We start from the raw sequence: 54,839 nt of genomic DNA, 5'->3' as shown, positions 1-54,839 counted from the left end.
CGGGCCAATCGCTGCTTTATGCTCGGCGAATTGATCGACGCCCGTGAGGCGTATCTGCAAGCCCTGGCCTTGGCGCAAGTGTTGTTCGAGCGCTGGGCGGACGCCGACGAAGCGGTGGCGGCCTGCGTCATCTCTCACCACAACCTCGCGGATCTGCACCTGCGCCTGAATCAGCCCGAGGAGAGCGCCGAATACCTGTGCGCCATTCATCAGCGACTGCTGCAGACCATGCAGGACGAACGGCTGCGCCCGGCCCTGCGGGAAGCAGCATTGCGTCAGAGCAGCAAGACCTACGTCGAGCTGCTGAATTTCATCAGCGAACACGGCGAATACCCGCGCACCCAACGCCTGCTGCACCCGCATACCAGCAATGCACGCCGGGCGCCTGCTTCACACCACTATGGAGTCCATTGAAATGGCTTTTACCTTGCCTGCCTTGCCTTACGCCTACGATGCCCTGGAACCGCACATCGATGCGCAAACCATGGAAATCCACTACACCAAACATCACCAGACCTACATCAATAATCTCAACGCCGCGGTAGAAGGCACCGAATATGCCGAGTGGCCGGTGGAGAAACTGGTCGCCAGCGTCGGGCAACTCCCGGAAAAACTGCGGGCGGCGGTGATCAACCAGGGCGGAGGCCATGCTAACCACTCCCTGTTCTGGGAAATCATGTTGCCAGGCGGTAGCGGCAAACCGGATGGCGCGCTTGCCAAGGCTATCGATGAGCAACTGGGTGGCCTCGACAGTTTCAAGGAGGCATTCACCAAGGCTGCGCTGACTCGTTTCGGCAGTGGCTGGGCCTGGCTCAGCGTCACCCCGGAGAAAAAACTGCTCGTCGAGAGCAGCGGCAATCAGGACAGCCCGCTGATGAGCGGCAACACGCCGATCCTCGGTCTCGATGTCTGGGAGCACGCCTACTACCTGCGCTACCAAAACCGCCGTCCGGAATACATCAATGCGTTCTACAACGTGATCAATTGGCCTGAAGTCGCGGCGCGCTATCAGGCCGCACTGGTTTAAGCCTTCTATAAAAACCATCCAGGGCAGATTATGGGCACGGAAACACTGGCGATCGGTAGTGGACGGCTGTTTCGTTACGCAGTGGGATCGCTGTTGCTATTGGCGGGCGCGACCTTACTCGTAGCTCACGGGCTGCAGTGGCTGAATCTGGAACCGCGTTTGCTGCGTGCACTTCAGGGCGGTGCTCTGTGCGCCCTCGGCACGGCGCTTGGCGCGGTGCCGGTGCTGGTCATCCGGCGGATGCCGCAGGCGCTCAGCGATACCTTGCTGGGTTTTGGTGCCGGGGTAATGCTGGCGGCGACCGCGTTTTCGCTGATCGTGCCGGGCATTGCCGCGGCCGAAAGCCTCGGTCTGACACCTTGGGGCGCCAGTGGCCTGATCTGCTTCGGCATCCTGCTCGGCGCGTTTGGCCTGTATCTGGTCGACCGCAAGGTCTCCGGTGCTTCCCCGCAAATGCTTGTCGGCACCCTCGAGCGTCCGGCGATCCCGCCGCGGATCTGGCTTTTCGTATTCGCCATCATTGCCCACAACATTCCGGAAGGCATGGCCGTCGGCGTTTCTGCCGCCGGCGGCATGCCGGACGCCGACAGCCTGGCCATGGGCATCGCTTTACAGGATGTGCCGGAAGGTCTGGTGATCGCACTGGTATTGGTCGGGGCGGGGATGTCACGGGTGAGGGCGTTTCTGATCGGCGCGGCGTCAGGTCTGGTCGAGCCGGTGTTTGCGCTGCTTTGCGCGTGGCTGGTCAGCCTGGCGCAGGTGTTGCTGCCATTGGGGCTGGCGCTGGCGGCGGGGGCGATGTTGCTGGTGGTGACTCACGAAGTGATCCCGGAATCGCGGCGCCATGGTCATGACAAGCTCGCGAGCCTTGGTTTGCTGACCGGGTTCTGTCTGATGATGGTGATGGATACGGCGTTGGGTTGAGTTGTCGCGACGAAGAATGCTCCGTCGCAACAGACTTATTCACCTTCATCGAAGTAGTTGTTGATCAGCGCCACCAAGGCGTCCATGGCTTCCTCGGCTTGTTCGCCTTCGGTGCTCAAATGGATCTTGGTGCCCTTGCCTGCCGCGAGCATCATCATCGCCATGATGCTTTTGCCATCCACCGTGGTCTCGGGTGTACGGCCTACTCTGATCGTAGTCTCCGGAAACTTGCCCGCCACGCCGACAAACTTGGCGGACGCTCGGGCATGCAAACCGAGTTTGTTGATGATTTCGATTTCACGAGCAGGCATCGCGGTGTGGATCCTTTAGGTGAGGTCGCGGTGGCGGACCTGGACGTTTTTCAAGGTTTTCTGCAGGGCCTGACCCAGACGTTCGGTCAGGTAGACAGAGCGGTGGTGCCCGCCGGTACAGCCAATGGCAACGGTCACATAGGCGCGATTACTCGCAGCAAAGCGCGGCAGCCACTTGTGCAGATAGGTGTAGATGTCCTGGTACATTTCCTCGACATCCGGCTGTTGCGCCAGATACTCGGCAACCGGTGCATCGAGACCGGACTGCTCGCGCAACTCCGGCTTCCAGTACGGATTGGGCAGGCAGCGGACATCGAAGACCAGATCCGCATCCACCGGCATGCCGCGCTTGAAACCGAATGATTCGACCAGAAACGCCGTACCCGGCTCAGGCTGATTCAACAGGCGCAACTTCAACGTGTCGCGCAGCTGGTACAGGTTCAGGTGGGTGGTGTTGATTTTCAGGTCAGCCAGGTCGGCGATCGGGCCGAGCAGGGCGGTTTCATCGTGAATCGCCTCGGCCAGTGAACGATTGGCGTTGCTCAACGGATGGCGACGGCGCGTCTCGGAAAAACGCTTGAGCAGGGTCTCTTCGTCGGCGTCCAGGTACAGCACATCGCACTGGATATGCTTGGCACGCACCACTTCGAGCAATTCGGGGAAACGCGACAGATGACTCGGCAGATTGCGTGCATCGATCGACACCGCGACGAGCGGCTGCGCCAGTTCGGTGTGGATCAGCGCACGTTCGGCCAGTTCCGGCAGCAAACCGGCCGGGAGGTTGTCGATGCAGTAGTAGCCGTTATCCTCAAGGACATTCAGCGCAGTACTCTTGCCCGAGCCCGAGCGGCCACTGACGATGATCAAGCGCATGATTAATGCCCGTTCTGCTCGTCCAGTACAACCTGGTACAAGGCTTCGTTGCTTGGCGCGCTGCGCAGTCTTTCACGCACTTCCTTGCGATCGAGCATGCTGGCGATCTGGCGCAGCAGTTCCAGGTGCGCATCGGTGGCGGCTTCCGGGACCAGCAACACGAACAGCAGGTCTACCGGGGCGCCGTCGATGGCGTCGAAATCAATCGGGGCTTCGAGGTGCATCAGCGCACTGATCGGCGCGTCGCAACCCTTGAGGCGGCAGTGGGGGATGGCGATGCCGTTGCCAAAACCGGTGGAACCGAGTTTTTCACGGGCGACCAACGCCTCGAAGACATCCTGCATCGCCAGATCCGGCACTTCGCGGTGGATCAGGTTGGCAATCTGTTCGAGGGCTTTTTTCTTGCTGCCGCCCGGCGCGTTCACTTGGGAACGGCCGGGGGTCAGGATGGTTTCAAGTCGGATCATGGATGAGGGTGTTAACGACCGGTCGCGCCCTGGAGGAGGCTCTGGGTCTTTTCCTTATGCTTTTTGAGTTGGCGATCCAGCTTGTCGGTCAGCAGGTCAATGGCAGCATACATGTCGTCGTGCTCGGCATTGGCGACTACTTCTCCGCCGGGAATATGCAGCGTGGCTTCGATTTTCTGCTTGAGCTTCTCGACATTCAATATGACTTGCACGTTGGTGATCTTGTCGAAATGCCGCTCCAGCCGGTCGAGTTTCTCGCCGATGTAGGTGCGCAGAGGTTCGGTCACTTCCAGTTGGTGTCCACTGATGTTGACTTGCATACAGCTTCTCCTTCGTTGCCAGTGCATAAAGCGGCAGGCCGAAAAGCCTGCCACTGGAACGCTGTAACGTGGCTTACATCAACCGCTTGCGTTCGCTCGAAGGCGCGATTCCGAGGGATTCGCGGTACTTGGCGACGGTGCGGCGAGCCACCTGAATGCCTTGTGCCTCCAGTAAACCAGCGATCTTGCTGTCACTCAACGGCTTTTTCTGATTTTCCGCGGCAACCAGTTTCTTGATGATCGCGCGGATCGCCGTGGACGAGCATTCGCCGCCCTCGGAGGTACTGACGTGGCTGGAGAAAAAGTATTTCAGCTCATAAATACCGCGCGGGGTATGCATGAATTTTTGTGTGGTCACCCGGGAAATCGTCGATTCGTGCATGCCCACCGCCTCGGCGATGTCATGCAGGACCAGCGGTTTCATGGCTTCGTCGCCATACTCGAGAAAACCGCGCTGATGCTCGACGATCTGCGTGGCGACTTTCATCAGGGTTTCGTTGCGGCTCTGCAGGCTCTTGATGAACCAGCGAGCTTCCTGGAGCTGATTGCGCATGAAGGTGTTGTCGGCGCTGGTGTCGGCACGTTTTACGAAACCGGCGTACTGAGCGTTGACGCGCAGACGCGGTACCGATTCCTGGTTCAGCTCGACCAGCCAGCGCTCGTTGTCCTTGCGCACGATAACGTCAGGTACGACGTATTCGGCTTCCGTGGACTCGATCTGTGAGCCCGGGCGTGGATTGAGGCTCTGCACCAGCTCGATGACCTGGCGCAGCTCGTCTTCCTTGAGCTTCATGCGCCGCATCAACTGGCTGTAATCGCGGCCGCCAAGCAGGTCGATATAGTCGCTGACCAAGCGTTTGGCCTCTGCCAGCCATGGCGTTTTTGCCGACAACTGGCGCAGTTGCAGCAGCAGGCATTCGCTAAGGTTGCGAGCGCCGATGCCCGCGGGCTCGAACTGCTGGATGCGGTGCAGGACGGCTTCGATTTCGTCCAGTTCAATGTCCAGTTCCGGATCGAAAGCGTCGAGGATTTCTTCGAGAGTTTCGTCCAGATAGCCCTGATTGTTGATGCAATCGATCAGGGTCACCGCGATCAGGCGATCGGTGTCGGACATCGGTGCCAGGTTCAATTGCCACAGCAGGTGGCTTTGCAGGCTTTCGCCAACGGAAGTGCGGGTGGTGAAATCCCACTCGTCATCGTCGCTGCTCGGCAGGCTGCTGGCGCTGGTCTGGTAAACGTCCTCCCAGGCCGTGTCGACCGGCAGCTCGTTGGGGATGCGCTCGCTCCATTCGCCATCGTCGAGGTTGTCTACCGTCGGCGCGGCTTCCTGGTAAGAGGGTTCCTGAATGTCGGTGTTGGGCTTTTGCTCGACGTTGTCGGCCAGCGGATCGGAATTGTCGAAGTCGTCGCCTTCTTCCTGGCGTTCGAGCATCGGGTTGGATTCCAGAGCCTCCTGGATTTCCTGTTGCAGATCCAGGGTCGACAATTGGAGCAGGCGGATGGCCTGTTGCAGCTGCGGTGTCATCGTCAGCTGCTGGCCCATTCTCAAGACTAGCGATGGTTTCATGGCAGGGGCTTAACACCTTATTCGCCGGCGCTATGCGCCATCCACTACAGGGCGCCGAAGCGCCAAACTTAAGCAAATTATATGCCTGAAACTGAAGTGTTTGCCTAGAGCGCTGTAACAATTAAGCGCTATAAAAAAACGGCTTGATCGATACAGCCCCCGCGCAGCTTGTCGAACAGCTCGCGCTTACAGGCGGAACTCGTGACCCAGATACACTTCCTTCACCAGATCGTTGGCCAGGATAGTCTCGGCGTCACCTTCGGCGATCAATTGACCGTCGTTGACAATGTAAGCGGTTTCGCAGATATCCAGCGTCTCGCGTACGTTGTGGTCGGTGATCAGCACCCCGATGCCCTTGGCCTTGAGATGGTGAATGATCTGCTTGATGTCGCCAACCGAGATCGGGTCGACACCGGCGAACGGCTCGTCAAGCAGGATGAATTTCGGTGCGGTGGCCAGGGCGCGGGCAATTTCCACCCGGCGCCGCTCACCACCCGACAGGCTCATGCCGAGGTTGTCGCGAATGTGGCTGATGTGGAATTCCTGCAGCAGGCTCTCCAACTCTTTGCGGCGACCGGCCTTGTCGAGTTCCTGACGGGTCTCGAGGATGGCCATGATGTTGTCGGCCACCGACAGTTTGCGGAAGATCGACGCTTCTTGCGGCAGATAGCCGATGCCGGCTTTCGCGCGGCCGTGCATTGGCTGGTGGCTGACGTCCAGATCGTCGATCAGCACCCGACCCTGATCGGCCTGAACCAGACCGACGATCATGTAGAAGCAGGTCGTCTTGCCGGCGCCGTTCGGGCCAAGCAGCCCGACGATCTGGCCGCTGTCGATCGACAGGCTGACGTCCCGCACGACCTGGCGGCTTTTATAGGCCTTGGCCAGGTGCTGAGCTTTCAGAGTTGCCATTACTGGGTTTTCTCGTCGGTTTTCTTCTTCGGCTGGATCACCATGTCGATGCGCGGACGCGCCTCGGTGACCTTGCTGCCGGTAGCGCGACCGGCGCTGGCGAGTTTCTTCACGGTGTCATAGACGATTTTCTCGCCTTGCGTCGTGTTGTTGTCCTTGTCGACAACTTTGGCCTTGTCGATCAGGACGACGCGATTCTGCGCGGCGTGGTACTGGATCGTCACGCCCCAGCCTTGTACAGGCTTGGTGTCGCCGGCGGTCTGCAGCTGTTCGAAGTAGGCCAGGTTGCCGACCGAAGTCACCACGTCAATGTCACCGGCCTGAGTGCGGGTGATGGTCACCGTGTTGCCTTTGACGATCATCGAACCCTGAGTGATGATCACATCACCCTTGTAGGTAGCGATGCCGTTCTTGTCGTCCAGTTGGGCGTCGTCGGCCTGAATGCGGATAGGTTGCTGCTGATCGTTCGGCAGAGCCCAGGCGCTCACGCTTCCCAGTGCTGCGCCCAGACTGAGCAAAATAGGGAGGGTTTTAACGAGCCTCATACTGTCCTCTTACGTTCGATTGCAGGTGTATCCTGCTGTCCTTCAGGTACGCTTTCATTCCGACGCCAGTCGACACACCGCCAGCGCCCTCGATTCTAACGGGTTGCGCGGTCTGCGCATATTCCTGCTGCGGGAACACGGTCATGCGGGTGCTGGTGATCAGGGTGTCGCGTTTCTTTTCGTCGGTGCGCTTCACGCGCACCGAGTCGATCAGTTCCACTTCCGTGCCGCCGGAATTCACTTCACCGCGCTCACTGGTCACGTGCCACGGAAAGTCCGTGCCGCGATACATGTTCAGATCCGGTTTGGTCACCAGCGTGATGTCGGTCGCCTTGACGTGTTCGGCCTTGTCCGAGGTCATCTCGTATTGCACCTTGCCGTCGGGCAGGTACTGAATGGTATGCGTATTGGTCGCGTACCAGTCGATCGGATTCTCGGCGGTCGAGACCGGCGGCTTGTCGAGAAAGCGTTCCGGGCTGATGTTCCAGTAGCCGACCGCGGCGAAAATCGCCGCGATGCAGCCGAACAGCAGGAAGGTGCGAAATTTTTTACTGAACATGGCTTGGCTCACAGGTACGCGGCATTGGCCGCATCGAGGCGGCCCTGGGCGCGCAGGATCAATTCGCAGAATTCGCGGGCGGCACCTTCGCCGCCACGGGCGCGGGTCACGCCGTGGGCGTGTTCGCGGACGAAGTCGGCGGCGTTGGCCACGGCCATGCCCAGACCGACGCGGCGGATCACCGGCAGGTCAGGCAGGTCGTCACCGAGGTAGGCAACCTGTTCATAGCTTAGGCCCAGTTGCTCGAGCAGGCCGTCGAGCACCACCAGTTTGTCTTCGCGGCCCTGAAACAGGTGCGCGATGCCGAGGTTTTTCGCTCGACGCTCAACCACCGGCGTCTTGCGACCGCTGATGATGGCAGTTTCCACGCCGGCGTTCATCAGCATCTTGATGCCCTGGCCGTCGAGGGTGTTGAAAGTCTTGAATTCGCTGCCGTCTTCCAGGAAGTACAGGCGCCCGTCGGTGAGGACGCCGTCGACATCGAAAACCGCCAGTTTGATTGCTTTGCCGCGTTGCAGCAGTTCGTTGCTCATTACATGACTCCTGCGCGCAGCAGATCGGAGAGGTTGAAGGCGCCGACCGGGCGGTCCTCCTCATCGACGACCACCAGCGCGTTGATTCGATGATCTTCCATGATTTTCAGGGCTTCGGCCGCCAGCATTTCCGGGCGCGCGGTTTTGCCGTGCGCGGTCATGACCTGGTCGATGGTGGCGCTGCGAATGTCGATGGCGCGATCGAGGGTGCGGCGCAAATCGCCGTCAGTAAAGATCCCGGCGAGTTTGCCGTCGGCTTCCAGAATGACGGTCATGCCCAGACCCTTGCGGGTCATTTCCATCAGTGCGTCCTTGAGCAAGGTGCCGCGTTGCACCTGAGGCAGCTCCTGGCCGGCGTGCATGACGTTTTCGACTTTCAGCAGCAAGCGGCGACCGAGGGCGCCGCCCGGGTGGGAAAAGGCGAAATCTTCGGCGGTGAAGCCGCGCGCTTCCAGCAAGGCCACGGCGAGGGCATCGCCCATGACCAGTGCAGCGGTGGTCGAAGAGGTCGGTGCCAGGTTCAGCGGGCAGGCTTCATGCTCGACGTGTACGTTGAGATTGACCTCGGCCGCTTTGGCCAGTGGCGATTGCGGGTTGCCGGTGACGCTGATCAGCTGGATGCCCAGGCGTTTGATCAGCGGCAGCAGGGTGACGATTTCGTTGGTCGAGCCAGAGTTCGACAGGGCCAGAATCACGTCGTCACGGGTGATCATGCCCATGTCGCCGTGACTGGCTTCAGCCGGGTGCACAAAAAAAGCCGGGGTACCGGTGCTGGCCAGGGTCGCGGCGATCTTGTTGCCAACGTGCCCGGACTTGCCCATGCCGACCACGACTACACGGCCTTTACTGGCCAGAATCATCTCGCAAGCGCGTACGAAATCGGCGTCGATATGGGGCAGCAAGCCTTGTACGGCTTCCATTTCGAGGCGGATGGTGCGTTGTGCCGATTGAATCAGGTCGCTGGATTGGCTCATGTCAGAAATCGTATAGCCCGATGAAAAGGCGGCGATTATAGCGGTTATGTTGCAAAGCCTCACGCAAGTTCGTCGTGCTTTGTCATTCCTCGTTACCAAAAGCCGGAAAAAGCCGCTGCAGACCTGTCACATCGCTGAATACGGGCTGGCACAAGCCTTGGGCGCGCGGCTGTTGCAGTGATATAGTTCGCCGCCAGTTCGGCCTGCCCGGGATGTATGTACTTTTTAACCAAAGACAGGCGTCCGAGTGAGAGGCTGCATCGCAAGGAGTTTAGATGAGTGCCGATAACGCCTACGCGGTCGAGCTGAAGGGAGTCTCCTTCAAGCGCGGTGCGCGCAGCATTTTCAATAACGTCGATATCCGCATCCCGCGCGGCAAGGTCACCGGCATCATGGGGCCTTCCGGGTGTGGCAAGACCACGCTGCTGCGGTTGATGGGCGCCCAGTTGCGCCCCGCCAGCGGCGAAGTCTGGGTCAACGGCCAGAATCTGCCGACCCTGTCGCGCAGTGATCTGTTCGATGCGCGAAAGCACATGGGCGTGCTGTTTCAGAGCGGCGCGCTGTTCACCGATCTCGATGTGTTCGAGAACGTGGCTTTCCCCCTGCGCGTGCATACCGAGTTGCCGGAAGAAATGATCCGCGACATCGTCCTGCTGAAATTGCAGGCGGTCGGTTTGCGCGGAGCCATCGAGCTGATGCCGGACGAGCTGTCGGGCGGCATGAAGCGCCGCGTCGCGCTGGCCCGGGCGATTGCGCTCGATCCGCAGATTCTCATGTACGACGAACCGTTCGTCGGCCAGGACCCGATCGCCATGGGCGTGCTGGTCCGCCTGATCCGTCTGCTCAACGATGCGCTGGGCATCACCAGTATCGTGGTGTCCCACGATCTGGCCGAGACCGCGAGCATTGCCGACTACCTTTATATAGTCGGTGACGGCCAGGTACTGGGGCAGGGGACTCCGGACGAATTGATGAATTCGGACGAGCCACGCATCCGCCAGTTCATGACCGGCGATCCCGATGGCCCGGTGCCGTACCATTTTCCAGCGACGGATTACCGCGCAGATCTTCTGGGGAAGCGTTGATGCGCAGAATTTCATTGATAGAGCGCGTGCGCCGATTCGGCGAAACGGCGATCGACGCCGTTGCGGTGTTCGGGCGCGCCACGCTGTTCCTGTTTCATGCCCTGCTGGGACGCGGCGGCATCAGCGGCGGTTTCAGCCTGCTGGTCAAACAACTGCATTCAGTCGGCGTCATGTCGCTGGTGATCATCGTCGTTTCGGGGATTTTCATCGGCATGGTCCTGGCGTTGCAGGGCTTCAGCATCCTGTCGAGCTACGGTTCGGAGCAGGCGGTCGGGCAAATGGTTGCCTTGACCCTGTTGCGTGAACTGGGGCCGGTGGTGACCGCATTGTTGTTCGCCGGGCGTGCCGGTTCGGCATTGACCGCCGAGATCGGCAACATGAAGTCGACCGAGCAGCTGTCGAGCCTGGAAATGATCGGCGTCGACCCGCTCAAGTACATCATCGCCCCGCGTCTGTGGGCCGGTTTCATTTCCCTGCCGGTGCTGGCGATGATTTTCAGCGTGGTGGGCATCTGGGGCGGTTCGTGGGTGGCGGTCGACTGGTTGGGTGTGTATGAAGGCTCGTATTGGGCGAACATGCAGAACAGCGTGACCTTCACCAGTGATGTGCTCAACGGCATCATCAAAAGCATCGTTTTTGCCTTCGTCGTCACCTGGATCGCCGTATTCCAAGGCTATGACTGTGAGCCCACTTCCGAGGGGATCAGTCGTGCCACCACCAAGACCGTAGTGTTTGCCTCGCTGGCAGTGCTCGGCCTGGACTTTATTCTGACCGCTTTGATGTTTGGAGATTTCTGATGCAAAACCGCACCCTGGAAATCGGTGTCGGCCTGTTCCTGCTGGCAGGGATTCTGGCTTTGCTGCTGCTCGCCTTGCGGGTCAGTGGCCTGTCTCCGACTTCGTCCACCGACACTTATAAACTTTATGCGTATTTCGACAATATCGCCGGTTTGACGGTCAGAGCCAAAGTGACCATGGCCGGCGTAACTATCGGCAAGGTCACGGCAATCGATCTGGATCGCGACAGCTTCACCGGTCGGGTCACGCTGCAAGTGGACAAAAAGGTCGACAACCTGCCTGTCGATTCCACAGCGTCTATCCTTACCGCGGGTCTGCTGGGCGAGAAATACATCGGTATCAGCGTCGGCGGCGAAGACACCCAGTTGAAGGATGGCGGAACCATCCACGACACGCAGTCGTCTCTGGTACTGGAAGACCTGATCGGTAAATTCCTGCTCAACACCGTTAGCAAAGACGCCAAATGAGGAGCTTTTGAATGATCTCTACCTTGCGACGTAGCCTGTTGGTGTTGCTCGCGGCACTGCCACTGCTGGCTAACGCGGCACCTGGGCAATCCGCACACGATCTGATTCAGGACACCACCAACCGGATGCTGGCGGACCTGCAGGCCAACAAAGAGAAGTACAAGCAGGATCCGCAGGATTTCTATGCGGCGCTGAATAACATTGTCGGCCCGGTGGTGGATGCCGAGGGCATCTCCAAGAGCATCATGACCGTCAAGTATTCGCGCAAGGCTACGCCTGAGCAGATGCAGCGCTTTCAGGAAAACTTCAAGCGCGGCCTGTTCCAGTTCTATGGCAACGCGCTGCTGGAATACAACAACCAGGGCATCACTGTTGACCCGGCCAAAGACGAATCGGGTGACCGCACCAGCGTCAACATGACCGTCAAGGGCAGCAATGGCGCGATCTATCCAGTGCAGTACACGCTTGAAAAGATCGGCGGCGAGTGGAAACTGCGCAACGTGATCATCAACGGCATCAACATCGGCAAACTGTTCCGTGATCAGTTCGCTGACGCGATGCAGCGCAATGGCAACGATCTGGACAAGACCATCGATGGCTGGGCCGGTGAAGTGGCCAAGGCCAAGCAGGAAACCGACAAAGCTGCTGCGAAGCCAGCGCAATGAGTGAGGCGGCAGTGCGTATGAGTGATGTCGATGAGCTTCTGCTCAGTGGCGTGCTGGACTATCGCACCGGGCCGGACCTGAGAAGGGAAGGCCAGGCGCTGATCAAGTCGAGCAAGGCGAAATCGCTGGTCATCGATTGCTCGGCGGTGAAGAAGTCCAGCAGCGTCGGCCTGTCGTTGCTGCTGTGCTTCATGCGCGACGCGCAGGCGGCGGGCAAGGCTGTCAGCATCCGCGCCATGCCGGAAGACATGCGCGAAATTGCCGAGGTCAGCGAATTGACCGAGCTGTTCGCGGCACACTGATTCCGCATCCGCAACAAAAGCCCCCCGTCAGAGTCCTGCATTGCGGGGTTCGCAGGCGCGGGGCTTTTTTGTATGATGTCCGACCCGTGCGCACAGGGCGCCGATTGAGGTTGAGCATGCAGGCCGTAGAAGTGAAAAACTTCCTTGAAGGGAAGCTGCCAGGAATTCAGGTAGAAGTTGAAGGCGAAGGCTGCAACTTCCAGCTGAACGTGATTAGCGATGAACTGGCGGCGTTGAGCCCGGTCAAGCGTCAGCAAAGCATCTATGCCCATTTGAACCCATGGATCGCTGATGGCAGCATCCACGCGGTCACCATGAAATTTTTCAGCCGCGCGGCCTGGGCCGAGCGCACCTGAGCCCTAGGGCGTCGAGATACTAATGGATAAATTGATTATTACCGGTGGCGCGCGTCTTGATGGCGAGATCCGCATTTCCGGCGCGAAGAACTCTGCTCTGCCAATCCTGGCCGCCACGCTGCTGTGCGATGGCCCGGTGACTGTTGGCAACCTGCCGCACCTGCACGACATCACCACGATGATCGAGCTGTTCGGGCGCATGGGTATCGAGCCGGTGATCGACGAAAAGCTCAGCGTCGAAATCGACCCGCGTACCATCAAGACCCTGATCGCCCCGTACGAGCTGGTGAAAACCATGCGTGCGTCGATTCTGGTACTGGGCCCGATGGTCGCCCGTTTTGGTGAGGCCGAAGTCGCCCTGCCTGGCGGTTGCGCCATCGGTTCGCGTCCGGTCGACCTGCACATCCGTGGCCTCGAAGCCATGGGCGCGGTGATCGACGTCGAAGGCGGCTACATCAAGGCCAAGGCGCCTGAGGGTGGCCTGCGCGGTGCGCACTTCTTCTTCGATACCGTCAGCGTGACCGGTACCGAGAACATCATGATGGCCGCTGCTCTGGCCAAGGGCCGCAGCGTGCTGCAGAACGCCGCCCGCGAACCTGAAGTGGTCGATCTGGCGAACTTCCTCAACGCCATGGGCGCCAAGGTTTCCGGTGCCGGCAGCGATACCATCACCATTGATGGCGTCGAGCGTCTGGGTTCGGCTTTCTATAAGGTCATGCCTGACCGTATCGAAACCGGCACCTACCTGGTCGCCGCTGCCGTCACCGGTGGCCGCGTCAAGGTCAAGGACACCGATCCGACCATTCTTGAAGCGGTGCTGGAAAAACTCCGTGAAGCCGGCGCAGAAATCACCTGCGGTGAAGACTGGATCGAGTTGAACATGCACGGCAAGCGTCCGAAAGCGGTCAACGTGCGCACCGCGCCGTACCCGGCTTTCCCGACCGACATGCAGGCACAGTTCATCTCGCTCAACGCCATTGCCGAAGGCACCGGTGCGGTGATCGAGACGATCTTCGAAAACCGTTTCATGCACGTGTACGAATTGCACCGCATGGGCGCCAAAATCCAGGTTGAAGGCAACACCGCCATCGTTACCGGTACCGAAAAACTCAAGGGCGCGCCAGTGATGGCCACCGACCTGCGTGCTTCGGCCAGTCTGGTGATCTCGGCGCTGGTTGCCGAAGGCGATACGCTGATCGACCGCATCTACCACATCGACCGTGGTTACGAGTGCATCGAAGAAAAACTGCAGATGCTGGGCGCCAAGATCCGTCGCGTTCCGGGCTGATTGCTGCATCGGGACACACGGACGTGTCCACTGAATTCGTTTCGAGTCGAGGGTGTGCGCACCCTCGATGTGTGTCCGGCGCCAATTACGACCGGGCATGAGTACCTTGATAAGGACTGACGTTTCCCATGTTGACCATCGCACTGTCCAAGGGCCGCATCCTCGACGATACGCTGCCGCTTCTCGCTGAAGCGGGCATCGTGCCGACCGAGAATCCGGACAAGAGCCGCAAGCTGATCATCCCCACGACCCAGGACGATGTGCGTCTGCTGATCGTGCGGGCCACCGACGTGCCGACCTATGTCGAGCATGGCGCGGCCGACCTCGGCGTCGCAGGTAAAGACGTGTTGATGGAATACACCGGCCAGGGCCTGTACGAACCGCTGGATCTGCAGATTGCCCAGTGCAAACTGATGACCGCCGGCAAGATTGGCGCCGCCGAGCCCAAGGGCCGTCTGCGCGTAGCGACCAAGTTCGTCAACGTCGCCAAGCGTTATTACGCCGAGCAGGGCCGTCAGGTCGACATCATCAAGCTGTACGGCTCGATGGAGCTGGCGCCGCTGATTGGTCTTGCCGACAAGATCATCGACGTGGTCGACACCGGCAACACCTTGCGCGCCAATGGCCTGGAACCCCAGGAACTGATTGCCACGATCAGCTCGCGTCTGGTGGTTAACAAGGCTTCGATGAAAATGCAACACGCCCGAATCCAGGCGTTGATCGACACCCTGCGCAACGCAGTGGAATCGCGACACCGCGGCTGATCTACCAGCGCGGCCCGAGGCCGCGCCGTCTATCCGCCTCATAGCCAGAATTCTCAGGTGCCCAAGCGGATCGAATGCTAGTTTCGGGCGCCTGAGTTTTTGCCAATTCCTATGAGGCTCTCGCTATGACCGCACCGACTGCAATTCGCCGACTCAACGCTGCTGACCCGGATTTTGCGCATCATCTGGATCATCTGCTGAGCTGGGAAAGTGTGTCTGACGACTCGGTCAATCAGCGCGTGCTGGACATCATCAAGGCGGTGCGCGAGCGCGGTGACGCGGCGCTGGTCGAGTTCACCCAGAAATTCGATGGCCTTGAAGTCGCCTCGATGGCTGACCTGATCCTGCCGCGCGAGCGCCTGGAACTGGCCCTGACCCGCATCACCGTGGCGCAGCGTGAAGCGCTGGAAAAAGCCGCGGCGCGGGTGCGCAGCTACCACGAAAAACAGAAGCAGGATTCCTGGAGCTACACCGAGGCCGACGGCACTGTGCTCGGCCAGAAGGTCACGCCGCTGGATCGCGCCGGACTCTATGTACCGGGCGGCAAGGCCTCGTACCCGTCCTCGGTGCTGATGAACGCGATTCCGGCGAAAGTGGCTGGCGTCACCGAAGTGGTGATGGTCGTGCCGACGCCGCGCGGTGAGATCAATGAGCTGGTGCTGGCGGCCGCGTGCATCGCCGGCGTCGACCGCGTGTTCACCATCGGCGGCGCGCAAGCCGTTGCCGCTTTGGCGTATGGCACCGAAAGCGTGCCGCAAGTCGACAAGGTGGTGGGGCCGGGCAACATTTATGTCGCCACCGCCAAACGCCACGTATTTGGTCAGGTCGGCATCGACATGATCGCCGGCCCTTCGGAAATCCTAGTGGTCTGCGACGGTCAGACCGACCCGGACTGGATCGCCATGGACCTGTTCTCCCAGGCCGAGCACGACGAAGACGCGCAAGCGATCCTGGTCAGCCCGGACGCCGAGTTCCTCGACAAGGTCGCCGCCAGCATCGACAAACTGCTGCCGACCATGGACCGCGCGACCATTATCGAGACCTCGATCAACGGCCGCGGCGCGCTGATTCAGGTCAACGACATGGCCCAGGCCATCGAAGTCGCCAACCGCATCGCTCCGGAGCACCTGGAACTGTCGGTCGCTGATCCGCAAGCCTGGCTGCCGCAGATCCGCCACGCCGGGGCGATCTTCATGGGGCGCCACACCTCCGAAGCGCTGGGTGACTACTGCGCCGGCCCGAACCACGTGCTGCCGACCTCCGGCACCGCGCGATTCTCGTCGCCGCTGGGCGTGTATGACTTCCAGAAGCGTTCATCGATCATTTTCTGCTCCGAGGCCGGTGCGTCTGAGTTGGGCAAAACCGCCTCGGTGCTGGCCCGTGGTGAATCGCTGAGCGCCCACGCGCGCAGCGCCGAATACCGCATCAAAGACCAGGACTTTCTGAAAGGGCAGGGGGAATGAGCATGAGTAAATTCTGGAGCCCGTTCGTCAAGGATCTGGTGCCGTATGTGCCGGGCGAACAGCCGAAGCTGACCCGCCTGGTCAAGCTCAACACCAACGAAAACCCGTACGGCCCGTCGCCAAAAGCCCTGGCGGCGATGCAGACCGAACTCAACGACAACCTGCGCCTGTACCCGGACCCGAACAGCGATCTGCTGAAAAATGCCGTGGCCGGTTACTACGGCGTGCAAAGCAATCAGGTGTTTCTCGGCAACGGTTCGGACGAAGTGCTGGCGCACATCTTCCACGGTCTGTTCCAGCATGATCAGCCGTTGTTGTTCCCGGACATCAGCTACAGCTTTTATCCGGTCTATTGCGGTCTGTACGGCATCCAGTTCGACGCGGTGCCGCTGAACGCGCAGTTCCAGATCGACCCGGCCGACTACTCAAAACCCAACGGCGGGATCATTTTCCCCAACCCGAACGCGCCGACCGGCTGCCTGCTGGCGCTGGAGGCAGTCGAGCAAATCCTCAAGGCCAGCCCGGATTCGGTGGTGGTGGTTGACGAGGCGTACATCGATTTTGGCGGCGAGACGGCGATCACCCTGGTAGATCGCTATCCAAACCTGCTCGTCACGCAAACCCTGTCCAAGTCGCGCTCGCTGGCTGGCCTGCGCGTCGGGCTGGCGGTCGGTCATCCGGATCTGATCGAGGCGCTGGAGCGGATCAAGAACAGCTTCAACTCTTATCCGCTGGATCGTCTGGCGAATGTCGGCGCGGCGGCGGCGTTTGAAGATCGCGAGTATTTCGACAAGACCTGTCGGCTGGTCATCGAGCACCGTGAGTGGGTGGTTGAGCAGCTGCAGGCCAAGGGCTTTGAAGTGCTGCCATCAGCGGCAAACTTCATCTTCGCCCGGCATCCGCAGCACGACGCGGCGGGGCTGGCGGCCAAACTGCGCGAGCAGGGCGTGATCGTGCGGCACTTCAAGCAGGAGCGGATTGCGCAGTTTTTGCGGATCTCGATTGGGACGCCGGAGCAGAATCAGGCGTTGATCGAAGGCCTCGGCGACCTCTAAAAGCAAAAGCCCCTCACCCTAACCCTCTCCCAAAGGGAGAGGGGACCGAATGGGGAATATTGCAGAGGTTCACCGACTTGAGCGATTTGTATTGAATCCATAATCGACTCGGATTTTCAGGTCGATGTATGACGCCAGACGCCTCGGTCGGCGCCCTCTCCCTCCGGGAGAGGGCTGGGGTGAGGGTGTGCTTTTATTCGTGATGCGGCTCGCCAAGGAAGGTCAGCGACGTGAACAACCCGCGGCTGTCCACATCCGCGCTGTCCTTCACTGGCACTTCAACCTGCGCCGCAATCACATTCAACCCTTCATTCCGCACCAATACCTGCGCGCGGCCATCCTTGTCGGTCTCGGTGCTCAGCGTGTTCGGTGCACTGCGATAGTCGCCAATCAACTTGACCCCGGCCGCCGGTTTGCCTTCGAGCAATACCCGCACCGGCAATGAGTTTCCCGGCCCAACGGTCAGCGGATCCACTTCCGGCAGGATCAACAGTTTGATCTGCTCAAGCTTCGGCAGCTTCGCGCCTGGCTGATAAATCGCCAGGCTGTATTTGAACGTTTCGGTCGCTTCGACGGCGCCCGGCACTTTGCTGCGTCCTTCGTTGACCCACTTCTTATCCGCAGTTTGCGACCACATGCCGTTGTTCAGGGCAACGGCCAGAACCGCCGGTGACTTCAACGGTTTCAAGCGGGCGTGGTCTGGCAAGCGTTCAACGCTGACCGGAATCATTTTGCCGCCCGCATCATAGGCCCAGGCACCGCTGATCTTCTGTGCTTTAAACGCGTTGTCTTCGGCGCCGTGACCGTAGACCACTTCGATGTTGCCGCGCCGTTCTTCTGTCCACAGACCGTGGGCCGATACCTGCCCGGCGAACAGGGCGGCGATCAGTGCGAAGGTTTTGCCGTATTGCATGGTGACGTCCTTTTACAGGTTGAGTGTCAGGCTGACGGTGACGTTGCGCGGCTCGCCGGGGTTGACCCAGTAGTTGCTGTAGGAGCGCTCGTAATACTTTTCGTCGAAGAGGTTGTTCAGGTTCAGGCCGACCGTGACGTTGTCGCTGGCCTTGTAATGGGCGAGCAGGTCGACGGTGTGATAAGCCGGCAATTCGAAGTCGCTGCCGGATTCGCCCGAGCGGTCGCCGACATAGGTGAACGCTGCGCCAACGTCCGAGCCGCGCAGGTGGCCATCCTGAAATTCATACACGCCGAGCAGGCTGCCACTGCGTTTGGCCACGCCGAGGATGCGGCTGCCGGTGGGGATCGTCGCGTCGCCCTTGGTGACTTCGGCATCGATGTAGGCAAACGCGCCGATGACCCGCACCGCATCGGTCATTTGCCCGGTCACTTGCAGATCGAAGCCCTGGCTGCGCGCCTTGCCCATGGCACGACTGGTGTCGGTGCCCGGGTCGAGGGCGAGGACGTTTTTCTTGTCGATGTGAAAGAAGGCGAGGGTGCTGCTCACGCGTTCGTCGAGCAATTCGTTCTTGATACCGATCTCGTAGCCGACACCTTCTTCCGGGTCGAATGATTTGCCGGCGGCGTCGAGGCCGTTGTTCGGTTTGAACGAGGTCGAGGCGTTGGCGAACAGACCGGTGCCTGGCGTCAGTTGATAGAGCAGGCCGGCGCGCTGGGTGAGAGCGTCGTGACGCTGATTGCTGGTTGCGTTGCGGCTGTGATCATCGATGTGCTGATCGAAATGTTCGAAGCGCGCGCCGATCATCCCGCGCAGCTTGTCGGTGAAAATGATCTGGTCCTGCAGATTTAGTGCATGGCTTTCGACGTGTTCGAAGAAGTCAGTGCCCGAGCGGGCGCCGGCGGGTTTTGGCTGGCCGTAGACCGGGTCATAGATGTCGATGGCGTAGGGGCCGCCAGCGAGGGTGGTGACGCGTTCGTTCTTGCGGAAGTTTTCGTACTCGGTGCCAATCAGCAACTCGTGTTGCCACGGGCCGAGGTCAAACAGGCCGCGCAGTTCCAGTTGGGTGATGCTGTCATGCCAGTGGGTGTCGCGCTCGCGATAGCGGCGGTTGACGGTGTGGCCGTCGGCGTTCAGCGCCCGCTGTTCCGAGGCGTCGCCCCAGAGTTTGCCTTCCTTGTAATGACTGGCCAGGCGCAGTTTCCAGTTATCATTGAGATGATGTTCGAGGCTGGCCTGGAGCAAATTGTTGTGGTTGTCGATGTTGCCGTCGTCGGGTTCGCCGAGAAAGGTCGAGCGCGAGACACCGCTCCATTTATTGTTCGGTGCAACGATGCCGCGATCGAAGGTCGAGCTGTGCCGGACGATCTCGCTTTCCACCAGCAGCGAAGTATCCGGGTTCAATTGCCAACTGATCGAGGGCGCAACAAACACGCGCTTGCTGTCGACGTGATCGCGAAAGCTATGGTTGTCTTCGACCGCGAGGTTGATGCGCGACAGCACATCGCCCTGCTCATCGAGTGGGGTGTTGACGTCCAGCGCGGTGCGATAGCGATCCCAGCTGCCGGCGCTGGTCTGCAGGGTCGTGAACGCTTCGGGCTGCGGCTTTTTCGTCACTATGTTCACCGTGCCGCCCGGATCACCTCGGCCATACAGGCTGGCGGCGGGCCCCTTGAGCACTTCGATACGTTCACTATTGGCGGCATCCGGCGTGCTCGGATAGCCGCGATTGGCGCTGAAGCCGTCCTTGTAGAACTCCGACGTGGTGAAGCCGCGCACGCTGTACTCGTAAAGCGTCAGGCCACCGAAGTTGTTCTGCTTCGACACGCCGCCGGCAAAATCCAGCGCCCGCTCGACGCTGCTGCTGCCCAGATCCTTGAGCACACTGGCGGGAACGACGCTGATGGCTTGCGGGATATCGCGGATCGCGGTGTCGGTTTTGGTCGCGCTGGAAGAGCGCGTGGCGCGGTAGCCTTTGACAGGGCCGGTAGCCGATTCATAGTCGGAAACGACGCTGATCGCTTCCAGCTCAACCGGCTGCGGCTCATCGGCGAAAGCGGGGTCGCAGAGCAAGCCAAGGGTCAGGCCGAGCAGCGAGGCCTTTGTGCGAGACGACATGTTATGTTGTTCCAATTGTCAGAATTGAAACAATATAACATGCCTGTTGAGAATGTCTGTTATTCGTGCCATTGGCGCGAATAAACTTTTATTCTTCTTTTTCTTTCACCGGTGCAGGAGGCGGGCGCAGACCGATTTCAGCGGTGAGCTTCAACTCTTTGCCGTTGCGCATCACCTGAATCGTCACCTTGTCAGTCGGCTTGATCCGCGCCACCTGATTCATCGAACGGCGGCCATCACCGGCCGGCTCGCCATCGATACTCAGAATCACGTCGCCCAGTTGCAGGCCTGCTTTCTGCGCCGGACCGTCACGGAAAATCCCCGCCACCACAATGCCCGGGCGCCCGGACAAGCCAAACGATTCGGCCAGTTCCTGAGTCAACGGCTGCACTTCGATGCCCAGCCAGCCACGAATCACCTGGCCGTGCTCGATGATCGACTTCATCACTTCCATCGCCAGCTTCACCGGAATCGCAAAACCGATGCCCTGCGAGCCGCCGGATTTGGAAAAGATCGCCGTGTTGATGCCGGTGAGGTTGCCGTTGGCATCCACCAGCGCGCCGCCGGAGTTGCCCGGGTTGATCGCCGCGTCGGTCTGGATGAAATCTTCGTAATTGTTCAGGCCCAATTGGTTGCGCCCGGTGGCGCTGATGATGCCCATCGTCACGGTCTGGCCGACGCCGAACGGGTTGCCGATAGCCAGCGCGACGTCACCGATGCGAATGTTGTCGGAACGGCCGACGGTGATCGCCGGCAGGTTTTTCAGATCGATCTTCAACACCGCGAGATCGGTTTCCGGGTCGCTGCCGATCACGCGGGCGAGGGTTTCACGCCCATCCTTGAGCGCCACGACAATCTGGTCGGCGCCGCTGGTCACGTGGTTGTTGGTCAGGATGTAGCCTTCCGGGCTCATGATCACCCCGGAACCGAGGCTCGACTCCATGCGCTTCTGTTTCGGCGAGTTGTCACCGAAGAAGCGCCGGAATTGCGGATCTTCGAACAGCGGATGCGCCGGTTTGTTGATGACTTTGGTGGTGTACAGATTGACCACCGACGGTGCGGCGATGGACACCGCATCGGCATACGACACCGGCCCTTGTTGCACGCTGGTGGTTTGCGGCGCCTGTTGCAGGTTGACGTCGAGGCTCGGCAGCCCGACCCACTCGGGGTAACGCTGAATAATCAGCAGAGCGATAAGCACACCGGCCAGCAGCGGCCAGCCAAAAAAACGCAGCGCCTTGAGCATTAAGCACGTCCTGGAAAAGTTGCAGGCGGGGTCAGACCGCCCATAATGTCGCGCATTATACGAGGCCGCGCGTGCCTCTGAACGGGATATTTAGGAGTCTTTCATGGCCGTTGCCCTCAGCACCCTCGTCGAAGAAGCCGACCGTTACCTGGCCAGTGCCAAAATCGCTGATTATTGCCCTAACGGTTTGCAGGTCGAAGGCCGCCCGCAAGTGATGCGCATCGTCAGCGGCGTCACCGCCAGCCAGGCGTTGCTCGATGCCGCCGTCGAGGCCGAGGCGGATCTGATCCTGGTGCATCATGGTTATTTCTGGAAGGGCGAAAACCCATGCGTTACCGGCATGAAACAGCGTCGATTAAAGACACTGCTCAAGCACGACATTAGTTTGCTCGCCTACCACTTGCCGCTGGATCTGCACCCGGATGTCGGCAATAACGTTCAGTTGGCGCGTCAGCTCGATATCACCGTCGAGGGGCCGCTGGACCCGAGTAATCCGAAAGTCGTCGGTCTGGTCGGTTCGCTGAATGAGCCGATGACGGCGCGGGATTTCGCCCGCAAGGTTCAAGAGGTGATGGGGCGTGAGCCGTTGTTGATCGAAGGCAGCGGGATGATTCGCCGGGTCGGCTGGTGCACCGGTGGTGGCCAGGGTTATATCGATCAAGGCGTTGCCGCTGGCGTCGATCTGTTCATCAGCGGTGAGGCCTCCGAGCAGACTTTTCACAGTGCGCGGGAAAACGATATCAGCTTCATTGCCGCCGGCCACCACGCCACCGAACGCTACGGTGTGCAGGCGCTGGGCGATTATCTGGCGAAACGTTTTGCCCTCGAACACATCTTCATCGATTGCCCCAACCCGATCTGAATCCACCGCTATCCATGTGGGAGCGAGCTTGCTCGCGAAGAGGCCATATCAGTCAACATCATTGTTGAATGCCAGACCGCTTTCGCGAGCAAGCTCGCTCCCACATTGGTTCTCATCGGCCGAACTGGCAGGCATATTCATATGCCCTTTCGTTCTAGTAGGCGTCCTGATTAGAAGAGGTCGCTGTGCTAGGATTCCCCGCTCGAACACGGCCCGCTGGCCGTTCATAAGAAAGCTTTCGTGAGTAGCCATGGTCGACAAACTGACGCATCTGAAACAGCTGGAGGCGGAAAGCATCCACATCATCCGCGAGGTGGCCGCCGAGTTCGACAACCCGGTGATGCTGTACTCCATCGGTAAAGACTCCGCCGTGATGCTGCACCTGGCACGCAAGGCGTTCTTCCCGGGCAAACTGCCGTTTCCGGTGATGCACGTCGACACCCGCTGGAAATTCCAGGAGATGTACAAGTTCCGCGACAAGATGGTCGAAGAACTGGGCCTGGACCTCATCACCCATATCAACCCCGATGGCGTGGCGCAGAACATCAACCCGTTCACTCACGGCAGCGCCAAGCACACCGACATCATGAAAACCGAAGGCTTGAAACAGGCACTCGACAAGCATGGTTTCGACGCAGCGTTCGGCGGTGCCCGTCGCGATGAAGAGAAGTCCCGCGCCAAAGAGCGCGTCTACTCGTTCCGCGACAGCAAGCACCGCTGGGACCCGAAAAACCAGCGCCCGGAACTCTGGAACGTCTACAACGGCAAGGTCAACAAGGGCGAATCCATTCGAGTGTTCCCATTGTCGAACTGGACCGAACTGGACATCTGGCAGTACATCTACCTCGAAGGCATCCCGATTGTGCCGCTGTACTTCGCCGCCGAGCGCGAAGTAATCGAGAAGAACGGCACGCTGATCATGATCGACGACGAGCGCATCCTCGAGCACCTGTCCGATGAGGACAAGGCGCGCATCGTCAAAAAGAAAGTGCGGTTCCGCACCCTTGGCTGCTACCCGTTGACGGGCGCGGTGGAGTCCGAGGCCGAAAGCCTCACGGACATCATTCAGGAAATGCTCCTGACGCGAACTTCCGAGCGCCAGGGCCGGGTCATCGACCACGATGGCGCAGGCTCGATGGAAGACAAAAAACGTCAAGGTTATTTCTAAGGGCAGTTGCAAGCTTCAAGCGGCAAGCTGCAAGCGAATCAAAAGCGGGTTATCGAAATGGATTTCGAGAAACTGGTGGTTTGGCAAAGAGCCAAGTCGTTGGCGGTTAGCCTTTATAAGGAAATGTCTGCATGCGGTGATATGGCTTTCAGGAGTCAGATCACCCGTTCCGGACTTTCGATTCCCAGCAATATTGCCGAGGGGATGGAACGTTTCACTGCAAAGGATAAGTGTCGATTTCTGTATATAGCCAAAGCTTCCTGCGGGGAGCTGCGCACCCAGATAATCATAGGCAGTGAAATTGGTTACATCAGAGAACCGTTGGCGGCACTTTGGATTTCAGAATCTCGCGAGCTTTCGAAAATGCTCAGCGGGTTGATCAACAAAATTTCTGACTAGCTGTACGCCGACAAGCTTGCCGCTTGAAGCTTACAGCTTGGAGCTTGAATGCAATGAGCCACGCATCTGATTTGATCAGCGAGGACATCCTCGCCTACCTGGGCCAGCACGAACGTAAAGAACTGCTGCGCTTTTTGACCTGCGGTAACGTCGATGACGGCAAGAGCACCCTGATCGGGCGCCTGCTGCACGACTCGAAGATGATCTACGAAGATCACCTCGAAGCGATCACCCGCGACTCGAAGAAAGTCGGCACTACCGGTGATGACATCGACCTGGCGCTGCTGGTCGACGGTTTGCAGGCCGAGCGTGAGCAGGGCATCACCATTGATGTCGCGTATCGCTATTTCTCCACCGCCAAACGCAAATTCATCATCGCCGACACCCCCGGCCATGAGCAGTACACCCGCAACATGGCCACTGGTGCCTCCACCTGTGACCTGGCGATCATTCTGGTCGACGCGCGTTACGGCGTGCAGACCCAGACCCGTCGCCACAGCTTCATCGCTTCCCTGCTGGGCATCAAGCATATCGTCGTCGCCATCAACAAGATGGACCTGAAAGGCTTCGACGAAGGTGTGTTCGAGTCGATCAAGGCTGACTACCTGAAGTTTGCCGAAGGCTTGAAGATGAAGCCGACCAGCATGCACTTTGTGCCGATGTCCGCTCTCAAGGGCGACAACGTGGTGAACAAGTCCGAGCGCTCGCCCTGGTACACCGGCCAGTCGCTGATGGAAATCCTCGAGACCGTGGAAGTGGCAGGCGATCGCAATTTCAGCGATCTGCGTTTCCCGGTGCAGTACGTCAATCGTCCGAACCTGAACTTCCGTGGTTTTGCCGGCACGCTGGCCAGCGGCATTTTGCACAAGGGCGACGAAGTCGTGGTGCTGCCATCGGGCAAGAGCAGCCGGGTCAAATCCATCGTCACCTTCGAAGGTGAGCTGGAGCACGCAGGTCCCGGTCAAGCGGTGACGCTGACCATGGAAGACGAGATCGACATCTCCCGTGGCGACCTGTTGGTGCATGCCGACAACGTGCCGCCGGTCACCGACAGCTTCGAAGCGATGCTGGTGTGGATGGCGGAAGAGCCGATGCTGCCGGGCAAGAAATACGACATCAAACGCGCCACCAGTTACGTGCCGGGCTCGATTGCCAGCATCGTCAACAAGGTCGACGTGAACACTCTGGAAGAAGGCCCGGCGAGCGCGTTGCAGCTCAACGAAATCGGCAAGGTGAAGATTGCGCTCGACGCGCCGATCGCCCTCGACGGTTACGACAGCAACCGCACCACCGGCGCGTTCATCGTCATTGACCGATTGACCAACGGCACCGTCGGCGCCGGCATGATCGTCGCCCAACCGGTCGCGCACGGCACCGCCACGCACCACGGCAAACTGGCCCACGTGGCTACTGAAGAACGTGCCCAGCGTTTTGGCCAGCAACCGGCCACGGTGTTGTTCAGCGGCCTGTCGGGCGCGGGCAAGAGCACCCTGGCGTATGCGGTCGAGCGCAAGCTGTTCGACATGGGCCGCGCGGTATTCGTGCTGGATGGGCAGAACCTGCGACATGACCTTAATAAAGGTCTGCCACAGGACCGCGCCGGGCGTACCGAGAACTGGCGGCGTGCCGCGCATGTGGCGCGTCAGTTCAACGAAGCGGGTTTGCTCACCCTGGCCGCGTTCGTTGCGCCGAGTGCCGAAGGTCGCGAGCAGGCCAAGGAGTTGATCGGCAAGGAGCGTTTGCTGACGGTCTATGTGCAGGCTTCGCCAACTGTTTGCGCTGAGCGTGATCCGCAAGGTCTGTACGCTGCAGGCGGCGACAACATCCCGGGCGAATCCTTCCCGTACGACGTGCCGTTGAATGCTGATCTGGTGATCGATACGCAGTCGCTGAGCCTGGAAGACAGCGTCAAGCAAGTGCTGGAGCTGCTGCGTAAGCGTGGCGCGATCTAAGCAAAAAAACAGCGGCAAGCTTTTAGTTTCAAGCTGCAAGAAAAAGCCCCCCGGTGAGTGATCATCGGCGGGCTTTTTTGTTCTTGGTGATCGTTCCCACGCTCCGCGTGGGAACGATCAATTGTGGGAGCGAGCCTGCTCGCGAAGACAGTGGATCAGCTTGCATCAATGTTGATGACCTGACGCCTTCGCGAGCAGGCTCGCTCCCACAGGGGGCTCAGTGTTTGGGCGGGTGTTCGCGGTGCAGTTGCTCCAGCAGCGCATCCTTGTCCAGCCACAGCTGATTGATCCAGCCCTGAAACTGCAAACGGTACTCGCCGTCCTGGTCGTAGTTCTTGCCGATGAAGGCCGGTGGAATTTTCAGTTCTTCAAAGTGCACCACCACATCGCGCACATTGCCACTGAGCAAGTCCCAGAACCCCGGGCGCCCGGCCGGGTAGTGGATGGTCACGTTGACGATCGATTCCAGCTGCTCGCCCATCGCATCGAGCACAAAGGCGATCCCGCCAGCCTTCGGCTTGAGCAGGTATTTGAACGGTGACTGCTGTTGCGCATGCTTGCCTTCGGTGAACCGCGTGCCTTCGACAAAGTTGAAAATGCCCACCGGGTTATTCCGAAACTTCGCACAGGTCTTGCGCGTGGTTTCCAGATCTTTGCCTTTCTTTTCCGGGTGTTTGGCCAGGTAGGCTTTGGAGTAACGCTTCATGAACGGAAAGCCCAACGCCCACCATGCCAGACCAATCACTGGCACCCAGATCAGTTCCTGTTTGAGGAAGAACTTCAGCGGCTGAATCCGGCGGTTGAGCACGTATTGCAGCACCAGAATATCGACCCAGCTCTGGTGGTTGCTGGTGATCAGGTATGAGTGCTGATAGTCCAGACCTTGCAGGCCGCTGATGTGCCAGCGGGTGCGCCGGACCAGGTTCATCCAGCCCTTGTTGTTGCTGGTCCATGCCTCGTGAGTGTGGCTCATCAGCCAGCCGGCGATGCGTTGGGTCAAGGCAAACGGCAACGCCTTGACCAGCGCCACGCAGAACAGGAACGAGCACAGCAAAATCGTATTGAGCGCCAACAGCAGCGAGGCGATCACGCCGCGCAGCGGTGCAGGGAGAAAGTCCAGCATTTACACATCCATAGGTCGGTTGGCGGCTTGAATCGCGGTGAGCGCGATGGTGTAGACGATGTCATCGACTTGCGCGCCGCGCGGCAGATCGTTCACCGGTTTGCGCAGGCCTTGCAGCATCGGCCCGAGGCTGACGCAATCGGCGCTGCGTTGCACCGCTTTGTGCGTGGTGTTGCCGGTGTTCAGGTCGGGGAACACAAACACCGTGGCGCGCCCGGCGACCTGACTGTTCGGCGCCAGTTGTCGGGCCACTTCGGCGTTGGCCGCGGCGTCATATTGCAGCGGGCCGTCGATCAGCAGCGAGTGCTGTTGCTCGTGAGCGAGGAGGGTGGCTTCGCGGACTTTCTCGACTTCTTCGCCACTGGCCGATTCGCCGCTTGAATAGCTGATCATCGCCACGCGCGGCGTGATGCCGAACGCCGCAGCCGAGTCAGCGCTCTGCAGGGCGATCTCGGCCAGTTCGCTGGCGCTTGGGTGCGGGTTCATCACGCAGTCGCCGTACACCAGCACCTCTTCCGGAAACAGCATGAAAAATACCGACGAGACCAAGGTGCAACCCGGCGCAGTCTTGATCAGTTGCAGCGCCGGGCGGATGGTGTTGGCGGTGGTGTTTATCACGCCGGATACCAACCCGTCGACCTCGTCCAGAGCAAGCATCATGGTGCCGATCACCACGGTGTCTTCCAGTTGCTGCTCGGCCATCGGCGCGTTGAGGCTCTTGGTCTTGCGCAGGGCCACCATCGGCTCGACGTAGCGCTCGCGAATCAGGTCCGGATCCAGTATCTCCAGCCCGGCAGGCAAGACGATGCCTTGTGCGCGCGCTACCGCTTCGACATCTGCGGGTTTGGCCAGCAACACGCAACGGGCAATCCCGCGTTCCTGGCAGATCGCCGCCGCTTGCACGGTGAACGGCTCGCTGCCTTCCGGCAGCACGATGCGTTTATTGGCCGCTTGCGCGCGTTGAATCAATTGATAGCGGAACACTGCTGGCGACAGACGCATCTCACGCGGCGTGCCGCACCGCTGGTGCAGCCAGTTGGCGTCGAGATGGCTGGCGACGAAATCGGTGATGATCTCGGCGCGCTCGCGGTCATCGATCGGGATTTCCTTGTTCAGGCCATTGAGCAGGTTGGCGGTGTCGTAGGAGCCGGTGCTCACCGACAACACCGGCAGACCGGCCTGCAACGCGCCACGGCACAAATCCATGATGCGCGGATCGGGCAGGGTATCGCTGGTCAGCAGCAGCCCGGCCAGCGGCACGCCGTTGATCGCCGCGAGGCTGACGGCGAGGATGATGTCGTCGCGATCGCCCGGCGTCACCACCAGCACGCCGGGCTTGAGCAGCTCGACGGTGTTGCGCATGGTCCGCGCGCAAATAATGATGTTGCTCATGCGCCGGGTCTCGTAGTCACCGGCATTGAGCACTTGCGCGCCCATCAGGTCGGCGACGTCGCGGGTACGCGGTGCGTTGAGTTCCGGTTGAAACGGGATGCAGCCGAGCAAGCGGAAATCGCCGCTGCGCAGCAACGGCGAGTGCTCTTTGAGACGAGTGGCAAAGGCCTCCATGCTCTCGTCGGTCTTGACCTTGTTGAGGATCACGCCGAGGACTTTCGGGTCTTTCGGGCCACCGAACAACTGTGCCTGCAACTCGACACGGCCGGACAGTTCGGCCAGCACTTCGTTTTCCGGCGCCGAGACCAGAATCACCTCGGCATCGAGACTCTTGGCCAGGTGCAGATTGACCCGCGCGGCATAACTGGCGCTGCGGGTCGGCACCATGCCCTCAACGACCAGCACGTCTTTGCCGACCGCCGCCTGCTGGTACAGGGTAATGATTTCTTCGAGCAGTTCGTCGAGCTGACCGTCACCGAGCATCCGCTCAACGTGCGCCAGGCCCAACGGTTGCGGCGGTTTCAGGCCATGGGTGCGCGCCACCAGCTCGGTGGAGCGCTCCGGGCCGGTGTCGCCGGGGTGCGGCTGGGCGATCGGCTTGAAAAAGCCGACTTTAAGCCCGGCGCGTTCAAGCGTACGCACCAGCCCGAGGCTGATGGAGGTCAGGCCCACGCCAAAATCGGTGGGGGCGATAAAAAAAGTTTGCATCGGAATTCTCTATGCAAGGGTGTCGGCCTATGGCTGGCCGACTAACGAAATTCAGTCGCCAAGGTTATCGCTAACCGAGCCTTGTGCGCACCAGCCACAGGCAAAAGGTTGACCTGTTTTTTCAATACGTTGCGCCGGATCGAGCACCCACGCCCGCGATTGCCACGGCGGCTGGTGGCGCAGGTGCTGAGTGTGGCCGCAGGAAAGCTCGGCGACCCAATGACCCTCGTCATCCTGATGAAAGCCTGTGATCGTTGAAACCCGTTTGTCCGGGTTGTGGTCGCTTTCACGCGATTGCTTCGCTAAACTTGGCCTTTCTTTATTCTTATGCAAAAGGTCTCGCCCCATGCTGATCGCCGCCAATAAGGCTGTCTCCATCGACTATACCCTGACCAACGACGCTGGTGAGGTCATCGACAGCTCCGCCGGCGGCGCTCCGCTGGTTTACCTGCAAGGTGCGGGCAACATCATCCCGGGCCTGGAAAAAGCTCTGGAAGGCAAGGCTGTCGGCGACGAGCTGAAAGTAGCCGTCGAGCCGGAAGACGCTTACGGCGAATACGCTGCCGAGCTGGTCAGTACCCTGAGCCGCAGCATGTTCGAAGGCGTCGACGAGCTGGAAGTCGGCATGCAGTTCCACGCCTCGGCGCCGGACGGCCAGATGCAGATCGTGACCATCCGTGATCTGGACGGCGACGACGTGACCGTAGACGGCAACCACCCGTTGGCCGGTCAGCGTCTGAACTTCCAGGTGAAGATTGTCGACATCCGTGATGCCAGCCAGGAAGAAATCGCTCATGGCCACGTCCATGGCGAAGGTGGCCATCACCACTGATTTTCTGCGCTAAGCTTCGAGTACTGGAGAGGCGCCTGCGGGCGCCTTTTTAGTCCGCGGCTGTCCTTGGTGGCCACGCCAAGTGGCTGTTTCGAGAAGAACAGAGAATCCTGGAGTTCGTCATGAGTGCTTTTCACGACCTTAAGTTGACAGCCCTGGATGGTCAGGAACTACCGCTGGCGCCGTTCAAGGGCCAAGTCGTGCTGGTGGTCAACGTCGCCTCCAAATGCGGCTTGACCCCTCAGTACGCGGCGCTGGAAAACCTTTATCAGCAATACAAAGGCAAAGGCTTCAGTGTGCTGGGCCTGCCGTGCAATCAGTTTGCCGGACAGGAACCGGGCTCGGAAAAAGAGATTCAGGATTTCTGCAGCCTCAACTATGGCGTGACGTTTCCGTTGTCGAGCAAACTCGAAGTCAACGGCCACGAGCGTCATCAGCTGTACCGTCTGCTGGCGGGCGAGGGCGCTGAATTTCCTGGCGACATCACCTGGAATTTCGAGAAGTTCCTGCTCGGCAAGGATGGCCGCGTACTGTCGCGGTTCTCGCCACGTACGGCACCGGATGATCCGACGGTGATTGCCGCGATCGAGAAAGCGCTGAGCTGATTCTGAATATCGCAGCCAACCGGCTGCGATTTTTTTGCCTGGCTTTTGACCTTTAATCATTCAGATCAATAGTGGTATCGCATTAGGCTGTAGCCGCATATTATCGCCGTCATATGAATTCATGACCTGTCGATCATTTTCGTGGAGCCTTTCGATGCCCGTTCAAGCCTTGTTCAAACCGTTTCACCTCGGTGCCCTCGAACTGCCGACCCGTGTGGTCATGGCGCCGATGACCCGCTCGTTCTCCCCCGGCGGCGTACCGAACTCCAAAGTCATCGAGTACTACCGCCGTCGTGCGGCAGCCGGGGTTGGCCTGATCATCACCGAGGGCACCACGGTCGGCCACATCGCCTCCAACGGTTATCCCAACGTGCCGCAGTTCTTCGGTGAAGCGCCATTGGCCGGCTGGAAAAAAGTCGTCGATGCGGTCCACGCCGAAGGCGGCAAGATCGTTCCGCAACTTTGGCATGTGGGCAGCGTGCGCCGCATCGGCACCGAGCCGGACGCCAGCGTGCCGGGTTATGGCCCGTCGGAAAAACTCAAGGACGGTCAGGTCGTGGTGCACGGCATGGCCAAAAAAGACATTCAGGATGTGGTCGCTGCGTTCGCCCAGGCTGCCAAAGATGCACAAAGCATCGGCATGGACGGCGTCGAGATCCACGGCGCTCACGGTTACCTCATCGACCAGTTTTTCTGGGAGGGTAGCAACCAGCGTACGGACGAGTACGGCGGTAGCCTGGCCAACCGTTCGCGTTTCGCCATCGAACTGATTCAAGCGGTGCGCGCCGCAGTCGGCGAAGGCTTCCCGATCATCTTCCGTTTTTCGCAGTGGAAGCAGCAGGATTACACCGCACGCCTGGTACAAACACCGGAGGCGCTGGCTGAGTTCCTCAAGCCGTTGTCTGACGCCGGTGTGGATATTTTCCACTGTTCGACGCGGCGTTTCTGGGAGCCGGAATTCGACGGCTCCGACCTGAATTTGGCCGGCTGGACGCGCAAGCTCACCGGCAAACCGACCATCACCGTGGGCAGTGTCGGTCTGGATGGGGAGTTTTTGCAGTTCATGGTCAACACCGACAAGATCGCGCAACCGGCCAGTCTGGAAAACCTGCTGGAGCGCCTGAACAAAGAGGAATTCGATCTGGTGGCGGTAGGCCGTGCGCTGCTGGTCGACCCGGACTGGGCGCAGAAAGTCCGCGAAGGGCGTGAGCAGGATATTTTGCCGTTCAGCCGCGAGGCGTTGATGACGCTGGTTTAAGCGGCGTCTTCACTGGCCCCTTCGCGAGCAGGCTCGCTCCCACAGGTTTTTCCGGTGTTCACAATATCTGTGTTCAATGGAGATCCCCTGTGGGAGCGAGCCTGCTCGCGAAAGCGGTAGCTGCTTCGATGGACATCTAAGGTAGTGTCTGAGCCCCAGGCACCACTTGCTCCCCCACACAAGCCCCGCGCAAATGCCCCTCGAACTGTTCGATGATTGCCGCCCAGCCTTGGCGACTGGCATGCTGCCGGGCATTCAGCCGCACACAGCGCAACCGTTCATCTTCTTCCAGCAACCACATCGCCGCCTCGCAAAACGCCTGCTCATCGCCGGGCATCGCCGACACGCCGTTGTAACCATGGCGAATGTGCTGCGCCGCCGCTGCCTGATCGTAGGCCACCACGCCCAGTCCCGAGGCCAGTGCTTCGAGCACGACATTGCCGAAGGTTTCGGTCAGGCTGGGAAACAGAAATACATCGCCTGACGCATAGTGCGCGGCCAGCGCTTCACCGCGCTGTGCCCCGCAGAAAATCGCTTCGGGCAAGTCCTTCTCCAGCGCTGCACGTTGCGGTCCGTCGCCGACGATGATCAGTTTCAGATTGCGCTGTGGATAACTGGCCCGCAATTGCTCGAAGCAGCGCTTGAGCAGACCAAGGTTTTTCTCCGGCGCGAGTCGTCCTACATAGATCACGGCAATATCGCGCTCGGATAGACCCCATTGCTCACGTAGCGCGTTCTGGCGTTTGCTGGGATGATACAGTTGGCTGTCCACGCCCCGCGACAGCAATGCCAAACGCTCGAAATGCCGCCGTTCAAGTTCCAGGCGCTGGCTGACACTGGGCACCAGAGTCAGCGCCGAGCGGTTGTGAAACCAGCGCAGATAATGCGTGAGCATCCGCGTCAGCAGGCCGAGGCCGTACTGGCTGGTGTATTGCTGAAAATTGGTGTGAAAGCCGCTGACCACCGCGATGCCCAATCGCCGTGCCGCTCGCAGCGCCGACAAACCCAGCGGACCTTCCGTGGCGATGTACAACACGTCTGGCCGCTGGCGCTTCCAGCGGCGCAGCAGCTTGTGCATCGACGACTGACCCCATTGCAACCCCGGATAGCCTGGCAACGGCCAGCCGCGGCACAACAGCAACGCTTCATCTTCACTGCGCTGCGCATCACTGGCCTGCCGTGGTCGCACCAGCTCGACCTGATGCCCGCGGGCACGCAAGCCCTCGCACAAACGGCCAAGGGTATTGGCCACGCCGTTGATTTCCGGTGGGAAGGTTTCGCTGATCAGGGTGATGTTGAGCGCTGTCGTCATGACCTCAGTGTCGGCTGAGGCCATGTCGACGTTGTGACGTTCGGATGATGGATTTGTGACGGGGGTCAGCGTTGCATCACCAGGTTCTCGGCGCCACGCTCGCGCACCCAGAACAGCGTCGCCCCAGCCACGGCGGCCGGCATCATCAGGATGTTGACCACCGGGATCAGCAGCACCAGATAGACGACCCCGCCAAAGCTCATGCTCTGCCAGCGCTTTTCTCGCAGCCAGGCGAGCATTTCGTTCCAGCCCAGTTTGTGGTTGTCCGCCGGGTAGTCGATGTACTGGATCGCCATCATCCACACGCCGAACAGCAGCCATAGCGGTGCGGCGACGATGTTGACCACTGGAATGAACGACAGGATGAACAGGCCGATCGCCCGCGGCAGGAAATAGCCGAGCTTGCGCATTTCCCGGGCGAAAGTGCGCGGGATCATTGCGATCAGTTCGCCCCAGCTGAAAGCCGGGAAGTCGTCGGTGCCGCGTACCACCACTTCGACTTTTTCAGCGAGAAAGCCGTTGAAGGGCGCGGCGATGACGTTGGCCAGCATGGTGAACGTGAAAAACACCATCAGCGCCACGAGTACCACAAACAACGGCCAGAGAATGTAGCTGAGAAAACTCAGCCACTCGGGCAACGCGGGCATCAGCGTGTCGACCCACAGGCTGAACTGATGGCCAGCCAGATAGATCAATCCGACGAACAGCACCAGGTTGATCGCCAGTGGCAGCAGCACAAACAGGCGCAGGCTGGGGCTGAGGACCAGTTTGAGGCCTTCGCGCAGGTATTGCGGGCCGGACAGAACAGGGGCGGGCATAAGGTGCTCCGAGCAAGGGAAAACGCGCCGACCTTACCGGCTTTGCCATGACTGGGAAAGCGCGGTAAAGCGATCGACATTCACTGTAACAAAGACGTCCATCACATCAGCGCTTCGGCATAGAGACCACCTATGAGCTGGATTGTTAAACCGTATTTCCTTAATCTTGCCCCCCTCGATACGCTTCACCCAACTTTTTACAGGACTGTCGAGTTCAAGCCTTCCCCAAGGTGCCCACGGTCCTTTTTTATTCCCGCCGGCAGTCCGGCGATCCGCGCCAGTGTTTCGGCCCGGTCAACAGGAGCAGGTCATGTCTGAAGTCCGTCATTCGCGAGTGATTATTCTCGGTTCCGGCCCTGCCGGTTACAGCGCTGCGGTCTACGCGGCCCGTGCCAACCTCAAGCCACTGCTGATCACCGGCATGCAGGCCGGCGGTCAACTGACCACCACTACCGAAGTCGATAACTGGCCGGGCGATGTCCATGGTCTGACTGGCCCGGTACTGATGGAGCGCATGCGTGAGCACGCCGAGCGCTTTGAAACCGAGATCGTCTTCGATCACATCAATGCCGTTGATTTCGCTGCCAAGCCGTACACCCTGACCGGCGACAGCGCGGTCTACACCTGCGACGCACTGATCATCGCCACCGGCGCCAGCGCCCGTTACCTGGGCCTGCCTTCGGAAGAAGCGTTCATGGGCAAAGGCGTGTCCGCCTGTGCGACCTGCGACGGTTTCTTCTACCGCAACAAGCCGGTCGCCGTGGTTGGCGGCGGCAACACTGCGGTTGAGGAAGCGCTGTACCTGGCCAACATCGCCAGCACCGTGACCCTGATCCACCGTCGCGAAACCTTCCGCGCCGAGAAGATCCTGATCGACAAGCTCAACGCCCGTGTGGCCGAAGGCAAGATCATCCTCAAGCTCAACGCCAACCTCGACGAGGTGCTGGGCGACAACATGGGCGTGACCGGTGCGCGTCTGCGCAACAACGACGGCAGCTTCGACGAGATCAAAGTCGACGGCGTGTTCATCGCGATCGGCCACACCCCGAACACTTCGTTGTTCGAAGGCCAGTTGACGTTGAAAGACGGTTATCTGGTGGTGCAGGGCGGCCGTGAAGGCAATGCGACCGCGACCAGCGTCGAAGGCATCTTTGCTGCCGGCGACGTGGCTGACCACGTTTATCGTCAGGCAATCACCTCGGCCGGCGCCGGCTGCATGGCGGCGCTGGACACCGAGCGTTACCTGGACGGTCTGCAGAACGCTACGTTCTAAGCTCGCAGACATAAAAAAAACCGGCTTCGGCCGGTTTTTTTGTGCCCGTTATTAACAGCCGCCACACATCCAATGTGGGAGCGAGCCTGCTCGCGAAAGCGGTGTACCAGTCAATACAGGAGTCGACTGATACACCGCTATCGCGAGCAGGCTCACTCCTACAGGAATCAGCGGCGAGTCAGTGGCTGGGCGGTGAATTTGACGCCGGCCAGGCCGTGTTTGATCAGCGCACGGATATTGCCGTGGTCGCTGCCCTCAGGCGTCGCCAGCACCGAGCGGTAGTGCTCGCCAAACGCCTGCAGCGCTTCGTCATCACTCAGGCCTTCCAGCAACGCCAGACCCAGGGTCTTGCAGGAACCTTCGTTCTGCCCGGCGGCGTTTTCCACGCCACCGTTGTTGAACGCCTGCGGCTGATAGTCGTAACCGTCAGCAATGAAAGCCAGGGTGTCGGCGAAGGCATGTTCGCCGCTGTTGAGGCTGGCGCGCAGGGTGTTCAGATCAGTCATGGGTCTTTCCTTTGGCGAATGCGGCTTGTTGCTCGGCGCTGGCTTCTTGCTGGTATTGGGCTTTCCACTCGGCGTAGGGCATGCCGTAAACCACTTCACGGGCATCGTCGAGGCTGACCTCGATCTGGCGCGCGTCGGCTTCGGCCTTGTACCACTTGGACAGGCAGTTGCGGCAGAACCCGGCGAGGTTCATCAGATCGATGTTCTGCACATCCTTGCGGCTGTCCAGATGGGCGACCAGCCGACGAAAAGCGGCGGCTTCGAGTTCGAGGCGTTGTTGATCAGTCATGGGGGTCTCTGCGAGACAGCTTTGAGCGGCAAGCTTCTAGCTGCAAGATTGGATCGGGGTTGGCCTTTAGCTTACCGCTTGAAGCTCGAAGCTTGAAGCTTGAAGCTCAGCGGCTTGCCGCGAGCGTTATCGATACGGATTCGGCAAAGCGCAGCGCATGCGGCTTGTCGACTTCGACTTCGGCGTACAGCACCGATTCATTGGTCATCACCAGATCGAGCAATTCCTGGGTCAGGCGTTCGAGCAGGGCAAAGCGGTTGCCTTCGACATGGGCGATGATCGCCTTGGTGATGGTGCGGTAATTCAGCGCGTGATCGATGTCGTTGTCACGCACTGCTTCCTGCGCGGCATACAGGATGGTCAGGTTGATCAACACATCCTGCTTGTTGAGGATTTCGTCCTCGTTGATCCCGATAAAGGTGCGCAAGCGCAGATCCTTGACCCGGATGCGCGCCATTCCCGGTTGAAGTTGTGGCATTTACTTGCTCCGTCCAATCAATTGCAGAAACTCCTGGCGGGTGGTGTTCGACTCGCGGAACGCGCCGAGCATGACCGAGGTGTTCATGGTCGAATTCTGTTTCTCGACACCGCGCATCATCATGCACATGTGTCTGGCCTCAATGACCACGGCAACGCCAGCGGCACCGGTGACCTGTTGCACCGCGTCGGCAATCTGCCGGGTGAGGTTTTCCTGAATCTGCAGGCGCCGGGCGAACATGTCCACCAAGCGCGCGACCTTCGACAAACCCAGCACCTTGCCCGTCGGAATATAAGCCACATGGGCCTTGCCGATGAAGGGCAGCAGGTGATGTTCGCACAACGAATACAACTCGATGTCGGCGACGATGATCATTTCATCAGTGTCGGACGCAAACAGCGCGCCATTGACGATTTCCTCAACACTTTGCGCATAACCGTGACACAGGTATTGCATGGCCTTGGCTGCGCGCACCGGGGTGTCGAGCAAGCCTTCGCGGTCGGGGTTTTCACCGAGGCCAAGCAGGATTTCACGGTAATTCTCAGGCAGTGAGCGGGTCATGGAGATCCTCGCGAGGCGGCTTATTTAAGGTGCCGTCCGCCGTTGACGGTCAGGGTCGTACCGGTGACATAGGGGTTGTCGAGCAGATAGCGCAGGCTCTGATAGATCACTTCGCTGCCGGGCTCGATGCCCAGCGCCGATTTGGCCAGCGCCTTGGCACGGTACGCCGCGTTGTCGTCGGGATTGAACAATAGCAGGGCGGGGGCAATGCCGTTGACTTTGATGGCCGGCGCATAGCGCGCCGCGAAAGACAGGGTCAGGCTGTCGAGCCCGGCTTTGCTCGCGCAATAGCCAATGTGCTTGCTGCTGCCCTTGCGCGTGACATCGTCGCTGATGTGGACAATGTCGGCGGGCGTCGAGCGTTGCAGCAGATCGGCACAGTGCAGATTGATCAGATACGGCGCGAGCATGTGCAGATTGACCATGCGTGCGAAGGCTTCGGCCTCTTTGCCAGGCGTTTCGGCGAGCCATTCAGAGGCGTTATGCACGATCGCGCGCAGGCAGTCGGTGTGGCTTTTCAGTTCGCTGATGAACGCGAGAATCCCGGCCTCAGTGGCGAAATCCGCAAACAGGCCGATGGCGCCCAGGTCGCGCAGGGTTTGTACGCCGAGGCGTTCAGTGCGGTAAGTGAAGATGACCCGATGACCGTCTTCGAGTAAACGCTGCGCGCAATGCAGACCGACGCGTTGCGCGGCGCCAGTGATGAGAATCGGGGCGGCGGAATCAGACATGAACGGCTCGCATCGCGGGAAAGCAAAAACTATAACAGCGAGCGCAGCCGCACACCTATTACTGCGGTGGCCCGACCTGTGGGAGCGAGCCTGCTCGCGAATGCGGTGCGCCAGTCAACATTGTCGGTGGCTGATACATTGCCTTCGCGAGCAGGCTCGCTTCCACCGGGGATCAACGATTCTGCACGGCCGATTCACTAGGCAACCGCCGCGCTGGTGTGCTGTTCAACCAGTTCGCCAGCAACCGCGTCGACAGCGGAATAAACAGGTAGACCATCAGCGGTGTCAGGCACGCGGTGCTGATCAGCACGCGCGGTAGCAAGCTCATCTCGCCCAGCAGTGGGCCAAGCAAAAAGTTGAAGATCAGTGACACCGGGAAAAACGCCAGCCAGATCGCCACCGCCTGCTTCCAGCGTGGCGGACGCTGTCCGGTGGCGCCGAACCAGCCTTCGATACCGCTGACCCGATGTTCTTTTGGGTGGGCGAACAGGTCGCTGCCACGGCTCAGCCACGCGGTGCGCGATGCCGAATGTTCCCAGGCGTGCAGGGTTTGCTCATCGACAAAGCGGAAGATGATCTGGAATTCGTTATCGCCGGGCGGCGGAGCGAGCACGCCGGAACCCAGATAACCGGAAAAGTCCGTGGCCAGTTGTTCGCCTTCGCGCAGCCAGGTCATCAAGTCCTGATAGCGGCCGTCGGCGACGCGACGGGCGACCATCAGCGTGACGGGGGAAGTAGACATTTTGTATCTCCATATTTCAATCGCTTCGCTCCGGGTAGGAGTTTCGCCTGACGCAGCGCCGGGGTAGAGGGCTGCGTTTTTTCACCAAGCAAGGATTATTCCGGTTTTTCCTGATTAAACCAGCGGCATTCGTCGCATTTGCCTACTTGAACGCTATCGACGGATAAGCGTTAGAATGGGATCCAAATTTCTGACATGGAAGTTGAGTTCTTTATGCCTGTGATCACGGACGCAAACCCTGCTTCGCAGGTATCGGAAGCGCTCGAACGCTCTGAGCTGTTTCCCATTCGTGAAGTCGCCCGGCTTACCGGAGTGAATCCGGTGACCTTGCGCGCGTGGGAACGGCGCTATGGCTTGATCCAGCCGACACGCACCGAAAGCGGGCATCGGCTCTATTCGATGAGCGAAATCGAGCGTGTACGCAGCATCGTCGACTGGATCGATCGCGGCGTTGCGGTCAGCAAGGTCGGCAAGATCCTCGCCAAGACCGAACCGCTGAAAGCCCTGGCGCACATCATTCCTGACGATCTGGTACAGGCTGATTACCGGCAATGGCAGGAACAGGTCCAGCAGGCGGTCAGTGCATTCGATGACCAGCAACTGGATCGGGTCTATGGGCAGATCTTCTCTTCTTATGCATTGGCGGTGGCTTTCCAGGACATTCTGATGCCGCTGTGGCGGCATATGCTGCAGCGTCAGGACGCGTTCGGGCAAACCAGCGAGTGGCTGTTCTACGACGGATTCCTGCGCGCGCGGGTGTTGCAACGGATTGTCATGCTGCGCGGCGCGCAACCGCGACGGGTGATTGTCAGTGCGCTGGCCGGGCAATGCCGTGAGCTGGAGTTGCTGGTGGCGGCGCTGTTTCTCAGCGGCAATAACTCCGGCGTTCGGGTGCTGACTACCGGTCAGCCATTCGATGAGCTGACGCTGGTCTGCGAGAAGGTCAAACCCGATGCGCTGGTGTTGTTTTCCAGTCACGCGCCCGCTGCCGACTTGCCTCGGCGGTTGAACCGCTTGGCGATGAGCCTTGATTGTCAATTGATGCTGGCGGGGGATGCCGCGGATCTGGCGCAGGACAGTCTGGCCGGATCTTCGGTTGCCTGTCTGGGTAATGAAGGCACGAACATGCGTCAACGCATGATGCAATTTCTAGCGGGAAATCTGGATACCTGATCAGGTATGCAGGGCAGGGTGAGTCAGGCGATGTTGCTGCAGAATGAACTGGCGCAGACGTTCGGTTTCGTCGGTGTCGGTCTGGCTCAGTTCGTAGGCATAAAAACCGTTTTCGGTTTCCCGTTCGAAATGCCCGCGCAGTGAAATCCGCTCGTATCCCGAAGGGCTGAACCACAGCGCAAAATGCTTGGGTGGTTTGGTCTTGTTGCGCACTTCCAGCAATACGCCTTTATGCGACACCTCGTGCACCCACAGCATCCCAGGCTGTCCTTTGGCGTTTTCCAGGGCTACCGGCTCTTCCAATACCAGTCGCCATGGCCTTACCGATGGGCCGTCTTCGTAAATGCTCGGGACGCCGAGGCGCAGATGCAGCGCGTGAAATTCGTCTTCCACCAGATGCAACGGGAAAGTCATCTGCTGATTTTCGAAGTTGGCCTGAATGGTCACTTGCTCGTGGGCGGCCAGCCGCGTGAGCAGATCGCGGATCTGCGAACCACCGTTAACCAGCAGACTCGACGTCGCATCCCGCACGTTCAGTTGCGGGTTGTGCTGCATCTTCTGGATGAAATCCAGCTCATCCTGAGTGAGAAGGGCGTCGCGCTGCATGGCTAACTCGAAAGATATAATTACAAAGTCATTGGTGATTGTAGTTAATGACCATCGGTTCGCGGTTTTGTTTTAACCGTTGGTCGCTTTCAAAGCATTCAGTTCCGCCTGCAAGTCAGCGACCTGGGTTTCCAGTTGCGCGACTCGCTGCTGAGCCCTGACCTGGACGGTCACGTCTTTCTGCACCCCGACAAAGTAGGTCTGGCCATCGTCGGCATTCTTCACTGTCGATAGCGACAGTTCGTTCCAGAACGGCGTGCCATCCTTGCGATAGTTACGCAGGATCTCCCGACACGAGCCACCGTCCCGCAGTACGTTGCGAATCAGGCTCAGACTCTCCTGGTCGCGATCACCGGCCTGGAGAAAACGGCAGTCCTGATAGAGAATCTCTTCGCTGGTGTAGCCGGTCAGACGTTCGAATGCCGGATTGACGTATATGAGTATGTTGTCCTGCTCACCTTCCTTCTCTGCCACGACGATTCCATCGTTCGAAGCATTGATCACCATTTGCAGCAGACTGGCATTGATCATCCCTGAATTCCCTTTAAGTAGTTGGCGTTTGGCATTCTAGAAGAACCTTGGCGGCTGTCCACCGGCCATTATCGCCAATTGAGATTCAATCGCAGCGTTGCACGACGGACTGTTACTATCGCCGATCTCATTTCAGTTTTTCAGGATCAGATTGATGAAAGTCGCCATCCTCTCCGGCTCGGTCTACGGCACCGCCGAAGAAGTCGCCCGTCACGCCCAGAACCTGTTGAAAACCGCCGGTTTTGAAACCTTCTACAACTCGCGCGCCTCACTCGCCGACATTCAGGCCTTCGGCCCGCAAGCGTTTCTCGCTGTCACCTCGACTACCGGCATGGGCGAGCTGCCCGACAACCTGCAGCCGCTGTATTCGAGTATCCGCGATCAATTGCCAGCAGCCTGGCGCGGTTTGCCGGGCGCGGTGATTGCCTTGGGCGACGCCAGTTATGGCGATACGTTTTGCGGCGGCGGCGAACAGATTCGCGAGCTGTTCGAAGAGTTGGGCGTTATTGAGGTGCAAGAAATGTTGCGCCTCGACGCGAGCGAAAGCGTCACTCCGGAAAGCGATGCCGAGCCATGGCTGGCGCAGTTCATCGAAGCGCTCAAGGGCTGAGCGGGTCCTGACAGCTTGCATGGCTGACTCGATCAGTCATCAAGCTGGCTGCCAATGCAACTACGCGATCACCTGTGTCTGACTAGACTGCGCATACGTGCAGAACAACAAGAACGCAGAGGTGCATACAGTGAGCGTAGCCCCCGTCCCATCGTCCCTTGATGTCAAAAGCCAGGTCAGCCCCGCCGAATGGCAGACCCGTGTCGACCTGGCCGCCTGCTATCGGTTGGTCGCACTGCATGGCTGGGACGACCTGATCTTCACGCACATTTCTGCCAAAGTCCCCGGCACCGAAGATTTCCTGATCAACCCGTTCGGTCTGATGTTTCATGAGATCACTGCGTCAAGCCTGGTGAAAGTCGATCAGGCCGGCAACAAACTCATGGTCAGCCCCTACGAGATCAATCCGGCCGGCTACACCATCCACAGCGCCGTACATGAAGTGCGTCACGATGTGGTGTGTGTGCTGCACACCCACACCGCTTCCGGTGTTGCGGTGTCGGCGCAAAAGCAGGGCGTGTTACCGATCAGCCAGCAATCGTTGTTTGTGCTGTCGAGCCTGGCCTATCACGCCTACGAAGGCGTGGCGCTGAACCACGACGAAAAGGCGCGTCTGCAGGCCGATCTTGGCGCCAACAATTTCCTCATGCTGCACAACCACGGGCTGCTGACCTGCGGCAGCACCATCGCCGACACCTTCCTGATGATGTTCACCTTCCAGCGCGCCTGCGACATTCAGGTGATGGCGCAAACCGGCGGCGCTGAATTGATCGCCATCGATCCGCAGATTCTGGCGGGCGCCAAGGCGATGATCGCCGGTGTCACCAAAAGCGCCCAAGGCATGGGCGGCGCGCTGGCCTGGCCGGCGTTGCTGCGCAAACTCGATCAACAAGACCCCGGATATAAACTCTGATGCCACTCGCCGAGATTCCTCTGTGTGTCTGGCGCAAGCGCAGCCGGACCTTTGTCTTTCGCGGTCAACCGATTCGCTATTGGACGGCGGGGCAGGGTGAGCCGTTACTGCTGATTCACGGTTTCCCGACCGCCAGTTGGGACTGGCATTACCTCTGGCAGCCATTGGCCCAGCGCTATCGCGTGATCGCCTGCGACATGCTCGGCTTCGGCGATTCTGCCAAACCGCTCAAGCACACCTACAGCCTGCTGGAGCAGGCCGATCTGCAGCAGGCGTTGCTCGCGCATGTGCAGGCTGAACAACCGTTGCACATTCTGGCCCATGATTACGGCGACAGCGTTGCCCAGGAACTGCTGGCGCGGCATTACGAAGGTCGTCTCGAAGTCGCCAGTTGCGTGTTTCTCAACGGCGGGTTGTTTCCTGAAACCCATCGTCCGGTGCTGATGCAGAAATTGCTGCTGAGCCCGCTCGGCTGGATCATCGGCCGCGCGTTCAGCCGTGATGCGCTGGTTAAGAGTTTTCGGCAGATTTTCGGCCCGCAGACCGGCCCGAGCGAAAGTGAACTGGATGATTTCTGGAGCCTGATCGAGAGCAATCACGGGCCAAGGATCATGCACAAGCTGATCAACTACATTCCCGAGCGGCGGGTGCAGCGTGATCGCTGGGTCACTGCAATGCAGCGCGACGAGATTCCGTTACGGGTAATCGATGGTGTGTTCGATCCGATTTCCGGAGCGCACATGGTCGCGCGTTACCGCGAACTGATTCCGAATGCCGATGCCGTGCTGTTGCCGGGGATTGGTCATTACCCGCAGACCGAGGCGCCGGTGCAGGTACTCAAGCATTACCTGGAATTCCGCGAGCGTCTGGTACTGCCGCCGCGCAAAGTCGCGTATTCCTGATCGGGCTGGGAGGCATGCAGCCTCTCGCTGGCCCAAGGCTTTTCATCATCCCCCAGCCTTATCGCGCACCATTCAGCCGCAGTCGTGTTCGTTGTGACCCAAAGCGCTGTGCCTGACACTCCCGGTCAATGTCCTATTGGCCTGTTGGAGTTGCCGCGATGAATGAGTCTGTGCGTTTCGAAGATAAAGTCGTAATCGTCACCGGGGCCGGTGGTGGTCTCGGCCGCGCCCACGCATTGCTGTTCGCCAGGCAGGGCGCGAAAGTGCTGGTCAACGATCTGGGCGGCTCGACGCAGGGGGAAGGCGCCAATGCCTCTGCTGCTGATCGCGTCGTCGCCGAGATCCGCGCGGCCGGCGGTATCGCCGAAGCCAACCACGACTCGGTTACCGACGGCGATAAACTGGTGCAGAACGCCCTCGATGCCTTTGGCCGCGTCGATGTGGTGGTCAACAACGCCGGTATCCTGCGCGACAAGACCTTTCACAAGATGGACGACGCCGACTGGGACCTGGTTTACCGCGTTCACGTCGAAGGCGCCTACAAAGTTACCCGCGCTGCTTGGCCACACTTGCGCGAGCAAAACTACGGCCGTGTGATCTTCACCGCCTCGACGTCCGGGATTTACGGCAACTTTGGCCAGTCCAACTACGGCATGGCCAAACTCGGTCTTTACGGTTTGACTCGCACGCTGGCCATTGAAGGGCGCAAGAACAACATCCTCGTCAACGCCATCGCCCCGACCGGCGGCACGCGCATGACCGAAGGACTGATCCCGCCGCAAGTTTTCGAGCAACTCAAACCGGAACTGGTCAGCCCGTTGGTGGTGTATCTGGCCAGCGAGCAATGCCAGGAAACCTCCGGGTTGTTCGAGGTCGGTGGCGGCTGGATGGGCAAGGTGCGCTGGGAGCGCAGCCTCGGTGCCGGGTTTGATCCGCGGGTGGGCTTTTCACCGGAAGACGTGGCGGCGCACTGGCAGCAGATCTGCGATTTCGAAGGCGCGGCGCATCCGCAGGACAATATCGAGGCGTTGAAAGAGATGATGGCGAATTTGCAGAAGTATTCTCTGTAAGTGATGGGGCCACCAAGCCGGGGCTTGGTGGCCAAGTCGAGCTTTATGAATACTTGCTCTCAGCGATGAATCTTGGTGCTTTCCAGTTTGGCCCTTTGACTGCTACAGGGCCATCTCCATTGGCTAGAATGCCGTCTTCGAAAAGTCGCGTATAGGTCTTCAGCAATTCGCCGCTGGCAATGAGTTCGAATTTATAACGACCAATCATTCGATCCAGCGACGGATACGCCAACCCGATCCCAAAGGCTGTCAAAACGTCCGCAATGGGTTCGTTCGTTACAATTTGCTCTATGGGGGTCATTGGTTTTTTCCTTTAAGCAATTGGTCGTATATCCCATCTATCTGGTTGTTTGCTGCCTGAATAGCTTCTGATGAGTACAGCGCGTCGTCGTCACTGCCCAGCCTGAAATCTTCCAACGTCGCGGTGTGGGCATTGTTCCAGGCAGGAGACCCGCTTTCAGGTTTGAAGTCATCGCTAAGCCCAATTGCACGAAATCTCTCAAGCTCACGTATCTCATGAGTGTAATAGCGGAAATCCGTATCGGTGGGCATCAAGTGTCCGCTCAGGATTTTTTCCAGACGCTGAATCATGATGTCATTGGCGTCTGATTGGTCAAGTCTGGCGATGTGCAATTTCACCGCATCTATTCCGGAGCCAGTGATCACTGCCGTGCGCCAATCCAGACTCAAAATCGGCCCACCCGCCTGTTCTGGATTGAAATCGCGCCCACTGTATTTTCCCTTGGTGGTTGCGCCTTCGTATGGACTACTGAACACAACATAAAGCGGCGCAATCCCCGAGTCAGCGGGAAACACGATGATGAATCGATCCCAGCCTTCGACCAGAACCGGATTCAGATCCAGTCGGCCTGCGACCGCAACGATGGTTGCGCCGGAATAGTCGGCTGGTTCGATGTTCACAGCAGGCGATTCGGTCGACGTTTTCCCCGGTGAAATGGCCGGTGTCCAGGTCAGGAAATCCGTAGGCGAATCTGGCAGGGCGGTTTCATAAACATCATTGAGCAAGTCATACGTTGCCTGTAAAACCGGCACGTCCGAGCGAATGTGGAAATCGTCGGTGGTGGCGACAAATACTTCCGCCACTTCACCCAGCGGCCTTACGCCCAAACCGACGGGCAAGCTCAACATGCCACGGCGGTTTGCCAGCTCTCGCAACGTCTGGGAGGATTGCGCTGAAAGCTCGGCCAAGGGAACGCTCACGGAAAAGCGTTCGCCGTTGCCCAGGCGGGACGGCGCCAACAGTGCTGCGAAGCCGATCAGTGCCGGGGTGATCAGCCCGGCGCCAGCCGCTGTCAGCATCGGCAGCGCCGCTCGCAGTGCGGCCAGTATCGCTGAGGAGGTAGAGGGCGCCAGAACGATAGCCGTCGATGCGAAGGAAAAGGCAGGACTGGCAGACGCCACGGCTCCCGACGCCGGGTAAACCCGCTGAAACTCAGAAGGAGGCGGCTCCTCGCCCCGTTGCTGCCGCTCAGCTTGAAGCCGGTCCTGTTCGGCGGCCTCTGCCGCTGCTTGCGCTTGAGTCAACGCGTTTTCCAGTGCCGCCAAGCGTTCCTTTTCTTGAGCCTCGGCCTCAGCCAGCGTCACCTTAAGCGCCTCGATCCGGGCTCTTTCCTGCTCTCGAGCTTCAGCTTCGATTCGTGCCTTTTCTGCAGCAAGGCGCGCGTGTTCAGCTTCCTGACGATGTTTTTCGGCCAAGGCAGCGAGGCGTTGCTGCTCACGAACTCGCGCCTCCTCCCGCTCGCGTCGGGCCTTTTCGGCAAGGGCTTGCTGGCGATGTTGCTCGGCGGCGATCCGGGTACGTTCGGCGGTCTGTCTGGCCAGCTCCCGATCGTTGGCCTGGGAGGCGGCAAGCCAGGTGTAGTAGTTGGTTTTCTGCACACTGAGAATGTCGATGGCCTGAGACAACAGCCTGACCTCATGAGCCGCTCGATAGGACTCGGTCCAGGCGTGCATGGCTACGCCATAGGGCTTGACGAGCGGCTCGATCAGCGAGGCTCTCTGGTAAAACTGCAGCAGTGTCTTATTGGCTGGGTCGCTGCCGAAAAACTGATTGGCCAGGACTGTTTTTTGCTGAAGTTCCGCAGTCTTGCGCGCTATGAGTCTGTCGCGCACTTCAAGTTCGCGAATTACCGCTTGAGTCGGCGGCAAATAATGATTGGCCCCGGCCTGCCTAATGGTTGCCAGTTCTTCTTCGATGGTTTGCGGTAATTGAGTCGTGCGGATTTTATATTCGTTTTCCAGAACCTGGATATTTGACTGTATGGCCTGGGCGGTCATCAGAATGTTCTGGTTGGGCCCGAACATACCGCTGCCGGAGGGAATTCTGCTCGAGCCGGACGGAATCAGGACAGGTACATTGTCTGGAGCGACGCCCCTTATATGTACGCCTTCATCCACTGTCCATTCCCATGTTGGAGGTTTTGCCATATTCACATCCTTTTTGAATAAGGTAATCAATGTTATCGGCGCATTAGTCCTTGGTGCACACAATTATTTGCTTGGCTTAAGTTACAGCAATGCGGGTTGGCTTGATTCTGATTAGGGTGTAGTCAATTGCGATTTGATAAGTACGAAAGTTGATCGCGAATTGGGGTCGCCGGTTATTTTCCATTTGAGATATGGAAATTTCTGACAATGCGTTGGGCATCGTCTTTCAGTTCAACGTCTTTTTCTTACAGCCATAAAAAAGGCCGCTGCAAACGCAGCGGCCAAGGCAAGACGTTGGATCAAGGAGCTACAAATCAACGTCAGTGAACAGCGGTTTGATCAACCGAGGCGTTCGATTGATCTGAAATCTGTCTGCCATGGCCTGAATTGCTCAAAGGCCAAGGCTTCATGCTTTGCGGAGATCCCGTGAAAGCGCACTCAGAATACGGCGTTGAGTCTGTAGGAAAAATACCGATTCCGGACATGCACTGTTGCGGAGCATGTAACAGTGCCGTGCCCTGAAAGGCACCATGCGCGGCGCTGATGATCATTCATCCAGCCGATCCATGAACGACGCAAAGCCGTGTGGTGCAAGGCCATTCATCCTTTCGAACGACAACGCAAATACCTCCTTGGTGCGCTTATCGACGCGGTGGTGCGGCAGTAGGGTGGGGGCTTCTGTCACTCACCGGGGAAGACGCATGACAAAAACAACAATGCGCGCCATCTTCACACCGCAGGCGCTGGCTGCTGCGGTGGCTTTGGGTTGCTGCACCCAGGCGCAAGCGGTTGCATTCAACATCGGCGAAATCGAAGGCACCTTCGACTCGTCCCTGTCGATCGGCGCGAGCTGGGGTTTGCGCAATGCCGACGACTCGCTGGTCGGTACGGTCAATGGCGGGAGCGGGCAATCCTCGACCGGTGATGACGGGCGCTTGAACTTCAAAAAGGGCGAGACCTTCTCGAAAATCTTCAAAGGCATTCACGACCTCGAACTCAAGTACGGCGATACCGGCGTGTTCGTGCGCGGCAAGTACTGGTACGACTTCGAACTCAAGGATGAAGATCGCGAGTTCAAACAGATCAGCGACAGTGGCCGCAAGGAAGGCGCCAAGTCTTCCGGCGCGCAGATTCTTGATGCCTTTGTTTATCACAACTACGCCATTGCCGATCTGCCGGGCACTGTACGGGCCGGCAAGCAAGTAGTGAGCTGGGGCGAAAGTACCTTCATCGGTAACTCGATCAACAGCATCAACCCGATCGACGTCTCGGCATTTCGCCGCCCCGGTGCCGAGATCAAGGAAGGTCTGATTCCGGTCAACATGTTGTTCGGCTCGCAAAGCCTGACCGACAAGCTCTCGGTTGAAGGCTTTTATCAACTGGAGTGGGACCAGACCGTTCTCGACAACTGCGGCACCTTCTTCGGTGTCGATGTCGCGGCAGACGGCTGCAATAACGGCTACACCGTTGGCAGCCCGGCGGTGGCGCCACTGGTGCCGCTGACCACCGCGTTCGGCCAGGGCATTCAGGTGACCCGCGAAGGGGTGGTCATTCCCCGTGGCGGCGATCGCGATGCGCGCGATTCCGGGCAGTGGGGCACGGCGCTGCGCTGGCTCGGCGAAGACACCGAATATGGCCTGTACTTCATGAACTACCACAGCCGCACGCCAACGGTCGGCACCACCACCGCGGGCCTGTCGACGCTGGCCGCATTGCCCGGGATGGTCGGCATTGCCAACCGTCTGGCGCCAGGCAGCGGCGCGGGGCTGGCGCAAAGCGTGATGCTCGGGCGTGGTCAGTATTACCTCGAATATCCCGAAGACATTCGGCTCTACGGTGCAAGCTTTTCCACCACGCTGCCTACCGGCACCGCGTGGACTGGCGAGATCAGTTACCGGCCCAATGCCCCGGTGCAGGTCAACACCAACGACCTGACCCTGGCACTGGTCAATCCGATTGCCGGCGGCACCGCTTCGCCACTCGCGACCTCGCCGGGCGCCGATAACAAGGGCTATCGCCGCAAGGAAGTCACGCAGGTGCAAAGCACGCTGACGCACTTCTTCGACCAGGTCCTGGGCGCCGAACGTCTGACTGTGGTCGGCGAAGCGGCAGTGGTGCACGTCGGTGGGCTGGAGTCGCGCAGTGACCTGCGTTACGGCCGCGATTCGGTGTACGGGCAATACGGTTTCGGTGGCGACACTGACGGGTTCGTCACCTCGACCTCGTGGGGCTATCGCGCCCGGGCCATTCTCGATTACGCCAACGTGATCGGCGGGGTCAACTTCAAACCCAACCTGTCGTGGTCGCATGACGTCGCCGGATACGGCCCCAACGGGCTGTTCAACGAAGGCGCAAAAGCGATCAGCGTCGGCGTCGATGCCGACTACCGCAACACCTACACCGCGAGCCTCAGTTACACCGACTTCTTCGGTGGTGACTACAACGTGCTTGAGGACCGTGACTTCGTCGCTTTGAGCTTCGGTGTGAACTTCTGATCTGCCCGAGAAGGATGAATGCAATGCGCAAAATGATTCTGCAATGTGGCGTGCTGGCCCTGAGTCTGCTGGCGGCCAATGTCATGGCGGCGGTGTCGCCGGATGAAGCGAACAAACTTGGCACCAGCCTGACCCCGCTCGGCGCTGAGAAGGCGGGCAATGCCGATGGTTCGATCCCGGCCTGGACTGGCGGCATCCCGAAGAACGCCGGTGCGGTGGACAGCAAGGGGTTCCTCGCTGACCCGTTCGCCAGTGAAAAGCCGCTGTTCACCATCACCGCAGCCAACGTTGAGCAGTACAAGAGCAAGCTGTCCGACGGTCAGGTAGCGATGTTCAAACGCTACCCGGAAACCTACAAGATCCCGGTCTACCCGACGCATCGCACGGTGGGCGCGCCGGCGGAGATCTACGAATCGGCCAAACGCAGCGCGTTGAACGTGACCTCGATCAACGACGGCAACGGTCTGGCGAATTTCACCGGTAATCGCTACTACGCTTTCCCGATTCCGAAGAACGGCGTCGAGGTGCTGTGGAACCACATCACCCGCTATCACGGCGGCAACCTGCGGCGGATCATCACCCAGGTCACGCCGCAGACCAATGGCAGCTACACGCCGATCCGCTTCGAAGAAGAGGTGGCGGTGCCGCAGTTGATGAAGGAACTCGATCCGGAAAAGGCCGCCAACGTGCTGACCTTCTTCAAGCAGTCGGTCACCGCGCCGGCACGTCTTGCCGGTAACGTGCTGCTGGTGCATGAAACCCTCGATCAGGTGAAGGAGCCGCGTCTGGCCTGGATCTACAACGCCGGACAACGCCGCGTCCGACGCGCCCCGCAAGTCGCCTATGACGGCCCGGGCACCGCCGCCGACGGCCTGCGTACTTCCGACAACTTCGACATGTTCTCCGGCGCGCCGGATCGCTATGACTGGAAACTGGTCGGCAAGAAGGAAATGTACATCCCGTACAACAGCTACAAGCTCGACTCGCCAAAGCTCAAGTACGACGACATCGTCAAGGCCGGGCACATCAATCAGGACCTCACCCGTTATGAACTGCACCGGGTCTGGGAAGTGATCGGTACGGTCAAGCCGAATGAACGCCACATCTACGCCAAACGCCACATGTACATCGATGAAGACAGCTGGCAGGTCGCGCTGGCCGATCATTACGATGGTCGCGGGCAGCTGTGGCGCGTGGCCGAAGGCCATTCGCAGTATTACTACGATCACCAGACCCAGGCGTACACCCTCGAAGCCCTCTACGACATCATTGCCGGCCGCTACATCGCGCTGGGGATGAAGAACGAGGAGAAGCACAGTTTCGAGTTCGGCTTCGAAGCCAAGGCTGCCGACTACACACCCTCGGCCTTGCGCGCCGAGGGCGTGCGGTAACGGCTTCGATACATCGGCACGACAAAAGGCGACCGCACGGTCGCCTTTTTTATGGCCGTCAATCAGCGCGCTGAATATTTATCAACAAGTCCGGGGGAGAGGGCTAGGGTGACGGCACAACGATAAATAGGCTCACCCCGATGACCGCCATGACAGCGTGCCTGGATCGATCCGGATTTTTGCCCAGACTTTCCTGCAAGCATCAGCCACGCGAGCGCTTGAGCGCACCATTACTTGCATCGACGGCGCGCGTCCGGTTGCTGTGTGCTCCCGCCGGAAGCGGTAAAACCGCGCTGCTTGCCGAGTGTCTGTTGCAGGCTCCAGAGCATTGTTCGGTGCACTGGTTGCCCTTGGCAGGTAGCGCTTTGAGCATCGACGTTTTTTGCCAGCGGTTGGCGGATACGCTGGGGCTGGACGACGCAACCGAACCCGGGCTCATCTCTGCGCTGACGCGCTGGTCGATGCCGACCTGGCTGTTTATCGATGATTACTGCCGACATCCCGAACCAGCGCTGGACGCCTTGCTTGATCGCTTGCTGGCAGTGAGCAGCCCGGCGCTGGTCTGGTGGATCAGTTCGCGTCGACGCCCCCTCTGCAACTGGCCGCGGCTGCTCCTCGACGATGCGTTGTACGAATGCGAGAGCGCAACGCTGGCGCTGACTCAGGATGAAGTCGCCGCAGCCCTCGGGCATTTACCTCTGGAACAGGCTGCGAGCGTCGCCGCACGAATCATCCAGCGCACCGCCGGGTGGTGCGCCGGGGTGCGCATGGTTCTGCTGCAAAAATGCGACTGGGCCCAGGGTCAGCCCGCTGCGCAGCGAGCGGACACCCTGCTCGATTATCTGCAGCACGAACTGTTCAGCGGTCTGACGCCGGAGCTGATTGAGGCCTGGCGGGTGCTTGCGCACCTGCCGCGCTTCGATGCGCAATTGTGCGATCACCTTTTCGGAGCCGGGGAGGGCGCTGAAAGTTTGCGCATGTTGCAGATGCTCGGCTGCTTCATTGAGCCCTGGCAGGCGTCCGTCGACTGGTGGCAGGTCTTTCCGCCGTTGGCTCAGGTAATGCAAACCGAACCCTGGGCCGCAGGTCGATCATGGCATCGCCGCGCCTGTCAGTGGTTTGCGGCCAGGGAAGACTGGCGTTGCGCGTTTGAACAGGCGCTGCTTGCCGAGGAATACGAAACGGCGGTGAGCCTGTTGCAGCATTTTAGCTTCGAGCAATTGTTTGAAGAGCAGACCGTGGTGCTGCTGTTGCGTTTATACGGATCCCAGGCCGGAGAGCTGACGACCAGTACCCCGCACCTGGTCGGGTTGATCGCCAGCGCATTGCTTTTCGCCGGGCGTTTCGAGCAGGCGCGTCAGTGCATACAGCATTTGTCGAGGTTTTCGCCTCAGCCCTGCATGGCGCAGCAACGCCAACTGATCGCGCAGTGGCAAGCGCTGCAGGGCTGGTTGCTGCACCTGGAAGGACGTATGGCTCTGGCACATGGGCATTTCAGCCAGGCGCTGGATGAACTTGATATCGACCGTCAGGTTGCCCGGATCATGTGTTTGTCGGGGTTGACGCAGCAGGCGCTCTTGCAAGGCCAGCTCGACGTCGCCCATACCTTCAACCGACAGGCACTGTGTCTGGCGCGGGCGCAAGGTTCGCTGGTGTGCGAGGCATTGCTTGAACTCGATCATGCGCAATTGCTGGAACAGCGTGGCGCGGCGAGCCGGGCCGAGAGTCTGCTGGCCGGCGTCGATGACCTGCTCGGCCGACAACTCAACCGGCTGACCCCGTTGCGTGGAAGAATCGCGCTCCGTCGCGGGCGCCTCGCCTTGAGTCAGGGACTGGACGCGTCGGCCGCAGAATTTTTCCGCTCAGGCCTGGATGACTGCCGATGCAACCACGACAAGCTTGCCTTGTATGGCTATCTGGGGCTGGCGCAGTTGGCGGCGAGTCAGACCGATTATGAAAAGGCCTTCGTCTGGCTGCGCGATGCCGAGCGATTGATGCAGCAGCGACAGATTCCGGATACGGTTTACCGCGGCGTCATGTTGCAAGTGAGCAGTCTTATCTGGCTACAGCAAGGGCGCGCCGACCTGGCCTGCGAGGCGATGACACGGCTGCTGCGCCATTACCAAGGGGCCGGTGCGGTGCAGGCCCCGCCGGCCACGCTTGAATTGATTCCCCGAGTCGAATATTTGTTGATCATTGCGCGAGTCGGGACAGACACGGCCTGCGATCCGATAGGCGACCTGCGACGTCTCCTTGAAGCGGCGAAACGATGCCGCATGGTCTCGCTGGAAACCGAATTACGTTTCGCGTTGGCGCAAGTAGCGTTTTTGCTCGGCGACCGGCCTACTGCCTGCGAGCAATTGCAGCAAGGTCTTCAATTGGTCGGTCAGCACGATTTGTATCAGGCGTTGCGCGAACTCAAATTGCGTCAACAAGATCTTTTGAATGCGTTGGGCAATCCTGTTGAAAGCAGTTGCGCGCAGAGCTCAGGTCGTCAAGAAGTGCTCAGTCAACGGGAATTGGAAGTGCTTTGTCTGATTGCTCAAGGTTATTCCAACCAACAAGTTGCTGATCAGTTATTTATTTCTTTGCACACGGTGAAGACTCACGCACGCAGGATAAATGCAAAGTTGGGTGTCAAGCGTCGTACCCAGGCAGTTGCAAGCGCGAAGGTTCTGGGGCTTGAGCTGAATTGAGTCAGCGGATCAACGGGTGGGAAGCTGCTTGTCCGTTTCATACCCCATCCGCCAACTAACGGCCCGCGTCGCCGCCAGCAACCGCTGCGCCGCCGGGCCGTTTTCGTCGGCGTGGAACAGCGAAGTCGGGCCGACGATGGTCAGCACCGCGGCGATGTGTCCGACGGCGTTGAACACTGGAGCCGACAGCGCATCCACCCCCGGCATCAACAAACCGTGGACATGATGCAGACCGCGCTCGCGGATTTGTTCGCACAGTTTCGTGTAAGTCTTCTCGTCCTTGAGCGGATGCTCGTCGGTGGCGACTTCCATTTCGCGCAAGTCATCGGTTTCCCGATGCGGCAGGTAGGCGCTGAACACCAGCCCGGTCGATGAGCTGAGCAGTGGCAGCACCGAACCCAATTGCGTGACCACCGTCACCGCGCGCACTGCCGGTTCGATATGCACCACGGTTGCGCCTTGATTGCCCCACACCGCCAGAAAGCAGGTTTCATTGAGTTCGTCGCGTAACTCGGACAAGGGCAGGGCGGCGACTTTCAGCACGTCCATGCTATTGAGGGCGGCGAGGCCGACGCGCAGCGCTTCCCGGCCCAGACCGTAATGGTTGGTCGCAGCGTTCTGCTCGGCAAAACCCGAGGCGATCAACGCTTGCAGATAGCGATGCACCTTGCTCGCCGGCATCTGCACGTGCTCGGCCAGGCGCGACAACGAAGTCGATGGCGACAACTCGGCCAGTGCCTTGAGGATGTCGGTGCCGACCTCGGCGGAGCGGACTTTCTGTTTGCCGTTGCTGTCGCTGGTTTTTTCCATGAGGTGGCGGTTCCGGTTCGAATGGGCGTCTTTATAGCTTGACGCTGGATAGCGGGCAAATTACGTTATGCGTAATCAGATTACGATAATAACAACCCCGGCGTGCCGAGACCTCTGAGCCAGAGCGATGGGCCACTGCCGACTCCCTGTTCAGGAGGCTCCATGAACTCCGATTCAACCGCTCAGGCCTTGGCGTATCAGTCCGGGTTCGGCAACGAATTCAGCTCTGAAGCATTGCCCGGCGCGCTGCCCGTTGGCCAGAACTCCCCGCAAAAAGCGCCGTACGGGCTCTACACCGAGTTGTTTTCCGGTACTGCGTTCACCATGGCCCGCAGCGAAGCGCGGCGGACCTGGATGTACCGGATTCAGCCGTCAGCCAATCACCCGGCCTTCGTCAAACTCGAGCGGCAGATCGCCGGCGGCCCGCTGGGCGAGGTGACACCCAATCGCCTGCGCTGGAACCCGCTGGATATCCCCGCCGAACCGACCGATTTCATCGACGGACTGGTGAGCATGGCCGCCAATGCCAGCGCGGAAAAACCGACCGGGATCAGCATCTACAATTACCTCGCCAACCGCTCGATGGAGCGGGTGTTTTTCAATGCTGACGGTGAATGGTTGCTGGTGCCGCAGCTCGGCCGTCTGCGCATCGCC

59 protein-coding genes (2 of these 59 cut by a window edge) are annotated in these 54,839 nt (G+C 59.6%); 30 read left to right on the top strand and 29 right to left on the bottom strand.

The window, feature by feature from the left end; genetic code table 11:
* The 3 genes in view from V6F91_RS21305 to V6F91_RS21295 are tightly spaced (at most 30 nt apart) and all read left to right on the top strand, a layout consistent with a single transcriptional unit that may run on beyond the window.
* A protein-coding gene (locus V6F91_RS21305; protein WP_332767902.1) for a hypothetical protein crosses the window boundary here: on the top strand, window positions 1-414 show its 3' portion. The gene continues 27 nt to the left of window position 1, outside the view; the window shows 414 of its 441 coding nt (coding positions 28-441); its start codon lies beyond the left edge, outside the window; it ends in the stop codon at window positions 412-414.
* A gap of 1 nt (window position 415) precedes the next feature.
* Window positions 416-1,027, top strand: coding sequence for a superoxide dismutase (locus V6F91_RS21300; RefSeq protein ID WP_332767900.1), 612 nt, complete (start codon window positions 416-418; stop codon window positions 1,025-1,027).
* Window positions 1,028-1,057: 30 nt separating this feature from the next.
* Complete coding sequence (locus V6F91_RS21295) at window positions 1,058-1,951, top strand: ZIP family metal transporter (protein WP_332767898.1); 894 nt, start codon at window positions 1,058-1,060, stop codon at window positions 1,949-1,951.
* 35 nt (window positions 1,952-1,986) lie between these two features.
* On the opposite strand, the gene V6F91_RS21290 is transcribed toward V6F91_RS21295, so the two are convergent.
* The 10 genes from V6F91_RS21290 to V6F91_RS21245 form a co-directional block, all read right to left on the bottom strand.
* The gene (locus V6F91_RS21290) at window positions 1,987-2,262 is read right to left on the bottom strand and encodes an HPr family phosphocarrier protein (RefSeq protein ID WP_090281777.1); all 276 of its coding nucleotides are present in this window, start codon (window positions 2,260-2,262) and stop codon (window positions 1,987-1,989) included.
* Window positions 2,263-2,277: 15 nt separating this feature from the next.
* Complete coding sequence (gene rapZ, locus V6F91_RS21285) at window positions 2,278-3,135, bottom strand: RNase adapter RapZ (protein ID WP_332767895.1); 858 nt, start codon at window positions 3,133-3,135, stop codon at window positions 2,278-2,280.
* A 2-nt stretch (window positions 3,136-3,137) separates the two neighbouring features.
* Window positions 3,138-3,602 carry a PTS IIA-like nitrogen regulatory protein PtsN gene (ptsN, locus tag V6F91_RS21280; RefSeq protein ID WP_093104677.1) on the bottom strand — a complete coding sequence of 155 codons (465 nt, stop codon included), beginning with the start codon at window positions 3,600-3,602 and terminating at the stop codon, window positions 3,138-3,140.
* Between the two features lie 11 nt (window positions 3,603-3,613).
* Complete coding sequence (hpf, locus tag V6F91_RS21275) at window positions 3,614-3,922, bottom strand: ribosome hibernation-promoting factor, HPF/YfiA family (RefSeq protein ID WP_090281780.1); 309 nt, start codon at window positions 3,920-3,922, stop codon at window positions 3,614-3,616.
* Window positions 3,923-3,995: 73 nt separating this feature from the next.
* A complete protein-coding gene (locus V6F91_RS21270; protein ID WP_332767892.1) occupies window positions 3,996-5,489 on the bottom strand; it encodes an RNA polymerase factor sigma-54 in 1,494 nt (497 codons plus the stop codon).
* A gap of 186 nt (window positions 5,490-5,675) precedes the next feature.
* Window positions 5,676-6,401 (bottom strand): LPS export ABC transporter ATP-binding protein, encoded by a 726-nt coding sequence (lptB, locus tag V6F91_RS21265; protein ID WP_008085069.1) that lies wholly within the window; start codon window positions 6,399-6,401, stop codon window positions 5,676-5,678.
* On the bottom strand, window positions 6,401-6,946 hold the full coding sequence (lptA, locus tag V6F91_RS21260) for a lipopolysaccharide transport periplasmic protein LptA (protein WP_090281782.1): 546 nt from the start codon (window positions 6,944-6,946) through the stop codon (window positions 6,401-6,403). The genes lptB and lptA overlap by 1 nt, the downstream gene beginning before the upstream one ends.
* A complete protein-coding gene (gene lptC / locus V6F91_RS21255) occupies window positions 6,933-7,505 on the bottom strand; it encodes an LPS export ABC transporter periplasmic protein LptC (protein WP_090281783.1) in 573 nt (190 codons plus the stop codon). The genes lptA and lptC overlap by 14 nt, the downstream gene beginning before the upstream one ends.
* 8 nt (window positions 7,506-7,513) lie before the next feature.
* On the bottom strand, window positions 7,514-8,038 hold the full coding sequence (locus V6F91_RS21250) for an HAD family hydrolase (RefSeq protein WP_332767887.1): 525 nt from the start codon (window positions 8,036-8,038) through the stop codon (window positions 7,514-7,516).
* A complete protein-coding gene (locus tag V6F91_RS21245) occupies window positions 8,038-9,012 on the bottom strand; it encodes a KpsF/GutQ family sugar-phosphate isomerase (RefSeq protein ID WP_090281785.1) in 975 nt (324 codons plus the stop codon). The genes V6F91_RS21250 and V6F91_RS21245 overlap by 1 nt, the downstream gene beginning before the upstream one ends.
* Window positions 9,013-9,287: 275 nt before the next feature.
* Between V6F91_RS21245 and V6F91_RS21240 the strand changes: the two genes are divergently transcribed.
* The 10 genes from V6F91_RS21240 (at window position 9,288) to hisC (ending at window position 17,254) form a co-directional block, all read left to right on the top strand.
* Window positions 9,288-10,097: an ATP-binding cassette domain-containing protein gene (locus V6F91_RS21240; RefSeq protein WP_090281786.1), complete on the top strand. Its 810-nt coding sequence runs from the start codon at window positions 9,288-9,290 to the stop codon at window positions 10,095-10,097.
* Window positions 10,097-10,894 (top strand): lipid asymmetry maintenance ABC transporter permease subunit MlaE, encoded by a 798-nt coding sequence (gene mlaE, locus V6F91_RS21235; RefSeq protein ID WP_090281787.1) that lies wholly within the window; start codon window positions 10,097-10,099, stop codon window positions 10,892-10,894. Before V6F91_RS21240 ends, mlaE begins: the two co-directional genes overlap by 1 nt.
* Complete coding sequence (gene mlaD / locus V6F91_RS21230; protein WP_016771673.1) at window positions 10,894-11,361, top strand: outer membrane lipid asymmetry maintenance protein MlaD; 468 nt, start codon at window positions 10,894-10,896, stop codon at window positions 11,359-11,361. Before mlaE ends, mlaD begins: the two co-directional genes overlap by 1 nt.
* Window positions 11,362-11,372: 11 nt before the next feature.
* A complete protein-coding gene (locus tag V6F91_RS21225; protein WP_332767882.1) occupies window positions 11,373-12,026 on the top strand; it encodes an ABC transporter substrate-binding protein in 654 nt (217 codons plus the stop codon).
* The gene (locus V6F91_RS21220; protein ID WP_332767880.1) at window positions 12,023-12,328 is read left to right on the top strand and encodes an STAS domain-containing protein; all 306 of its coding nucleotides are present in this window, start codon (window positions 12,023-12,025) and stop codon (window positions 12,326-12,328) included. The genes V6F91_RS21225 and V6F91_RS21220 overlap by 4 nt, the downstream gene beginning before the upstream one ends.
* A gap of 116 nt (window positions 12,329-12,444) precedes the next feature.
* The gene (locus tag V6F91_RS21215; RefSeq protein WP_093104663.1) at window positions 12,445-12,684 is read left to right on the top strand and encodes a BolA family protein; all 240 of its coding nucleotides are present in this window, start codon (window positions 12,445-12,447) and stop codon (window positions 12,682-12,684) included.
* 22 nt (window positions 12,685-12,706) lie between these two features.
* Window positions 12,707-13,972 (top strand): UDP-N-acetylglucosamine 1-carboxyvinyltransferase, encoded by a 1,266-nt coding sequence (gene murA, locus V6F91_RS21210; RefSeq protein ID WP_332767877.1) that lies wholly within the window; start codon window positions 12,707-12,709, stop codon window positions 13,970-13,972.
* Window positions 13,973-14,100: 128 nt separating this feature from the next.
* Window positions 14,101-14,736, top strand: a complete 636-nt coding sequence (hisG, locus tag V6F91_RS21205) for an ATP phosphoribosyltransferase (RefSeq protein ID WP_007967226.1) — start codon at window positions 14,101-14,103, stop codon at window positions 14,734-14,736.
* Between the two features lie 125 nt (window positions 14,737-14,861).
* A complete protein-coding gene (gene hisD, locus V6F91_RS21200) occupies window positions 14,862-16,199 on the top strand; it encodes a histidinol dehydrogenase (protein WP_090281793.1) in 1,338 nt (445 codons plus the stop codon).
* Window positions 16,200-16,201: 2 nt separating this feature from the next.
* Entirely contained in the window at window positions 16,202-17,254 is a 1,053-nt protein-coding gene (gene hisC, locus V6F91_RS21195) for a histidinol-phosphate transaminase (protein ID WP_332767873.1), read from the top strand.
* Between the two features lie 193 nt (window positions 17,255-17,447).
* On the opposite strand, the gene V6F91_RS21190 is transcribed toward hisC, so the two are convergent.
* From V6F91_RS21190 to algW, 3 genes are all read right to left on the bottom strand, one after another.
* Window positions 17,448-18,167 (bottom strand): DUF4198 domain-containing protein, encoded by a 720-nt coding sequence (locus V6F91_RS21190; RefSeq protein ID WP_332767871.1) that lies wholly within the window; start codon window positions 18,165-18,167, stop codon window positions 17,448-17,450.
* A gap of 12 nt (window positions 18,168-18,179) precedes the next feature.
* The gene (locus V6F91_RS21185; RefSeq protein ID WP_332767869.1) at window positions 18,180-20,285 is read right to left on the bottom strand and encodes a TonB-dependent siderophore receptor; all 2,106 of its coding nucleotides are present in this window, start codon (window positions 20,283-20,285) and stop codon (window positions 18,180-18,182) included.
* A gap of 88 nt (window positions 20,286-20,373) precedes the next feature.
* The gene (gene algW, locus V6F91_RS21180) at window positions 20,374-21,531 is read right to left on the bottom strand and encodes a Do family serine endopeptidase AlgW (RefSeq protein WP_203420766.1); all 1,158 of its coding nucleotides are present in this window, start codon (window positions 21,529-21,531) and stop codon (window positions 20,374-20,376) included.
* 103 nt (window positions 21,532-21,634) lie between these two features.
* Between algW and V6F91_RS21175 the strand changes: the two genes are divergently transcribed.
* The 4 genes from V6F91_RS21175 to cysN all read left to right on the top strand — a co-directional run bounded on the left by V6F91_RS21175 (window position 21,635) and on the right by cysN (window position 25,912).
* A complete protein-coding gene (locus tag V6F91_RS21175; RefSeq protein WP_332767866.1) occupies window positions 21,635-22,393 on the top strand; it encodes a Nif3-like dinuclear metal center hexameric protein in 759 nt (252 codons plus the stop codon).
* Between the two features lie 250 nt (window positions 22,394-22,643).
* Window positions 22,644-23,561: a sulfate adenylyltransferase subunit CysD gene (gene cysD, locus V6F91_RS21170; protein ID WP_007912374.1), complete on the top strand. Its 918-nt coding sequence runs from the start codon at window positions 22,644-22,646 to the stop codon at window positions 23,559-23,561.
* A 57-nt stretch (window positions 23,562-23,618) separates the two neighbouring features.
* Window positions 23,619-23,960, top strand: coding sequence for a four helix bundle protein (locus V6F91_RS21165; RefSeq protein WP_332767864.1), 342 nt, complete (start codon window positions 23,619-23,621; stop codon window positions 23,958-23,960).
* A 53-nt stretch (window positions 23,961-24,013) separates the two neighbouring features.
* Entirely contained in the window at window positions 24,014-25,912 is a 1,899-nt protein-coding gene (gene cysN / locus V6F91_RS21160; protein WP_332767862.1) for a sulfate adenylyltransferase subunit CysN, read from the top strand.
* 217 nt (window positions 25,913-26,129) lie between these two features.
* Here cysN and V6F91_RS21155 read toward each other — a convergent pair whose 3' ends face one another.
* The 3 genes from V6F91_RS21155 to V6F91_RS21145 are packed head-to-tail and all read right to left on the bottom strand — an operon-like array spanning window position 26,130 to window position 29,513.
* Window positions 26,130-27,035, bottom strand: a complete 906-nt coding sequence (locus V6F91_RS21155; protein WP_332767859.1) for an acyltransferase — start codon at window positions 27,033-27,035, stop codon at window positions 26,130-26,132.
* Window positions 27,036-29,135: a phosphate acetyltransferase gene (pta, locus tag V6F91_RS21150; protein WP_332767857.1), complete on the bottom strand. Its 2,100-nt coding sequence runs from the start codon at window positions 29,133-29,135 to the stop codon at window positions 27,036-27,038. It abuts the gene before it with no gap.
* 51 nt (window positions 29,136-29,186) lie between these two features.
* Entirely contained in the window at window positions 29,187-29,513 is a 327-nt protein-coding gene (locus V6F91_RS21145) for a DUF3565 domain-containing protein (protein WP_332767855.1), read from the bottom strand.
* Here V6F91_RS21145 and V6F91_RS21140 point away from each other — a divergent pair.
* The 3 genes from V6F91_RS21140 (at window position 29,482) to V6F91_RS21130 (ending at window position 31,830) form a co-directional block, all read left to right on the top strand.
* The gene (locus V6F91_RS21140; RefSeq protein WP_090281801.1) at window positions 29,482-29,967 is read left to right on the top strand and encodes an FKBP-type peptidyl-prolyl cis-trans isomerase; all 486 of its coding nucleotides are present in this window, start codon (window positions 29,482-29,484) and stop codon (window positions 29,965-29,967) included. The two genes, V6F91_RS21145 and V6F91_RS21140, sit on opposite strands and share 32 nt — an antisense overlap.
* A gap of 122 nt (window positions 29,968-30,089) precedes the next feature.
* The gene (locus V6F91_RS21135; RefSeq protein WP_332767851.1) at window positions 30,090-30,572 is read left to right on the top strand and encodes a glutathione peroxidase; all 483 of its coding nucleotides are present in this window, start codon (window positions 30,090-30,092) and stop codon (window positions 30,570-30,572) included.
* A 154-nt stretch (window positions 30,573-30,726) separates the two neighbouring features.
* A complete protein-coding gene (locus tag V6F91_RS21130; RefSeq protein WP_332767849.1) occupies window positions 30,727-31,830 on the top strand; it encodes an NADH:flavin oxidoreductase in 1,104 nt (367 codons plus the stop codon).
* Window positions 31,831-31,966: 136 nt separating this feature from the next.
* On the opposite strand, the gene V6F91_RS21125 is transcribed toward V6F91_RS21130, so the two are convergent.
* Together V6F91_RS21125 and cysZ are read right to left on the bottom strand one after the other, a co-directional pair.
* A complete protein-coding gene (locus V6F91_RS21125) occupies window positions 31,967-33,166 on the bottom strand; it encodes a glycosyltransferase family 1 protein (protein WP_332767847.1) in 1,200 nt (399 codons plus the stop codon).
* Window positions 33,167-33,207: 41 nt separating this feature from the next.
* The gene (cysZ, locus tag V6F91_RS21120) at window positions 33,208-33,960 is read right to left on the bottom strand and encodes a sulfate transporter CysZ (RefSeq protein ID WP_332767845.1); all 753 of its coding nucleotides are present in this window, start codon (window positions 33,958-33,960) and stop codon (window positions 33,208-33,210) included.
* Window positions 33,961-34,270: 310 nt separating this feature from the next.
* Here cysZ and trxB point away from each other — a divergent pair, with 310 nt between their 5' ends.
* Entirely contained in the window at window positions 34,271-35,233 is a 963-nt protein-coding gene (trxB, locus tag V6F91_RS21115) for a thioredoxin-disulfide reductase (protein ID WP_016771656.1), read from the top strand.
* A 167-nt stretch (window positions 35,234-35,400) separates the two neighbouring features.
* Here the strand turns inward: trxB and V6F91_RS21110 are convergent, their stop codons facing one another.
* From V6F91_RS21110 to V6F91_RS21085, 6 genes are all read right to left on the bottom strand, one after another.
* Window positions 35,401-35,739: a HopJ type III effector protein gene (locus V6F91_RS21110; protein WP_332767843.1), complete on the bottom strand. Its 339-nt coding sequence runs from the start codon at window positions 35,737-35,739 to the stop codon at window positions 35,401-35,403.
* A complete protein-coding gene (locus V6F91_RS21105) occupies window positions 35,732-36,028 on the bottom strand; it encodes a DUF1244 domain-containing protein (RefSeq protein ID WP_332767841.1) in 297 nt (98 codons plus the stop codon). Before V6F91_RS21105 ends, V6F91_RS21110 begins: the two co-directional genes overlap by 8 nt.
* 106 nt (window positions 36,029-36,134) lie before the next feature.
* Window positions 36,135-36,506 (bottom strand): dihydroneopterin triphosphate 2'-epimerase, encoded by a 372-nt coding sequence (folX, locus tag V6F91_RS21100; RefSeq protein ID WP_090281808.1) that lies wholly within the window; start codon window positions 36,504-36,506, stop codon window positions 36,135-36,137.
* Window positions 36,507-37,067 (bottom strand): GTP cyclohydrolase I FolE, encoded by a 561-nt coding sequence (gene folE, locus V6F91_RS21095; RefSeq protein ID WP_203420781.1) that lies wholly within the window; start codon window positions 37,065-37,067, stop codon window positions 36,507-36,509.
* Between the two features lie 20 nt (window positions 37,068-37,087).
* Complete coding sequence (folM, locus tag V6F91_RS21090) at window positions 37,088-37,798, bottom strand: dihydromonapterin reductase (RefSeq protein ID WP_332767836.1); 711 nt, start codon at window positions 37,796-37,798, stop codon at window positions 37,088-37,090.
* Window positions 37,799-37,970: 172 nt separating this feature from the next.
* Complete coding sequence (locus tag V6F91_RS21085) at window positions 37,971-38,540, bottom strand: antibiotic biosynthesis monooxygenase (RefSeq protein WP_332767834.1); 570 nt, start codon at window positions 38,538-38,540, stop codon at window positions 37,971-37,973.
* 213 nt (window positions 38,541-38,753) lie between these two features.
* Here V6F91_RS21085 and V6F91_RS21080 point away from each other — a divergent pair, with 213 nt between their 5' ends.
* A complete protein-coding gene (locus tag V6F91_RS21080) occupies window positions 38,754-39,713 on the top strand; it encodes a MerR family transcriptional regulator (protein ID WP_332767832.1) in 960 nt (319 codons plus the stop codon).
* On the opposite strand, the gene V6F91_RS21075 is transcribed toward V6F91_RS21080, so the two are convergent.
* On the bottom strand, window positions 39,714-40,319 hold the full coding sequence (locus tag V6F91_RS21075; protein WP_332767830.1) for a hypothetical protein: 606 nt from the start codon (window positions 40,317-40,319) through the stop codon (window positions 39,714-39,716).
* A gap of 72 nt (window positions 40,320-40,391) precedes the next feature.
* On the bottom strand, window positions 40,392-40,850 hold the full coding sequence (locus V6F91_RS21070) for a PAS domain-containing protein (protein WP_332767828.1): 459 nt from the start codon (window positions 40,848-40,850) through the stop codon (window positions 40,392-40,394).
* A 154-nt stretch (window positions 40,851-41,004) separates the two neighbouring features.
* Between V6F91_RS21070 and V6F91_RS21065 the strand changes: the two genes are divergently transcribed.
* The 4 genes from V6F91_RS21065 (at window position 41,005) to V6F91_RS21050 (ending at window position 44,345) form a co-directional block, all read left to right on the top strand.
* Complete coding sequence (locus tag V6F91_RS21065) at window positions 41,005-41,460, top strand: flavodoxin (RefSeq protein WP_332767826.1); 456 nt, start codon at window positions 41,005-41,007, stop codon at window positions 41,458-41,460.
* Window positions 41,461-41,590: 130 nt separating this feature from the next.
* Window positions 41,591-42,373 (top strand): class II aldolase/adducin family protein, encoded by a 783-nt coding sequence (locus V6F91_RS21060; protein ID WP_332767824.1) that lies wholly within the window; start codon window positions 41,591-41,593, stop codon window positions 42,371-42,373.
* The gene (locus V6F91_RS21055) at window positions 42,373-43,275 is read left to right on the top strand and encodes an alpha/beta hydrolase (protein ID WP_332767822.1); all 903 of its coding nucleotides are present in this window, start codon (window positions 42,373-42,375) and stop codon (window positions 43,273-43,275) included. Before V6F91_RS21060 ends, V6F91_RS21055 begins: the two co-directional genes overlap by 1 nt.
* 158 nt (window positions 43,276-43,433) lie before the next feature.
* A complete protein-coding gene (locus tag V6F91_RS21050) occupies window positions 43,434-44,345 on the top strand; it encodes an SDR family oxidoreductase (protein ID WP_090281817.1) in 912 nt (303 codons plus the stop codon).
* A gap of 43 nt (window positions 44,346-44,388) precedes the next feature.
* On the opposite strand, the gene V6F91_RS21045 is transcribed toward V6F91_RS21050, so the two are convergent.
* On the bottom strand, window positions 44,389-44,646 hold the full coding sequence (locus V6F91_RS21045; protein WP_332767819.1) for an immunity protein: 258 nt from the start codon (window positions 44,644-44,646) through the stop codon (window positions 44,389-44,391).
* The gene (locus tag V6F91_RS21040) at window positions 44,643-46,793 is read right to left on the bottom strand and encodes an S-type pyocin domain-containing protein (RefSeq protein ID WP_332767817.1); all 2,151 of its coding nucleotides are present in this window, start codon (window positions 46,791-46,793) and stop codon (window positions 44,643-44,645) included. The genes V6F91_RS21045 and V6F91_RS21040 overlap by 4 nt, the downstream gene beginning before the upstream one ends.
* 701 nt (window positions 46,794-47,494) lie before the next feature.
* Between V6F91_RS21040 and V6F91_RS21035 the strand changes: the two genes are divergently transcribed.
* From V6F91_RS21035 to V6F91_RS21025, 3 genes are all read left to right on the top strand, one after another.
* A complete protein-coding gene (locus V6F91_RS21035; RefSeq protein WP_332767815.1) occupies window positions 47,495-49,288 on the top strand; it encodes a DUF1302 domain-containing protein in 1,794 nt (597 codons plus the stop codon).
* 23 nt (window positions 49,289-49,311) lie between these two features.
* Window positions 49,312-50,679, top strand: a complete 1,368-nt coding sequence (locus V6F91_RS21030; protein WP_332767813.1) for a DUF1329 domain-containing protein — start codon at window positions 49,312-49,314, stop codon at window positions 50,677-50,679.
* 140 nt (window positions 50,680-50,819) lie between these two features.
* Window positions 50,820-53,375: a helix-turn-helix transcriptional regulator gene (locus tag V6F91_RS21025; RefSeq protein WP_332767811.1), complete on the top strand. Its 2,556-nt coding sequence runs from the start codon at window positions 50,820-50,822 to the stop codon at window positions 53,373-53,375.
* A gap of 9 nt (window positions 53,376-53,384) precedes the next feature.
* Here the strand turns inward: V6F91_RS21025 and V6F91_RS21020 are convergent, their stop codons facing one another.
* Entirely contained in the window at window positions 53,385-54,185 is an 801-nt protein-coding gene (locus V6F91_RS21020; protein WP_332767809.1) for an IclR family transcriptional regulator, read from the bottom strand.
* Window positions 54,186-54,347: 162 nt separating this feature from the next.
* On the opposite strand from V6F91_RS21020, the gene hmgA reads away from it, so the two are divergent.
* Window positions 54,348-54,839, top strand: the 5' end (the start) of a protein-coding gene (hmgA, locus tag V6F91_RS21015) for a homogentisate 1,2-dioxygenase (RefSeq protein WP_332767807.1). Its footprint extends 813 nt past the window's final position; the window shows 492 of its 1,305 coding nt (coding positions 1-492); the start codon lies at window positions 54,348-54,350; its stop codon lies off the right edge, out of view.

The organism is Pseudomonas koreensis (assembly GCF_036668835.1).
GTDB lineage: Bacteria > Pseudomonadota > Gammaproteobacteria > Pseudomonadales > Pseudomonadaceae > Aquipseudomonas > Aquipseudomonas koreensis_I.
The sequence above is the reverse complement of the archived record's forward strand: the minus strand, read 5'-3'. Positions and strand labels throughout refer to the sequence as shown.

Bases quoted from the DNA above. Each gene is read 5' to 3' on its own strand.
- V6F91_RS21300 (WP_332767900.1), top strand. From the start codon at position 416: ATGGCTTTTACCTTGCCTGCCTTGCCTTACGCCTACGATGCCCTGGAA.
- V6F91_RS21295 (WP_332767898.1), top strand. From the start codon at position 1,058: ATGGGCACGGAAACACTGGCGATCGGTAGTGGACGGCTGTTTCGTTAC.
- V6F91_RS21290 (WP_090281777.1), bottom strand. From the start codon at position 2,262: ATGCCTGCTCGTGAAATCGAAATCATCAACAAACTCGGTTTGCATGCC.
- rapZ (WP_332767895.1), bottom strand. From the start codon at position 3,135: ATGCGCTTGATCATCGTCAGTGGCCGCTCGGGCTCGGGCAAGAGTACT.
- ptsN (WP_093104677.1), bottom strand. From the start codon at position 3,602: ATGATCCGACTTGAAACCATCCTGACCCCCGGCCGTTCCCAAGTGAAC.
- hpf (WP_090281780.1), bottom strand. From the start codon at position 3,922: ATGCAAGTCAACATCAGTGGACACCAACTGGAAGTGACCGAACCTCTG.
- V6F91_RS21270 (WP_332767892.1), bottom strand. From the start codon at position 5,489: ATGAAACCATCGCTAGTCTTGAGAATGGGCCAGCAGCTGACGATGACA.
- lptB (WP_008085069.1), bottom strand. From the start codon at position 6,401: ATGGCAACTCTGAAAGCTCAGCACCTGGCCAAGGCCTATAAAAGCCGC.
- lptA (WP_090281782.1), bottom strand. From the start codon at position 6,946: ATGAGGCTCGTTAAAACCCTCCCTATTTTGCTCAGTCTGGGCGCAGCA.
- lptC (WP_090281783.1), bottom strand. From the start codon at position 7,505: ATGTTCAGTAAAAAATTTCGCACCTTCCTGCTGTTCGGCTGCATCGCG.
- V6F91_RS21250 (WP_332767887.1), bottom strand. From the start codon at position 8,038: ATGAGCAACGAACTGCTGCAACGCGGCAAAGCAATCAAACTGGCGGTT.
- V6F91_RS21245 (WP_090281785.1), bottom strand. From the start codon at position 9,012: ATGAGCCAATCCAGCGACCTGATTCAATCGGCACAACGCACCATCCGC.
- V6F91_RS21240 (WP_090281786.1), top strand. From the start codon at position 9,288: ATGAGTGCCGATAACGCCTACGCGGTCGAGCTGAAGGGAGTCTCCTTC.
- mlaE (WP_090281787.1), top strand. From the start codon at position 10,097: ATGCGCAGAATTTCATTGATAGAGCGCGTGCGCCGATTCGGCGAAACG.
- mlaD (WP_016771673.1), top strand. From the start codon at position 10,894: ATGCAAAACCGCACCCTGGAAATCGGTGTCGGCCTGTTCCTGCTGGCA.
- V6F91_RS21225 (WP_332767882.1), top strand. From the start codon at position 11,373: ATGATCTCTACCTTGCGACGTAGCCTGTTGGTGTTGCTCGCGGCACTG.
- V6F91_RS21220 (WP_332767880.1), top strand. From the start codon at position 12,023: ATGAGTGAGGCGGCAGTGCGTATGAGTGATGTCGATGAGCTTCTGCTC.
- V6F91_RS21215 (WP_093104663.1), top strand. From the start codon at position 12,445: ATGCAGGCCGTAGAAGTGAAAAACTTCCTTGAAGGGAAGCTGCCAGGA.
- murA (WP_332767877.1), top strand. From the start codon at position 12,707: ATGGATAAATTGATTATTACCGGTGGCGCGCGTCTTGATGGCGAGATC.
- hisG (WP_007967226.1), top strand. From the start codon at position 14,101: ATGTTGACCATCGCACTGTCCAAGGGCCGCATCCTCGACGATACGCTG.
- hisD (WP_090281793.1), top strand. From the start codon at position 14,862: ATGACCGCACCGACTGCAATTCGCCGACTCAACGCTGCTGACCCGGAT.
- hisC (WP_332767873.1), top strand. From the start codon at position 16,202: ATGAGTAAATTCTGGAGCCCGTTCGTCAAGGATCTGGTGCCGTATGTG.
- V6F91_RS21190 (WP_332767871.1), bottom strand. From the start codon at position 18,167: ATGCAATACGGCAAAACCTTCGCACTGATCGCCGCCCTGTTCGCCGGG.
- V6F91_RS21185 (WP_332767869.1), bottom strand. From the start codon at position 20,285: ATGTCGTCTCGCACAAAGGCCTCGCTGCTCGGCCTGACCCTTGGCTTG.
- algW (WP_203420766.1), bottom strand. From the start codon at position 21,531: ATGCTCAAGGCGCTGCGTTTTTTTGGCTGGCCGCTGCTGGCCGGTGTG.
- V6F91_RS21175 (WP_332767866.1), top strand. From the start codon at position 21,635: ATGGCCGTTGCCCTCAGCACCCTCGTCGAAGAAGCCGACCGTTACCTG.
- cysD (WP_007912374.1), top strand. From the start codon at position 22,644: ATGGTCGACAAACTGACGCATCTGAAACAGCTGGAGGCGGAAAGCATC.
- V6F91_RS21165 (WP_332767864.1), top strand. From the start codon at position 23,619: ATGGATTTCGAGAAACTGGTGGTTTGGCAAAGAGCCAAGTCGTTGGCG.
- cysN (WP_332767862.1), top strand. From the start codon at position 24,014: ATGAGCCACGCATCTGATTTGATCAGCGAGGACATCCTCGCCTACCTG.
- V6F91_RS21155 (WP_332767859.1), bottom strand. From the start codon at position 27,035: ATGCTGGACTTTCTCCCTGCACCGCTGCGCGGCGTGATCGCCTCGCTG.
- pta (WP_332767857.1), bottom strand. From the start codon at position 29,135: ATGCAAACTTTTTTTATCGCCCCCACCGATTTTGGCGTGGGCCTGACC.
- V6F91_RS21140 (WP_090281801.1), top strand. From the start codon at position 29,482: ATGCTGATCGCCGCCAATAAGGCTGTCTCCATCGACTATACCCTGACC.
- V6F91_RS21145 (WP_332767855.1), bottom strand. From the start codon at position 29,513: ATGGAGACAGCCTTATTGGCGGCGATCAGCATGGGGCGAGACCTTTTG.
- V6F91_RS21135 (WP_332767851.1), top strand. From the start codon at position 30,090: ATGAGTGCTTTTCACGACCTTAAGTTGACAGCCCTGGATGGTCAGGAA.
- V6F91_RS21130 (WP_332767849.1), top strand. From the start codon at position 30,727: ATGCCCGTTCAAGCCTTGTTCAAACCGTTTCACCTCGGTGCCCTCGAA.
- V6F91_RS21125 (WP_332767847.1), bottom strand. From the start codon at position 33,166: ATGGCCTCAGCCGACACTGAGGTCATGACGACAGCGCTCAACATCACC.
- cysZ (WP_332767845.1), bottom strand. From the start codon at position 33,960: ATGCCCGCCCCTGTTCTGTCCGGCCCGCAATACCTGCGCGAAGGCCTC.
- trxB (WP_016771656.1), top strand. From the start codon at position 34,271: ATGTCTGAAGTCCGTCATTCGCGAGTGATTATTCTCGGTTCCGGCCCT.
- V6F91_RS21110 (WP_332767843.1), bottom strand. From the start codon at position 35,739: ATGACTGATCTGAACACCCTGCGCGCCAGCCTCAACAGCGGCGAACAT.
- V6F91_RS21105 (WP_332767841.1), bottom strand. From the start codon at position 36,028: ATGACTGATCAACAACGCCTCGAACTCGAAGCCGCCGCTTTTCGTCGG.
- folX (WP_090281808.1), bottom strand. From the start codon at position 36,506: ATGCCACAACTTCAACCGGGAATGGCGCGCATCCGGGTCAAGGATCTG.
- folE (WP_203420781.1), bottom strand. From the start codon at position 37,067: ATGACCCGCTCACTGCCTGAGAATTACCGTGAAATCCTGCTTGGCCTC.
- folM (WP_332767836.1), bottom strand. From the start codon at position 37,798: ATGTCTGATTCCGCCGCCCCGATTCTCATCACTGGCGCCGCGCAACGC.
- V6F91_RS21085 (WP_332767834.1), bottom strand. From the start codon at position 38,540: ATGTCTACTTCCCCCGTCACGCTGATGGTCGCCCGTCGCGTCGCCGAC.
- V6F91_RS21080 (WP_332767832.1), top strand. From the start codon at position 38,754: ATGCCTGTGATCACGGACGCAAACCCTGCTTCGCAGGTATCGGAAGCG.
- V6F91_RS21075 (WP_332767830.1), bottom strand. From the start codon at position 40,319: ATGCAGCGCGACGCCCTTCTCACTCAGGATGAGCTGGATTTCATCCAG.
- V6F91_RS21070 (WP_332767828.1), bottom strand. From the start codon at position 40,850: ATGATCAATGCCAGTCTGCTGCAAATGGTGATCAATGCTTCGAACGAT.
- V6F91_RS21065 (WP_332767826.1), top strand. From the start codon at position 41,005: ATGAAAGTCGCCATCCTCTCCGGCTCGGTCTACGGCACCGCCGAAGAA.
- V6F91_RS21055 (WP_332767822.1), top strand. From the start codon at position 42,373: ATGCCACTCGCCGAGATTCCTCTGTGTGTCTGGCGCAAGCGCAGCCGG.
- V6F91_RS21050 (WP_090281817.1), top strand. From the start codon at position 43,434: ATGAATGAGTCTGTGCGTTTCGAAGATAAAGTCGTAATCGTCACCGGG.
- V6F91_RS21045 (WP_332767819.1), bottom strand. From the start codon at position 44,646: ATGACCCCCATAGAGCAAATTGTAACGAACGAACCCATTGCGGACGTT.
- V6F91_RS21040 (WP_332767817.1), bottom strand. From the start codon at position 46,793: ATGGCAAAACCTCCAACATGGGAATGGACAGTGGATGAAGGCGTACAT.
- V6F91_RS21035 (WP_332767815.1), top strand. From the start codon at position 47,495: ATGACAAAAACAACAATGCGCGCCATCTTCACACCGCAGGCGCTGGCT.
- V6F91_RS21030 (WP_332767813.1), top strand. From the start codon at position 49,312: ATGCGCAAAATGATTCTGCAATGTGGCGTGCTGGCCCTGAGTCTGCTG.
- V6F91_RS21025 (WP_332767811.1), top strand. From the start codon at position 50,820: ATGACCGCCATGACAGCGTGCCTGGATCGATCCGGATTTTTGCCCAGA.
- V6F91_RS21020 (WP_332767809.1), bottom strand. From the start codon at position 54,185: ATGGAAAAAACCAGCGACAGCAACGGCAAACAGAAAGTCCGCTCCGCC.